Origin of the sequence: Enterococcus sp. DIV0901a, from assembly GCF_051711525.1 — a bacterium.
GTDB lineage: Bacteria > Bacillota > Bacilli > Lactobacillales > Enterococcaceae > Enterococcus_B > Enterococcus_B faecium.
In genome coordinates, this window is sequence record NZ_JBIOMW010000001.1 from 2,390,001 (window position 1) to 2,447,671 (window position 57,671).

Annotated in this window: 44 protein-coding genes and 1 rRNA gene (2 of these 45 cut by a window edge); 14 read left to right on the forward strand and 31 right to left on the reverse strand. The window is 38.3% G+C overall.

Annotation, left to right across the window (positions count from 1 at the left end; genetic code table 11):
* The 12 genes from IGL70_RS11525 to IGL70_RS11580 form a co-directional block, all read right to left on the reverse strand.
* Nucleotides 1–1,136 (reverse strand): 16S ribosomal RNA (locus IGL70_RS11525); it reaches 424 nt to the left of the window's first position.
* Nucleotides 1,137–1,658: 522 nt separating this feature from the next.
* Nucleotides 1,659–2,969, reverse strand: a complete 1,311-nt coding sequence (locus tag IGL70_RS11530; protein WP_002294496.1) for a glycoside hydrolase family 28 protein — start codon at nt 2,967–2,969, stop codon at nt 1,659–1,661.
* An 11-nt stretch (nt 2,970–2,980) separates the two neighbouring features.
* Nucleotides 2,981–4,399, reverse strand: coding sequence for an MFS transporter (locus IGL70_RS11535; protein WP_002303182.1), 1,419 nt, complete (start codon nt 4,397–4,399; stop codon nt 2,981–2,983).
* A gap of 239 nt (nt 4,400–4,638) precedes the next feature.
* Entirely contained in the window at nt 4,639–6,207 is a 1,569-nt protein-coding gene (locus IGL70_RS11540) for a glycoside hydrolase family 43 protein (RefSeq protein ID WP_104873983.1), read from the reverse strand.
* A gap of 3 nt (nt 6,208–6,210) precedes the next feature.
* On the reverse strand, nt 6,211–6,621 hold the full coding sequence (locus IGL70_RS11545) for a DUF4064 domain-containing protein (RefSeq protein WP_002286025.1): 411 nt from the start codon (nt 6,619–6,621) through the stop codon (nt 6,211–6,213).
* Nucleotides 6,622–6,632: 11 nt separating this feature from the next.
* Nucleotides 6,633–7,541, reverse strand: coding sequence for a pectinesterase family protein (locus IGL70_RS11550; protein ID WP_104873984.1), 909 nt, complete (start codon nt 7,539–7,541; stop codon nt 6,633–6,635).
* On the reverse strand, nt 7,538–8,416 hold the full coding sequence (locus tag IGL70_RS11555) for a dienelactone hydrolase family protein (protein ID WP_002294494.1): 879 nt from the start codon (nt 8,414–8,416) through the stop codon (nt 7,538–7,540). Before IGL70_RS11555 ends, IGL70_RS11550 begins: the two co-directional genes overlap by 4 nt.
* Nucleotides 8,403–9,740: a glycoside hydrolase family 28 protein gene (locus IGL70_RS11560; protein WP_002286021.1), complete on the reverse strand. Its 1,338-nt coding sequence runs from the start codon at nt 9,738–9,740 to the stop codon at nt 8,403–8,405. Before IGL70_RS11560 ends, IGL70_RS11555 begins: the two co-directional genes overlap by 14 nt.
* A 2-nt stretch (nt 9,741–9,742) precedes the next feature.
* Nucleotides 9,743–10,846, reverse strand: a complete 1,104-nt coding sequence (locus IGL70_RS11565) for a glycoside hydrolase family 88/105 protein (RefSeq protein WP_002286016.1) — start codon at nt 10,844–10,846, stop codon at nt 9,743–9,745.
* 73 nt (nt 10,847–10,919) lie between these two features.
* Nucleotides 10,920–12,428, reverse strand: a complete 1,509-nt coding sequence (locus IGL70_RS11570) for an extracellular solute-binding protein (RefSeq protein ID WP_010727324.1) — start codon at nt 12,426–12,428, stop codon at nt 10,920–10,922.
* Nucleotides 12,394–13,086, reverse strand: coding sequence for a YesL family protein (locus IGL70_RS11575; protein WP_081156846.1), 693 nt, complete (start codon nt 13,084–13,086; stop codon nt 12,394–12,396). Before IGL70_RS11575 ends, IGL70_RS11570 begins: the two co-directional genes overlap by 35 nt.
* Nucleotides 13,087–13,107: 21 nt before the next feature.
* Entirely contained in the window at nt 13,108–14,082 is a 975-nt protein-coding gene (locus IGL70_RS11580; RefSeq protein WP_002286009.1) for an ABC transporter permease, read from the reverse strand.
* Nucleotides 14,083–14,381: 299 nt separating this feature from the next.
* On the opposite strand from IGL70_RS11580, the gene IGL70_RS11585 reads away from it, so the two are divergent.
* Nucleotides 14,382–15,254 (forward strand): carbohydrate ABC transporter permease, encoded by an 873-nt coding sequence (locus tag IGL70_RS11585; protein WP_002297754.1) that lies wholly within the window; start codon nt 14,382–14,384, stop codon nt 15,252–15,254.
* Nucleotides 15,255–15,959: 705 nt separating this feature from the next.
* Here IGL70_RS11585 and IGL70_RS11590 read toward each other — a convergent pair.
* Complete coding sequence (locus tag IGL70_RS11590) at nt 15,960–18,158, reverse strand: helix-turn-helix domain-containing protein (protein ID WP_002286007.1); 2,199 nt, start codon at nt 18,156–18,158, stop codon at nt 15,960–15,962.
* A gap of 231 nt (nt 18,159–18,389) precedes the next feature.
* Between IGL70_RS11590 and IGL70_RS11595 the strand changes: the two genes are divergently transcribed.
* The 7 genes from IGL70_RS11595 (at nt 18,390) to IGL70_RS11625 (ending at nt 27,233) form a co-directional block, all read left to right on the forward strand.
* A complete protein-coding gene (locus IGL70_RS11595; protein ID WP_002286006.1) occupies nt 18,390–19,382 on the forward strand; it encodes a LacI family DNA-binding transcriptional regulator in 993 nt (330 codons plus the stop codon).
* A gap of 59 nt (nt 19,383–19,441) precedes the next feature.
* Entirely contained in the window at nt 19,442–20,863 is a 1,422-nt protein-coding gene (locus IGL70_RS11600; RefSeq protein WP_104874014.1) for a tagaturonate reductase, read from the forward strand.
* Nucleotides 20,856–22,355, forward strand: a complete 1,500-nt coding sequence (locus tag IGL70_RS11605; protein ID WP_104874013.1) for a UxaA family hydrolase — start codon at nt 20,856–20,858, stop codon at nt 22,353–22,355. Before IGL70_RS11600 ends, IGL70_RS11605 begins: the two co-directional genes overlap by 8 nt.
* Before the next feature lie 38 nt (nt 22,356–22,393).
* Nucleotides 22,394–23,788 (forward strand): glucuronate isomerase, encoded by a 1,395-nt coding sequence (gene uxaC, locus IGL70_RS11610; RefSeq protein ID WP_104874012.1) that lies wholly within the window; start codon nt 22,394–22,396, stop codon nt 23,786–23,788.
* Nucleotides 23,789–23,946: 158 nt separating this feature from the next.
* Complete coding sequence (locus tag IGL70_RS11615) at nt 23,947–24,630, forward strand: rhamnogalacturonan acetylesterase (protein WP_002294493.1); 684 nt, start codon at nt 23,947–23,949, stop codon at nt 24,628–24,630.
* Nucleotide 24,631: 1 nt separating this feature from the next.
* Nucleotides 24,632–25,468 (forward strand): sugar phosphate isomerase/epimerase family protein, encoded by an 837-nt coding sequence (locus tag IGL70_RS11620; protein WP_104874011.1) that lies wholly within the window; start codon nt 24,632–24,634, stop codon nt 25,466–25,468.
* A gap of 10 nt (nt 25,469–25,478) precedes the next feature.
* Nucleotides 25,479–27,233, forward strand: coding sequence for an ABC transporter ATP-binding protein (locus IGL70_RS11625; protein ID WP_086325059.1), 1,755 nt, complete (start codon nt 25,479–25,481; stop codon nt 27,231–27,233).
* A 275-nt stretch (nt 27,234–27,508) separates the two neighbouring features.
* Here IGL70_RS11625 and IGL70_RS11630 read toward each other — a convergent pair whose 3' ends face one another.
* Together IGL70_RS11630 and IGL70_RS11635 are read right to left on the reverse strand one after the other, a co-directional pair.
* A complete protein-coding gene (locus tag IGL70_RS11630; RefSeq protein ID WP_002285994.1) occupies nt 27,509–27,850 on the reverse strand; it encodes a YlbF family regulator in 342 nt (113 codons plus the stop codon).
* Between the two features lie 67 nt (nt 27,851–27,917).
* On the reverse strand, nt 27,918–30,089 hold the full coding sequence (locus tag IGL70_RS11635; RefSeq protein WP_002294492.1) for a PBP1A family penicillin-binding protein: 2,172 nt from the start codon (nt 30,087–30,089) through the stop codon (nt 27,918–27,920).
* Nucleotides 30,090–30,299: 210 nt separating this feature from the next.
* On the opposite strand from IGL70_RS11635, the gene IGL70_RS11640 reads away from it, so the two are divergent.
* A complete protein-coding gene (locus tag IGL70_RS11640) occupies nt 30,300–31,157 on the forward strand; it encodes an RluA family pseudouridine synthase (protein WP_002285989.1) in 858 nt (285 codons plus the stop codon).
* A 70-nt stretch (nt 31,158–31,227) separates the two neighbouring features.
* Here IGL70_RS11640 and IGL70_RS11645 read toward each other — a convergent pair whose 3' ends face one another.
* The 3 genes from IGL70_RS11645 to IGL70_RS11655 are packed head-to-tail and all read right to left on the reverse strand — an operon-like array spanning nt 31,228 to nt 36,074.
* The gene (locus IGL70_RS11645; RefSeq protein ID WP_002285988.1) at nt 31,228–32,085 is read right to left on the reverse strand and encodes an ROK family protein; all 858 of its coding nucleotides are present in this window, start codon (nt 32,083–32,085) and stop codon (nt 31,228–31,230) included.
* The gene (locus IGL70_RS11650; RefSeq protein ID WP_002285985.1) at nt 32,070–34,772 is read right to left on the reverse strand and encodes an alpha-mannosidase; all 2,703 of its coding nucleotides are present in this window, start codon (nt 34,770–34,772) and stop codon (nt 32,070–32,072) included. Before IGL70_RS11650 ends, IGL70_RS11645 begins: the two co-directional genes overlap by 16 nt.
* A 12-nt stretch (nt 34,773–34,784) precedes the next feature.
* Nucleotides 34,785–36,074 carry a glycoside hydrolase family 125 protein gene (locus IGL70_RS11655; protein WP_002294491.1) on the reverse strand — a complete coding sequence of 430 codons (1,290 nt, stop codon included), beginning with the start codon at nt 36,072–36,074 and terminating at the stop codon, nt 34,785–34,787.
* A 149-nt stretch (nt 36,075–36,223) separates the two neighbouring features.
* Here IGL70_RS11655 and IGL70_RS11660 point away from each other — a divergent pair, with 149 nt between their 5' ends.
* On the forward strand, nt 36,224–37,270 hold the full coding sequence (locus tag IGL70_RS11660) for a GntR family transcriptional regulator (RefSeq protein WP_002297736.1): 1,047 nt from the start codon (nt 36,224–36,226) through the stop codon (nt 37,268–37,270).
* A 1-nt stretch (nt 37,271) separates the two neighbouring features.
* Complete coding sequence (locus IGL70_RS11665; RefSeq protein ID WP_081156850.1) at nt 37,272–39,425, forward strand: GH92 family glycosyl hydrolase; 2,154 nt, start codon at nt 37,272–37,274, stop codon at nt 39,423–39,425.
* A gap of 472 nt (nt 39,426–39,897) precedes the next feature.
* On the opposite strand, the gene IGL70_RS11670 is transcribed toward IGL70_RS11665, so the two are convergent.
* From IGL70_RS11670 to IGL70_RS11705, 8 genes are all read right to left on the reverse strand, one after another.
* Nucleotides 39,898–41,349 (reverse strand): response regulator transcription factor, encoded by a 1,452-nt coding sequence (locus IGL70_RS11670; protein WP_002304851.1) that lies wholly within the window; start codon nt 41,347–41,349, stop codon nt 39,898–39,900.
* A complete protein-coding gene (locus IGL70_RS11675; RefSeq protein WP_002285976.1) occupies nt 41,346–43,070 on the reverse strand; it encodes a sensor histidine kinase in 1,725 nt (574 codons plus the stop codon). The genes IGL70_RS11670 and IGL70_RS11675 overlap by 4 nt, the downstream gene beginning before the upstream one ends.
* Entirely contained in the window at nt 43,063–43,677 is a 615-nt protein-coding gene (locus IGL70_RS11680; RefSeq protein ID WP_002297732.1) for a DUF624 domain-containing protein, read from the reverse strand. Before IGL70_RS11680 ends, IGL70_RS11675 begins: the two co-directional genes overlap by 8 nt.
* A 344-nt stretch (nt 43,678–44,021) precedes the next feature.
* Nucleotides 44,022–45,479 (reverse strand): ABC transporter substrate-binding protein, encoded by a 1,458-nt coding sequence (locus tag IGL70_RS11685; protein WP_104873808.1) that lies wholly within the window; start codon nt 45,477–45,479, stop codon nt 44,022–44,024.
* A gap of 40 nt (nt 45,480–45,519) precedes the next feature.
* Nucleotides 45,520–46,440 (reverse strand): carbohydrate ABC transporter permease, encoded by a 921-nt coding sequence (locus tag IGL70_RS11690; protein ID WP_002285972.1) that lies wholly within the window; start codon nt 46,438–46,440, stop codon nt 45,520–45,522.
* 11 nt (nt 46,441–46,451) lie between these two features.
* Complete coding sequence (locus tag IGL70_RS11695) at nt 46,452–47,399, reverse strand: ABC transporter permease (protein ID WP_002285971.1); 948 nt, start codon at nt 47,397–47,399, stop codon at nt 46,452–46,454.
* Between the two features lie 479 nt (nt 47,400–47,878).
* On the reverse strand, nt 47,879–48,598 hold the full coding sequence (locus IGL70_RS11700; RefSeq protein ID WP_002285969.1) for a pseudouridine synthase: 720 nt from the start codon (nt 48,596–48,598) through the stop codon (nt 47,879–47,881).
* A 48-nt stretch (nt 48,599–48,646) separates the two neighbouring features.
* Nucleotides 48,647–50,293, reverse strand: a complete 1,647-nt coding sequence (locus IGL70_RS11705; RefSeq protein WP_002332371.1) for a putative polysaccharide biosynthesis protein — start codon at nt 50,291–50,293, stop codon at nt 48,647–48,649.
* A 178-nt stretch (nt 50,294–50,471) separates the two neighbouring features.
* On the opposite strand from IGL70_RS11705, the gene IGL70_RS11710 reads away from it, so the two are divergent.
* A complete protein-coding gene (locus tag IGL70_RS11710) occupies nt 50,472–51,062 on the forward strand; it encodes a YitT family protein (RefSeq protein WP_002285964.1) in 591 nt (196 codons plus the stop codon).
* 91 nt (nt 51,063–51,153) lie between these two features.
* On the forward strand, nt 51,154–52,659 hold the full coding sequence (locus IGL70_RS11715) for a UDP-N-acetylmuramoyl-L-alanyl-D-glutamate--L-lysine ligase (protein WP_002294486.1): 1,506 nt from the start codon (nt 51,154–51,156) through the stop codon (nt 52,657–52,659).
* Between the two features lie 83 nt (nt 52,660–52,742).
* Here the strand turns inward: IGL70_RS11715 and celB are convergent, their stop codons facing one another.
* From celB to IGL70_RS11740, 5 genes are read right to left on the reverse strand one after another with little or no spacing between them, the layout of a single operon-like run.
* Nucleotides 52,743–54,095: a PTS cellobiose transporter subunit IIC gene (celB, locus tag IGL70_RS11720; protein ID WP_002285961.1), complete on the reverse strand. Its 1,353-nt coding sequence runs from the start codon at nt 54,093–54,095 to the stop codon at nt 52,743–52,745.
* Nucleotides 54,095–54,613 carry a hypothetical protein gene (locus tag IGL70_RS11725; protein WP_104873807.1) on the reverse strand — a complete coding sequence of 173 codons (519 nt, stop codon included), beginning with the start codon at nt 54,611–54,613 and terminating at the stop codon, nt 54,095–54,097. The genes celB and IGL70_RS11725 overlap by 1 nt, the downstream gene beginning before the upstream one ends.
* Nucleotides 54,614–54,628: 15 nt before the next feature.
* A complete protein-coding gene (locus IGL70_RS11730; protein WP_002285954.1) occupies nt 54,629–54,955 on the reverse strand; it encodes a PTS cellobiose transporter subunit IIA in 327 nt (108 codons plus the stop codon).
* Between the two features lie 12 nt (nt 54,956–54,967).
* Nucleotides 54,968–56,947, reverse strand: coding sequence for a BglG family transcription antiterminator (locus tag IGL70_RS11735; protein ID WP_104873806.1), 1,980 nt, complete (start codon nt 56,945–56,947; stop codon nt 54,968–54,970).
* Between the two features lie 20 nt (nt 56,948–56,967).
* The gene (locus IGL70_RS11740; RefSeq protein WP_002285948.1) at nt 56,968–57,282 is read right to left on the reverse strand and encodes a PTS cellobiose transporter subunit IIB; all 315 of its coding nucleotides are present in this window, start codon (nt 57,280–57,282) and stop codon (nt 56,968–56,970) included.
* A gap of 167 nt (nt 57,283–57,449) precedes the next feature.
* On the opposite strand from IGL70_RS11740, the gene IGL70_RS11745 reads away from it, so the two are divergent.
* A protein-coding gene (locus IGL70_RS11745; RefSeq protein WP_002285944.1) for an antibiotic biosynthesis monooxygenase family protein crosses the window boundary here: on the forward strand, nt 57,450–57,671 show its 5' portion. 72 nt of this gene lie beyond the right edge of the window; 222 of the gene's 294 nt are visible here — the first part of the coding sequence; its start codon is at nt 57,450–57,452; the stop codon falls past the right edge of the window.

Here is a 57,671-nt window from a genome sequence, read left to right on the forward strand (position 1 = left end):
ATAAGGGTTGCGCTCGTTGCGGGACTTAACCCAACATCTCACGACACGAGCTGACGACAACCATGCACCACCTGTCACTTTGCCCCCGAAGGGGAAGCTCTATCTCTAGAGTGGTCAAAGGATGTCAAGACCTGGTAAGGTTCTTCGCGTTGCTTCGAATTAAACCACATGCTCCACCGCTTGTGCGGGCCCCCGTCAATTCCTTTGAGTTTCAACCTTGCGGTCGTACTCCCCAGGCGGAGTGCTTAATGCGTTAGCTGCAGCACTGAAGGGCGGAAACCCTCCAACACTTAGCACTCATCGTTTACGGCGTGGACTACCAGGGTATCTAATCCTGTTTGCTCCCCACGCTTTCGAGCCTCAGCGTCAGTTACAGACCAGAGAGCCGCCTTCGCCACTGGTGTTCCTCCATATATCTACGCATTTCACCGCTACACATGGAATTCCACTCTCCTCTTCTGCACTCAAGTCTCCCAGTTTCCAATGACCCTCCCCGGTTGAGCCGGGGCTTTCACATCAGACTTAAGAAACCGCCTGCGCTCGCTTTACGCCCAATAAATCCGGACAACGCTTGCCACCTACGTATTACCGCGGCTGCTGGCACGTAGTTAGCCGTGGCTTTCTGGTTAGATACCGTCAAGGGATGAACAGTTACTCTCATCCTTATTCTTCTCTAACAACAGAGTTTTACGATCCGAAAACCTTCTTCACTCACGCGGCGTTGCTCGGTCAGACTTTCGTCCATTGCCGAAGATTCCCTACTGCTGCCTCCCGTAGGAGTTTGGGCCGTGTCTCAGTCCCAATGTGGCCGATCACCCTCTCAGGTCGGCTATGCATCGTGGCCTTGGTGAGCCGTTACCTCACCAACTAGCTAATGCACCGCGGGTCCATCCATCAGCGACACCCGAAAGCGCCTTTCAAATCAAAACCATGCGGTTTTGATTGTTATACGGTATTAGCACCTGTTTCCAAGTGTTATCCCCTTCTGATGGGCAGGTTACCCACGTGTTACTCACCCGTTCGCCACTCTTCTTTTTCCGGTGGAGCAAGCTCCGGTGGAAAAAGAAGCGTTCGACTTGCATGTATTAGGCACGCCGCCAGCGTTCGTCCTGAGCCAGGATCAAACTCTCATAAAAAGTTCGAACAATCTTGCGATTGTTAAGCTCAATTTGTTTGCTAGCATATTGCTTGCTTGTTAAAAATGTTTGTTGTCTTGAATTGAATCAAGACGCCCTACACATTTGGTTTGTCTTACTTTGTTCAGTTTTCAAAGGTCTACTTCATCGGGAGTGTTTCCCGATTCGTTTTTGGCTGCCGTAGCAATTTTTATATCATATCAGAGAGACAAGCGATTGTCAACTCTTTTTTAAAAGTTTTTTCGATTTCGTTTTTCGAAATCTTTCAGCAACTCATTTATCATAACTTATCGTTTGTTATTTGTCAAGAACTTTTTTGAAGTTTTTTTCGATAGAATCAGGCTTCGAAAGTGGTTCTTTTTTAACGACTTAGTTATCCTATCACGTCTAAAAACATGTGTCAACTCTTTTTTGGAATTTTCATAAAATGTTTCAATGAAGCGCGACAACGTTGTTTAATATATCATTAAAAAAAATAAAGGTCAAGCTAAAATATTATTTAAGCTTGACCTTATTGTAATTTCAACGATTGTCAAAAGTATTGTTTGCAGCTGTATTGCCAGTTTCTATAGATAAATCACAGCTTTTGAAACATAAGTTTTGTACTGCTTCGATTCGCCCGAATTCTTTTGCAGTTATTTGGCAATGAGAAAAGCAGACATCTTCTATAGGCTTTTCAGGAAATGCTACTAAATCAAAAGCTCGGGAAGGAAGTGAGTAACCTGGAGAAAGGCATGCCTGTACGTTTTTGATGTGTATGTCTTTGACTTTCGTCATTTGCTTTGATTCAGGTATTTCTTCAGCCACTGCTTGCCAACTTTCTGGCATTTGAGCAAGGTCATTGCTATTTTTTCTATTGTATTCATTATGCCAGTCCATTATCCAAGAAAAAGGAAATTGTACATCTATCATATTCAGATTTTCTACCCTGATATTTTCGATCACTCCCCCTCTTTCTTTTGAAGATTTCATTCGAATACCACAGTCTGACTGAAAAAAATCGATATCGTGAATATATACGTCACTAACTCCAGCACTAACTTCGCTACCAATAGTTACACCGTATCCTGAACGGATTTTACATCTAGCAACCTCGATTCTTGATGATTTTCGATTGACTCTTGCACCATTGCCATCTCTGCCAGACTTAATAGCAATACAATCATCACCACAGGCCAAATCACATTCATAGACACGCACATTTGTTGAAGAATCAATATCAATCCCATCTGTACTTGGTCCATCATTGTTGCGGATGATTACTTTTTCTACTAATACATCGTTAGAATAAGTGATTTGCAAGTTCCAAAAACCTGATTTCTGAAAAATCAAATCACGAACAACAACATGTTCTGCATGATACAGTAAACAAGCGCGTGGACGTTTAATAGCATAATCCGCAATCCAACGAAGTCCCTTTTGATCGTATTCAGCTCTTGTCCCGCTTTTTTGATCTTTTCCCCAATACAGCTCCCACCAATGGTCTCCTTGACCGTCGATTATTCCTTTTCCTTCTATAAGAATATCTTTCGCCGAGAGAACATTCAAAATCGCTGCTGGCCATTTCATTTCTACGCCGGCTACTCGTGTATCGATTTCTGGAAATGCTTCGATATCTGTTCTCCCCTTGAGGACTGCACCTTCTTCAAAGATAAGATGACTCTTATCTTTTAAAAAAAGGGCTCCGACTAAATAAATGCCTTTTGGAATAAATACAGGTAAGTGTTCTTTCGCACCTTGATCGATTGCTTTTTGCAGTATTATTGTATCATCTTGTTGAGTGTCGTTTGTTTTAAAGTTCAAAGCATTGATAATCCCTTTTTTTGTCCGCAATACGTTTCTCCCTATCTTTCATTGATTTTTTTCAATTCTTCACCAATAAATACAGTTTTTGAACGATTCAGTGGGTAACCTACTAGCAAAATGATTGCGGATACAAATAAGCAGAATGCTGGTAACAAGTTTGCCATCGTATAAATCCTTTCTTGTACTAAAACTGATTGGATGGCTCCACCTGTTGTAGACGATTGGTAACCAATGAGTGCCAGCATAAATCCGCCTACCGCTCCTGCACATGCTTGTCCTACTTTTCTCGCAAAAGAATTTACTCCATATACTGTTCCATCTTCTCTTAAGCCTGTCTTATATTGATGATAATCAATCACGTCAGTAATGAATGCCCAGACCATCAAATTGAATAAACCAGATCCTAAAGTAGCGATAAATAAAAGAATCAGATATACCCATGCATTTGTTATATGAAGGAAATACATCAGCAAGTACATACATGAAGAAGCAAGTAACGCAAATACGCTTGCTTCCTTTTTACCAAATAATTTTGTCAGCTTTGTAGCAAATGGTGCTAAAACTACTACTGTTCCGTAAGTAAATAAAAGAGCAACAGACATTGCTTGTTTATTATGGAAGTAATCATTGAATAAATAAGTCATATTCGTCCCAGCTAAAATCTGATTGATCACAATGAAAATGTCAACAATGACTAAAATAATCAGTGCTCGATTAGCTAACAAACCTTTTACCAACTGAGAAGCAGATACTTTTTCGTTTTTGACAACTCTTACTCTTTCAGTAGTCAATTTACAAGTTAACATATATGCGACAAATGCTATTGCAGCACATCCGATTGAAATCCAAAAGAAATGATTCCCTGAAACGACTTGTTGTCCACTCTTGTTATGGGTATACATTAAAATCGGAATGAAGAATCCTGTAGTTGATCCGCCAATCGCAGAACCAATGCTTCGGAACGTGGACAACGAGGTGCGGTCATTAGGATTTGAGCTAATTGCTGCTGCCATTGCTCCATACGGGATATTGATTGTTGAGAGAAAAATCCCATAAACAATGTATGAAACAAAAATATAAGCAATCTTCACCGTCATTGGAAGATGTTGGACGAATGGCAAAAACAAAATGACAGTCACTAAGCAAAATGGATACTTCATTTTTCTGATCCAAGGAATAAATCGGCCAGTTTCTGTTAACTCTGAGACATCACATAATCTTCCAACCATCACATCAGCAAACGCATCCAAAATTCTCGAAATCAAGAATAACGTACCTACGATTGCCCCTGAAACGCCAAGAACATTCGTATAATAAATCATCAAGAAACTATTGACTAAACCTAAAATAAAACAGTTACCTAGATCACCGAACATGTAGCCTATCTTATCGGAAATCCCAAATTCCTTTTTTTCTTTTTTTACTGTATTTGCTGTAACAGCATTTTGTGAAAGCATTTGAATTCCTCCTACCTCTTCTAGTAAACGTTTTCAAAATTATAACTCTTTTTTTCTTGTTTTTATATTCACAATGTTGGCTTTTTATTGCATTATCTTGACAGATAAAAAACAAAAAATAATCTAAAAACATTGATGCATAAGATTGATAACTTTTTTTACATAACAATATATACAAACAAAAAAATTCACTAACTAGTGAAAATAAGTTAGTGAACCTCATTTATTAAAGAATTAAATTACAGATGATCTTTTCCATCATACTTGAAAAACTCAAAATCAGCATAACTTCCTCTTTTTTTATTTAGATCATGCACTGCTATCCCGATAAAATTTCCAGTAAACCCTCCTGAGAGTATACACATGTTTTTTTGCGGACCTACTTTCTTCCATTCTTCAGTTGATACGTCTTTCAAATGAAACTGTGCTGTCTCTTTCTTTACAGTGACTTTCAAAAAAGTCTTCTTTTCTGTGAGTGGAATCGTCCAATCTTCTATTTGTGCTACTCCGTTTTCTGATTCTATCATACGTAGGCATTTTCCCTTGTCCTCATTCCAAGTAACATAACAATAAATATAATTGGATTCATTTAAGTACAGTACCAGTCCAGCCATCTGATTAAAATTATTAGGCATGTATTCAAATGCTGTCTCCGCATCAAAAGTAAAATCCGTTTGCCGAATAGCTAACAAATGATGTTCGAAGGTAGATTGAAGAGATTCACCGGAAATCAGACGTAAAAAACCTGGTCTACATTTTGTATCACACCAATCAGCATTTGGCAAAATGCGTCTGGCATTCCAGTTCTTCTTTAGCTCTCCTTCAAATGTATCCATAAACTGATGATCATTTTCTTGTTGTACCTCTTCATTTGTCTCAATCATTATTTCTTCCATCGGAGTTGTCTGGCTATCTTTAAGTCTTAACCAATCGTCGGACGTCCAATACACTTCTTGAATAGCGGTTTCTCTTCCCAAAATAGCCGCACCGTTTAATGGTCTGGTACAAAGATATGTCATGTACCATCTTCCTGACGGGGTTTGTACTAAGCTCCCATGTCCTGTACATTGCAATGTAGAAGCAGGTTTGTCACTAGCTGTCAGCATAGGAAAACCAGGATCAAGCTCGTAAGGACCAGTAATATTCTTTGCTCGGCAAACTGTAACTGAATGTCCTCTTCCTGTACCGCCTTCTGCCGTCATCAAATAATAATACCCGTTACGAAAATACAAATGTGGTGCCTCCGTTTTCGCTAATTCTGTACCTGCAAATATTTTATAGATGGGACCATCAAGCTTCTTCTTCTCTGCATCATATTCTTGTAATACGATACCGCTGGATTTATTCGGTGTGTCCAGACGATAATCCCATAGTTCATTGACAAGCCATTTTTTTCCCGTTTCAAGATCATGGAACAAAGAAGGATCAAAGCCGTTACTATTTAAATAAATTGGTTCGGACCAAGGACCTGTGATCTCAGATGCAGTGATCAAATAATTGTGGACATCTTTAAACGGACGGCCTGCACTTTTGACATCTGTGTAAACAAGATAAAACAATCCATCAGCATAACTGATCTGTGGCGCCCATATACTTCCATTTGTAGGATTTCCTTGCAAAGATACTTGAGTGGTCAAAATATCCGTTGTATGTGACCAGTTGACTAAATTTTTCGACTCATATACTCGGATTCCTGGAAGCCATTCAAAAGAGGAGACAATAATGTAATACCGCTCTTTCACTCTTAATATATTAGGATCTGGATTGAATCCTCTTAAAATAGGATTTTTCACTTTGATAGTCTGCATGATTCAGGCTCCTTTTCTCATTCTTACTCGATATAAACTGAATGCCCCAGCTGCGAAATAAAAAAATGCAAAAGGAAACGCAATAAACTGAGTGCCAATCAACAATATGAATCCTGTTATAAAATACAAACCAGTGGCAGTTGTTAAGTATTTTCCTTTAGCAGTCAAAAACAATGCTACTGCTAAAAAAGCAAGTGAAATAAACAACACAACGGCAAACAGACCAGTCATGTCCTGTAATAATCCAAATGTATTTTCTAAAGACAAAGTTGAATGATCTACAGCAAGCGACTGATAACTTTTTTTAAACTCTGACGCAGACATATTACTTAAAGTAACTGCTAACCCGCCAAAGAAAATCAAAGATAGACTGCCACCGACCATTCCTAGCAATAGTTCCCATTTTCTTTTCATTTCTGAACCCCCTACTTTTCTAAATGTATCCATTCAGGTCTTTTGATCGATGTTTCATAATTGTTATTACGTTCAGAGAATTTGACAGTCTGTTCATTTTTCTTGTCATCCCAATTATCCCAACCAGTTGGGTGAACATGCCCACCTATCTTACACGCTTCAAATAAGACATTTGCATACGGACGCCACGGTCTTCCTAAATAGACGTTTCTAGTATCAGGTTCTGCAGTCAAGGTACAGCTTTCAAAACGATACCCTGTTTTTTGATTTTTCGGCGTAGATGCTGCTGTGATGTATCCAGGATTTTTACTGGCTAAGCTATGGATATGACACTGATGAAAAACGGCATCTGCCCCACCAAATATGAAATCCACCGTTCCTTCAATCCAGCAATATTCATAGGTCTGACGACAATACTCAGGATTGGCAGAAGCCGGTGTACAAAAAGGAGTACCATCTTTTTGCAAATCAGGCAACGGACCCGTGCATAAGGTATCCTGATAACCAGATAGTCGACAGTTTTTTAAAGATACGCGATCTCCTGAATTGAATAAAGCAACAGCCTGTCCTACCTTTTCTCCTGGACCTGCTGTATTTTCGATGTGAAGATTTTCTAATACGACATTCGATCCTTCTAAGAAAAAAGTAGCACTTCGGAAAGTCCCTAACTGGCTACCGTCAAGATACTCCTGTTTTGCAAAACGATTACCGGAGATAACTACTGTTCCTGCTCCCACAAGTTTAAAATTGGATAATCTGCTTTCTATATATTCATCATATCTTCCTTCTTTTACTATCAAGACCTTTGGATGGCTATCCGGCAGGCCTGCCAAATAATCGATTCCTTCTTGGATAGTTTCAAAATCCGTCGGGGTATCTATAGCATTCTTTCCAATTATCAGTTTGTCTTTCATCCTCATAAATGCTCCCTTATGAATTGTTTCCAAATATTTCTCATTTCTTGTGTTTCCATATGACCGCCTGTTAAAGAAAAAGAAGAAAAGTTTTCTGGACTACCCATTGATTGATACTTTTTGTCCAGCCCTTTTCTCAGCTTCAGTACGCCTTCGTCCAAGCACATCGTATCGTTTTTTCCAACTAAGCTAAGACGAGGGCGCGGAGCGATTTTTTCTTGGATTGCTAACGTTGTATAAGCTGTCAATAGATTTGGCACATAGTAATAAAACCCATGATGATCTAGGCGGCGATGTAGCAAAAGTGTTTCGATGTCCACCTGTGCCGCTAGATCAATACAAACTTTGACACGAGAATCCAATGCTGTCACCCACCAGCTTAATAAGCCTCCCATAGAAAGACCAATCGTTGCGAGCCGTTGAGTATCTGTGTCTTCCCTTGTCTCCAAATAATCGATCAAGCTGATCACATCATAAATACGCATTCCCCATAACGTTTTTCCTGTTAATAAAAATTGTTTGAACAACTCGCTTTCAGAAATACCTCCGCGTTCTTCAAATCCCCAAGCATCAATCGACCAAACAGCATATCCCATTCCTGTCAGTACTTCTGCAAAAGATGGAGAAGCTAAGTAAGGAGCACCATGGATCAATTCACTTTTCCCGACTGAAAAATCTCCGCCGTGAGAATGCAGGTAAAGGACCGTCGGAAACGGTCCTTCTTTTTCTGGATAAGCATAGAGGGCTGGTACTGTTTCCAATTCATTTAAGTACAATTGATAGTATTCAAGCATAAAACCGTTTTGTTTTTCTCGGTATAATCGTTTTCCACTAGGGGTATGTCTGCTAGATGGAGCACCTAAAAAATCATTCAACTGCATAAGCAAAGTTTTTACGAACAACCAGTTCATCCATATTTTCTGATTGATTTGATTGGAATTTCTCAATACTGATTTCTTTAGTATTTTCTAATAGAAATGCTGGTCCCTCGTGATTTTCAATCGACATCTGGTTAAAGGAAACCTTACCCGCAAAGCCAATATAAAATCCTTGTCTGCTCATTTCCTCTATTCCTGTCATCATAGCAGGAACACCGGGAACTGCATCTTGGGCCATCGAGACATCGATATTGTCAAATGTGATTTCTTGTATGAATTGTTCCGCTAATCCATAAATAAAACCTGCAGAAGCATGGACATTCCTTGCCGTGATATTCGAAAAATGGATCCTTCTGAATGCTGGTGTCCGTTCATCTATCGGATAAGCCTTTTTTTCCCATACATACGGTTCTTTCCCTCGCGGACCACAGAAATAATAAAGATTCAGTATAAATGGACACATCACATTATCCATGACTATATTGGATACTCGAATATCTTCAACGATCCCGCCTCGACCTCGTCTAGATTTCAATCGTATTCCTCGATCAGTTTCTTGGAAGATACAATTTGAAATGGTAATATTACGAATACTACCACTCATTTCACTTCCTAATACGACACCGCCATGTCCATGGACCATCGTGCAATTTGTGATCGTGATATTTTCGCAAGCGATCCTTTCGTACGTATCTTCAGTCCCTGCCTTGATTGCAATACAGTCATCTCCCACGTCAATATGGCAATTACTAATACGCACATTTTTGCATGATTCTGGATCAATTCCGTCTGTATTTGGTGAATCCGCTGGGTTCAAGATCGTCAAGTTATCAAACGTTGCATTACTGCAAAGAATCGGGTTGATCGTCCAACTTGGTGACTGGATCAATTTAATATCTTTCACAGTAATTCGATGACAGTTATGGAAACTCATCAATTTAGGACGAGGATAAGCGAGATTATCTGGTTCATTTCTAAAAGTATGCCACCATTTTTTTCCATTTCCATCTAATGTACCGAAACCAGTGACAGAGATGTTCTCTACATTTTGAGCATAGATACAGGAAGCATAAACTTTTCGATGGACTCCTTCCCAACGTGAATGAACAACAGGATAATCTTTTGGATCGTCAGAGAATTTCAGAACCGCTCCTGCGCTTAAATGAAGTTCGACATTGCTTTTTAAAAATAAAGCTCCTGTTAGAAATTCACCTGCTGGAACAACTACGGTCCCGCCTCCGTCACTTGCTGCAGCATCAATGGCTTGTTGTATTGCTTCAGTATTCAATTCATCAATTGATGCGCCAAATGTCAAAATATCATACATATTTATAATGCCTCCACTTCAATCAATGCTTGCAAGAATGCACCAACGCCTTTTTGATCATTACAAATAATTGGTTCACTGATGTAGTAAGCATATGAACCATCTCGCTGATCTGCTCCGCCTAACCCTGCTACTTGACAGTTTTTATTCAAGTTCAGCCAGCCTTCTTTTGTTTCCAGAACAAATTCATCAAGTAATCCTTGATGTGATTTCTTCACTTGTGGAAGCCATTCTTCTTTGTTCAGCAGTCCCAAACGTATTCCTTTAGCCATTGCGTAAACAAACATACTACTGCCGGAAGCTTCCAGATAATTTCCTTTCCGTTTTGTTTCTGTTGTTACTTGATACCATGTCCCGCTGTTTTCTTCTTGATATGGAAGTAATGCAGCCAGTGTCTTTTCTAGAATTTCTTTCAGCAAAGAACAATCTGTTTCTTCATGAAGTAATTCATAGGTATCTGCTGCAGCCATCAAATACCAGCCAATCGATCGGCTCCAAAAATGATGGGATAGACCTGTTTTTGGATCAGCCCATGGTTGGACCTTCTTTTCATCCCATGCATGAATCAGCAAATTTGTTTTTGGATCGAATAGATGTTTATAACTGATTTCAAACTGTCTCAAAACATCTTGGTAATCTTTTTCTTCACTAAAATTCTGGATAAATTCAGCATAAAAAGGAGAACCCATATATAAGCCATCCAACCAAATTTGATAAGGATAAATTTCTTTATGCCAAAAAGCTCCTTCGGATGTGCGTGGATGGTTTGCCAACTGCTGGGAAAGGAGTTCTGCTGCTTTTTTATATTTTTCTTCGCCTGTTTCTTTGTACAATAAAAAGAAAAGCTTTCCTGTATTTACATGGTCGATATTGTATTCTTCAACGCTGTAGCCACGGATCGTTCCATCTTCTTGCACGAAATAGTCGATATTGTCTTTTATGAAATCAAAATAAATTTTTTCTTGGGTTCGTTCCCAAAGTAATTGGAACCCTTTAAGTACGACGCCATAGTCATAAGACCATTTTCCTTTATACCACTTTTCTTCATATAAGCGAGGTGTTCTTTCCATGATACTTTTTGCTAATTTCTTTGACCAGTTTTCCATTATTTGCTCTCCTTTAAAAATTAAAATAGGATTTGGGACAAATACCAAGAAGTATTTGTCCCAATCGTCTATATTACTGTGCCGCTGCTTTGTATGCTTCCTCGTACTCTTGTGTGATTCGATCGCCTCCTTGTGCTTTCCAGTCTTCTACAGCTTTTTTGAATCCATCTTCGTCAAGCTGTCCCATGATGTATTGCACCGTAGCATCAATAATGATTTTTTCGATTTCTGATCCTACTTCATTGTTCGTCGGTGAATCCAATGGCACAGAAGGATCCATTACAGCGAATTCTTCGTTTTCTTTGATCAATTGATTAGAGAATTCTTTTTCAGGGTCTGTATCTTTGAAAGAGAACGTCACTTCACTAGGACGAGAGCTTGATAACGGTTGCACCTCTTGCTGCCAAAGATCCATATCGATAAATTCGATAGAACCATCATCATTCAATTCATAATGCGTTCCTTCGATACCGCCAGTCATCAATTTATACACATCTTCTTCTAAAAGATCATCAACAAATTGAAGTAATTTCTTCAATTGTGCTTCGTCTTTTACTTGAGATTTGGGAAATGCTAGCAAGCCGCCAATACCATTTCCTTCTGACCAAACATGATAACCGCCGCCTTCACCATCTGAGATCTTGTTTACAGGCACTAATTCCATATCATCTTGAATACCTTGACCCATCGTCTTCAGATTCTTGATATCCACCATTCCAGTGTAGATTCCAGTTCTTCCTTGTGCAAATTGTTCTTGCTGATCAGTCTTTTGGGTAACTGCAAAGTCTTGTGCCAAATAGCCATTCTCAAATAGATCTCTTGAAAAATTCAAAGCTTTCATATACTCTTCTGTATCAAATTCTGGAGTGAATTTGCCATTATCGTCTACAGCCCAGCCATTTGGTGCTCCAAAATAAGAAGTGAAAAGTTTAAAGCTGGTATAACGAATATCACTAGGCGCACGATCGCCAAAACCAACTGTGTCGTCCACACCATTTCCATCAGGATCGTTTTCTGTAAATTGTTTAGCTACTTCATAAAGCTCATCCATGGTAGTTGGAACATCTAGTCCTAGATTATCCAACCAGTCTTTTCGAATGACTAAGCCAGCACGAGCGTAGTCTTTTTGTATCGGTACGCCGTACAAGGCACCGTCGATACTCGCAGCTTCGATTCTATCTTCAGAAATTTGACTTAAATTTTTATAGTCTTTTAAATATTCTGATACATCCCAGAATACGCCTGATTTTAACGCATTGCGGACAGAAGAGTTTTTCAACATCGCAATTTGAAGTGTAACGATATCTCCTAGTTCATCAGAAGCCAATGCAGTTGTTAATCTTTCTTCTTTTGAAGCATCAGGAATCCAGTTGAATGTCAGTTCCGTATCGGTTTTTTCTTCGATCAAGTTCACAATCGTGTCTGTAGGCGGTGAAGCATGATGCAAAATATTTAACCAAGTGATTTTAGCTTTTCCATCTTCTGTCTCTGAAGAACTGTTACTTGAACTGCTGCCGCATGCGGCAAGTGCTAGAATTCCTGCAAAACTAAGACCTAATTTTACGAGCGTTGCTTTTTTCATAAATTTTCTCCTTCACTGTTTTAATAATATTTTTGTTTTCTTCTGTTTTTTCTGTATATGAGTTCTTCCATTCCAAATGGCAAAATATAGAATTTGCTGTCCACGTGACTGCGGAAAAGAAGAGACTACCACCGATAAAGGTTAAAACACCTGGCATTGTTTGGATGATCATCAGATAAATCCCTACCATACTTAATATCAACACTAATGAGTAATGAAGATGTGAGAATCCGAATAAAAATGCCATTTTCATTTTGAAAAAATATCCTTTCCAATCATAATGAGCCATGATTGGGAAAATATAGAGTGCTGAGAGCACATATATGAACGCAGCAATATACAAAGCGATCCTAAGATACCAATTGTGTATGAAAGAAAGATCCACAAGTAAAACAATCCCGATGGCGCCATATATCCAGCTCATCAGCAAGGTTTCACGATAGTTTTCTTTAAAATATGAGAAGTACGTTTTCGTCAAAGGAAACGTTTCTTTTGAGCGCAGCCATTTTCTAATCACTGCAACCATCGCATACGATGCAGGACCGAAAGTAAAAACTCCCAAACCTGCGATGACTAAACCGCCCCACAGAAAATTCAAATAAACCAACTGTAAAATACGATTTAGCCTTCCGTTTATTTTATCTAATGACTGCAGCATATCTTTCCCTCTCTTTCTATCTTAGTAAACGCCGTCTTCTCCTAGCTTTTTGGCAATCTTGTTAGCTAAAATTACCATAAACAATCCTACGACCCCTTTAAACAATCCCATTGCTGTACTGAAACTTAACTGTCCATTCTTCAATCCAGCTGTATAAATATAGGTGTCGAAAATTTCTGCAACGCTTCGATTCAATGAATTCAATAACAAGTACATATGCTCGAACCCTAAGTCTAATGTCTGACCGATTTTTAGAATCAGCAAGGTAATGATTACTGGACGAATTGCCGGCAATGTAACATGCCATGTTTTGCGTAAGCGTCCTGCTCCATCCATTTCTGCAGCTTCATACAACTGTGTATCGACTGCAGTTATCGCTGAAAGATAGATGATCGTAGACCAGCCCAACTCTTTCCAGATCACTTGTCCGATATATACTGTGCGTGTCCATTCAGGGGATGTTAGAAAACTGATTTTTTCAAATCCCATTGTTGCAAGGAATTCATTCAATACCCCTCCGTCAACATTCAAAAATACATAAGTAATCGAAACAATGATTACCCAAGACATGAAGTGAGGGATGTAAATGATCGTTTGAATCCCGTTTTTCAATCGTTTATTCGTTACTTCATTTAATAGTAAAGACAAAATGATTGGCATCGGAAAAAACACGAAGATATTTAATCCGAACAAGATCAACGTATTTCTTAATAATGTAAAGAATGTCGGTTCTGTAAACAAACGAATGAAATGTTTGAAACCGACCCAAGGACTTCCCATTATTCCTAAAAATGGTTGATAATCTTGAAAAGCAATAACGAGTCCCCCCATAGGAAGATACCTAAAAATCAAGAAATAAAGGACTCCCGGCAGAATCATCACATATAAAAATTTATTCGTTTTGATTCCTGCAATTATTTTTTTTCGTCTTCTGAGCTTTTCTTCTTTTTTCGATAGCGTCAGTTGAAATGGTTCTTGTTTCTTTACACTTTCCATAAGCCCCTCCTTAGTTTTGTGAATGTTTGCTGCTTATGACTTCATGATAGATAACTATCTGAATTACGTATATAATCATTTTTATCGCACGTAAAAACGCTTACATATCAATGATTTTTGTGCTATACAAAACGATAAAGTGTATTTTTTCACAAATAAACTACGCATAGCAAACCTTCTATTTTTTTCTATCTGACACTTAGCATAGGAAATGATTATATACGTAATCTTTCACCGATGATAAATTGAACATATAGAAACAGAAACATTTAATTTATTTTGAGGAGGAGCCTATCTATATGAAAAAGAAAGTCTCTATAGGGGAAAGAAGTTTTACACTTTTCAACAATACGTTTCTAATTTTGCTAGCTTTGATCTGTATCGTTCCTTTTTTAAATATCATCGCTACATCTTTTGCTTCTACACAAGAAGTCGTCGCGAAAAAGTTTATCCTTTTTCCTACTACCTTTTCTTTAGACGCGTATCGCTACATTCTTTCTACGCCGACCATTTTTAGAGCACTTGCTGTTTCGATTGGTGTTACAGGTGTCGGAACGATCGTCAGTATGTGTGCAACTTCACTGATGGCCTACGGTCTTTCCAGAAAGTATTTGTTTGGTCGAGGTTTCGTCAACTTTCTTGTTGTATTTTCTATGTTGTTCAGCGGGGGGATGATTCCAACGTTCTTAGTTGTTCGTTCTCTAGGGCTGGTCAATTCTTACTGGGCCATGATCCTGCCTGTGGCTGTTAATGCAATGAACATGATCATTATGAGAAACTTTTTCCAAGCCTTGCCGGATAGTTTGGAAGAATCAGCAAAAATGGATGGTTGCACAGATTTTGGTGTATTTTTCAAAATTATGCTGCCATTAGCGTTACCGTCTATTGCTACTATCTCGCTTTTTTATGCTGTTACTTACTGGAACACTTATATGACTGCTATTTTGTATATCAACGATTCATCTAAATGGCCGATACAGATTCTTTTACGCCAAATCGTCATTGTATCAAGTGGGATGCAAGCAGAAAGTAGTGCCGTTGATGTGATTCCACCAGCACAAACAGTTAAAATGGCTGTTATCGTTATTGCAACAGTGCCTATGCTGATTGCTTATCCTTTTGTTCAGAAATATTTTGTCAAAGGAGCACTCGTAGGTTCTGTCAAAGGGTGATTATGTACTGAACGCAAAATGGTAGTTGTGTCAGAAGTGGTCAGCTTCAAGAAATAAGAAGGCATTTACGAAAATTGCTTCTTAAATTTTTGTGAAATTTCGGCTTATTTTTCGAAGAATCTACTCCTGGAACACCGTGTATCAGAGGTTGTGAAAGAGACGTTCAGCCTTGAGCGATGATAAAAACTCTCACAAACATTGCGACGAGTAACCCACAGGAGCAATAAGAAGCGATTTTGAAAAATAGCTTCCCATATTTCACAAAATTATGCCTTATTGTCGATAGCCTGTCTCTTGAACGCCATTTATTCGTAAAAAAGAACTGTGACAAGACTTTTGTCACAGTTCTTTTTGCGTGCTTAGCCTTGAAATTTAACTATCCATAAATACAAATACTAGGGTTATTCTAACTTCTTTTATTGCTTGAATCAGTCCACAAGAAAAACAGCCTCTTGATTAAACGGCGTTTATCTTGTTGATTCTGCGGCAATAAAATCAGCCAGCAGCAAAACATGAAGTGCTGTTTTTTGCTGTCCTCTTTTATTGCTTGAATCAGATCACAAGAAAAACAGCCTCTTGATTAAACGGCGTTTATCTTGTTGATTCTGCGGCAATAAAATCAGCCAGCAGCAAAACATGAAGTGCTGTTTTTTGCTGTCCTCTTTTATTGCTTGAATCAGATCACAAGAAAAACAGCCTCTTGATTCACAAATATTTTTTTCGATATTCTCCCGGCGTAATCGATTCCTTCTTTTTAAAGAAACGAATAAAATTTTGCGGATTTCGATATTGCAATCTTTCTGCAATCTCTTTTACGGAGAGGTTAGTCTCTTTCAACCATTTTTTTGCTACCTCTAAACGATGATTTTGAACAAAATCACCAAATTTTTCTCCTGTTTCCTTTTTAAATACATTACTTAAATAGTTAGGGTTATAATGCAACCTATCAGCGATCACATCTAAAGACAGATCACGATCATATTCTGTGTAGACGATATGCATAATATTCTCCGACAAATTTTTAAATTCATGATCAGTGATTGCTTGAGAGCATTCTGTGATTGGCAGAACTAATTGTTCTAAAACAAGTTTTTCTAGTTCTTTGGGATGATAATTGTTCAGTGCTTTTACATAAATTTGTTTCATGTTATCAAAGTTTTTTGAATCTACTCCCAATAACTGTCCTAATTGAACGAGTTCATTGATCAAGCGGACCGAAACTACTTCCCGACTCAAAGGATTTTTATTTTGTGCAAACAATGCATCAATCAATTCATGTACTAAATTCTTCACTTCCTGATTTCCAGAACGAATGGCTTCAAACAATCGATTTTGTTCTTCTATCGGATATCTAATAAGTGTTTTTTCATGAGCAGCAGGAACGATTTCCTGATAAAAAATAATTGAACTTGGACCAGTATTTACACGATAATACAGGGCTTCTTTTGCCCGATCAACCGATTGCTTGCTTTCATTCAGCGTTTCGAACCGGTTACTGATGCCTATACTGATAGTTAAATTCAAGTATTCTTTTACACGTTTTTGAATGAGTCGGCAATACTCCATGACTTTTTTGCTTGCTTCTGCATCATCTTTATCCATTCGATAAATAGTGGCTTGCATTTCTTCATTCAAAACGATCGGCAGCATTCGATTTTCCTTTGGCACAATTTCCGTGATCATGTTGTTGATCGCTAAAAGTAGCAAATCACGCTCCCCACCGTGACTATCTTCTAACAGATCGATTTGAACCAAAGCTGTATAATAGCAGTCATTTTGAGAACTATAACCAAATTGCTGCAACCGCTGATCTAGTTCTCGCCTTTCTACTCGATTTCTAAATAAACTAAGTACAAATAGCGTTTCCAGCTGTGGCTTTTGGGTAACTAAGTGTGCACTTAACGCTTCTTTTTCTCCTATGATCCGACTGACTGATTGAGCGACCAAATCTAGTTCTTTCCCACTGAATCCTTTTGATTTAAGATTCAGACGTTCCTGTATTTGAGAAATCGGACGGGCAAATCTGTCCGAAAATAAGTAGGAAAGAAGACCAATGAGTCCTACCAGTGTTAAAGACACTGCAACTAGCCCGATTCTCAGATTGCGGATCATTGCGCCAATTGCACTAGAGTCAACTTCTAATCTGTAAATCCAATTATTATAATCTGATTTCAGTACTATATACGTTTTATCTTTTTCTCTTATCACTTTCAGCTGATTGTAATCTAGATCCACGTCCGTTAATACAGTTGGTTGCTCTTTATTTTTTACTGTCTGAGTAGTAAAAAGGTTGCCAACTTCGTTTTCAATAGAAAGTATGTCTTCTCCACTTTCACCAACAACTTGTTCTATTGTATGTTTCTCTATCGTAGCAATTCCCAATGCATATTTTTCTTTTTCAAACATTGGCAAAGAAATCACCATTTCGATTCCTTTGTTTTTCTTTTGCCAAAATAAATTATTTTTGTTATTTATGTACTTCTGTTGATACTTTTCAACTTCCTCTTCGGTCAGTTGACTCAACGATCCATTGATTACTCCCCATTTACCAGCCAAACTGACTAAATCATAATTATTATCATCCATAACAATCGTTTCTATAAAATTTAGTTCTTTCCTGATTTCAGAATAAGTGGAGTAATCTGTATATGTCAGCGGATGCTTGAATATGTCCGAGAAATTTTTGGTCGAACCATACGTAGAAAACGAATATTCAATCGTTCTAATTTTCCATTCAACGTTAGTTTTAACTTGCCTGAGCAAATTCTTTTTGTCTGTTAAATAACTCGATTCGATCGATTCATAGGTATTCTGGTAAATGAATAAACTAAATCCTATGACAAGTACGGCTCCTAATAAAAACATCGGTAAAAATATTTTATAAAATACTGTACTTTTCTTCATTTTCTTCCTCTCCTCCTTTTAAAATAAAAGGCTTTCATTTTTCTGTAAAATTGATACTCATCTAATTAAATGAGCATTCCCCGCTTTCAAGAATAGCATAATTAAAAATAAAAATCCAAGTAATTTTTAACGTGTGCAATCTTTTCATATCAAAGATCTATTGACTTATCGTAGTTATCGTAATATGATGAATGCGTTAACAAAAAGTGAAAAAGTAAGGAAAATGATGGAATGGTAACGATCAAAGATATCGCTAAAGCAGCTGGCGTTTCTCATACGACAGTTTCTCGTGCTTTGAATAACAGCAGTTTAATAAAAAATGAAACAAAACAAAAAATACGACAACTAGCTAAGGAAATGAATTATTCGCCAAACTATAGTGCAAAAGGTTTAGTGAATCAAAAAAAATATCTAATCGGACTATTTTTCTCAAGTTTGCATAAAGGAACTTCATCAAATTTCCTAGCAGATTCCATTGCAGGCATCCATTCAGTATTAGACACAAATTACAGTTTATCTGTTGAAAGTATCGATGTTGTTGATTTAACAGAAATCAACCTGCAACGCTACGATGGACTGATCGTTATGAGTCAAAGTGATGATGATCAGCCTTTCATCGACTATCTCAAAGAAAAAGAATTTCCTTTCGTTGTTGTCAATCGTCACATCAATGATCCAGCGGTTATCAACGTCACTGCCGATGATGCGGCCGGTGTTATGCAGGCAGTAGATTACGGTATTGGATGCGGACATACGAAGATCGCTTATATTGGCGGAAAGAAAAATTTTCGTTCGACAAAAGAACGGGAAAAAGGGGTATTGAAAAGTCTAAAAAAAGCGAGCATCCCTGTCAATCCAGCCTATTTTTTAACAGGAGATTACAGCTTAGAAAGCGGCCTCCAAAACATGGAATACCTATTATCACTTTCTGACCTGCCTACTCTGGTTTTTTGCGGCAACGACGACATAGCGATTGGTGCATTGAGAGCTGTACATTTAGCTGGCCTCCGTGTTCCCCAGAACATTTCTCTGATCGGGTTCGATGATTCTCCAGTCGTCTCCTATCTCAATCCGCCGCTTACCACCGTACGTAAGCCTTTGAAAGAAATGTGTCAAGAAGGAACAAAGCTTTTACTAGATTTGATCGAAGGCAGGACGATCGAACAATCTAAAATTGAGCTCTCCACCTTGTTGATCCTTCGTGAGTCGATCAATTACTTGTAAACTACAAGTAATTTTATATAAAAATGTTAACGTGTGCATAACACAGAAAGGAAGTTTATATGAAAAAAATGACAAAAGAATTAGTGAAAAAAAACGAAGCACCTGTAAAAGTTCTTCAGTTTGGTGAAGGCAATTTTATGCGTGGATTTATTGATTGGCAGATTCAGCAGCTGAATAACCAACAATTGTTTAAAGGTAATGTTGCAATCATTCAACCTTTAGAACAAGGTCTTGGAAATATGATGAACCAGCAAGATAATTTATATACGGTCATTTTACAAGGACTCAGCAATGGCGAAATCGTTGATACTTCCGAGATTATCACCGTAGTAGAACAAATGATCAATCCTTATGATGAATGGGATGCTTATCTATCTCTAGCAGAAAATGACGACTTGGCCTATATCGTCTCCAATACGACAGAGGCAGGAATCCAATTCGTGGAGACGGATAATTTAACAGATACTCCCCCACAGAGCTTCCCGGGCAAACTGACAGCCTTTTTATACCGACGTTTCAAATTAAACAAAGCTGGCTTTACCATCATTCCTTGCGAACTGATTGACAGAAACGGCGAACGTCTAAAAGAAATCATTTTACGCTACGCAGAAAAATGGGATTTAGAACCTGCTTTTGTTGAGTGGTTAGAAAAAGAAAATGTTTTCTGTTGTAGTTTAGTTGATCGCATCGTCCCAGGTTATCCTCGCGAAGATGCAGGTGTTTTCAATCAACGGCATAACTATGAAGATCAATTGATGGTCAAAGCAGAACCATTCATGCTTTGGGTGATCGAAGGGCCTAAAGAATTGGAGAATCAACTACCATTCAAACAGGCTGGCTTGAATGTCATCATCACAGATGATATGACTCCTTATCGTGAACGTAAGGTGCATTTGCTTAATGGACCGCATACAGCGATGGTCCCTCTTGCTTTGTTGGCGGAATTGGAAACTGTAGAAGAAGTAATGAAAGATCCTTTATTCTCCGCATATGTTGATCAGTTATTCAATCTAGAATTGATTCCTATGCTTTCTTTACCTAAAGATGAATTAGGCATTTATGCTGACCAAATCAAAGAACGTTTCTTGAATCCTTTTGCCCATCACAAATTAGAAGCGATTTCATTAAATAGTGTTTCAAAGTTCAGCACCCGTCTGCTTCCAGTGTTCAAGAAGTATATCGAAGAACAAAATCAGGTACCACCGTTAATCACTGTTTCACTAGCTGCGCTACTTCTTATGTATCGAGGCGATCAAGTAAAGCCACATGATGATGAAAAGACGATAAGTGAATTTACTGATGCTTGGTCTGATAATGGAACAGCTATTCCTCGATTATTGCAAAACGCTGCGCTTTGGGGAGAAGATTTGTCTCAAATACCGAATGTGACAGATACAGTTCAAGAAATAGCTGCAAAGATCGATCAAAAAGGTGTCCGGTCAGTATTACAAGAAATGAAAGGAACGATGGTCCATGCTTGAAACCCTTCAACCAACAATGAAATTAAATCGACGAGACAGTGTGGTCGTCGCATTAACACCTATTCCAAAACAAACACAACTGACGATTGATCAGCAAACGATCACCACTCTTGAAGATATCCCGCAAGGTCATAAGATTGCATTGGGTGATTTGAAAGCTGGAGACAACGTGATCAAATATGGCTATCCAATCGGTCATGTGACGACAGACGTAACTGCCGGTCAATGGCTGCACACTCATAATGTAAAAACCAATCTTTCTGGTGAATTGGATTATCGATATGAAAAAGATGTCCATCCAAGTCATTACCTTTTTGAGAACCGAACATTTCAAGGTTACTTGCGAAAAAATGGAAAAGTAGGGATTCGTAATGATTTGTTTTTAGTACCTACCGTTGGGTGTGTGAATGGCATTGCTGAACTGATCGTCAAACAGTTCAAGGAAAAACATCCAGATCTGGGACAGTTTGACCATATTACGATTTTAAAGCATCCTTATGGCTGTTCGCAGCTTGGAAAAGATCATCAAAATACTCGAGAAATTTTAGCGGACGCAGTAAACCATCCCAATGCCGGCGGAGTTTTAGTATTTGGATTAGGTTGTGAGAACAATACAGTTCCTGAATTCAAAAAAATTTTAGGCGAATATGATGAAGAACGAGTGAAATTTCTAGTGGCTCAAGATGTTTACGATGAGATCGAACAAGGTGTGGCTCTATTAGAAGAGCTTTTAACAGCGGCGGAAAATGACCAGCGCATATCAGTCCCGCTCTCTAAGTTGAATGTCGGTTTGAAATGCGGCGGTTCTGATGGTCTATCGGGAATAACTGCTAATCCTTTACTTGGTGCATTTTCTGACTACTTGATTGCTCAAGGAGGCAGCACGATCTTAACAGAAGTGCCAGAAATGTTTGGCGCAGAACAAGTATTGATGGCACGAGCGGAAAATGAAGAAGTTTTTGACTCAATCGTTGACTTGATCAATGACTTCAAACAGTATTTCTTGTCTTACGGGGAACCAGTTTACGAAAACCCATCTCCTGGCAATAAAACAGGTGGAATCACTACATTAGAAGACAAATCATTAGGCTGCACACAAAAATCAGGAAGCTCTCCTGTCGTTGATGTGCTGCAATATGGCGAGAAAATCAGAAAACCAGGGCTTAGCTTGTTGCAAGCTCCCGGAAATGATCTTGTAGCTACTTCTGCTCTTGCTTCATCCGATTGCCAGTTGGTCTTGTTTACCACAGGAAGAGGAACTCCGTTTGGCTCATATGTCCCAACGGTCAAGGTATCTACAAATACGACTCTTTTTGAACGTAAAGGTCATTGGATGGATTTTAATGCAGGCGTCTTATTAGAACAACCAATGGAAGTAATCTTAGAATCGTTTGTTCAAAAAATCATCGCTGTAGCTAGTGGAGAAGAAACGAAAAATGAACAAAATGACGTTCGAGAAATTGCCATTTTTAAAAATGGAGTAACACTTTGATTTTCATAAAACAGTATAAAAAGAAAGAAGGAAGATTTATGTTTTTATCTGATGATTTTTTATTAAAAGACGATTGGGCGAAAAAGCTTTACCATTCCTACGCAAAAAACATGCCCATTATTGATTATCACTGTCACTTAGATCCAAAAGAAATTTACGAAAACAATAATTTCAGTAATCTGACGGAAGCTTGGCTGGGAGGCGATCATTACAAATGGCGCTTGATGCGAGCTTGTGGCGTACCTGAAGAAAAAATCACAGGAAATGCTTCTGATTTTGAAAAGTTTTTGGCTTGGTGTCAAACCGTGCCAAAAATTATCGGAAATCCGCTTTACAGTTGGTCACATCTTGAATTGAAGCGTTTCTTCGGTATTGACTTGTTGATAAATGAAGAAAATGCAGAGAAAATTTGGACACAAGCAAATGAAATTTTGGCAGCTCCTGATTTTCGCCGTCGGGAAATCGCAAAAAAATCGAATGTAGAAGTGATTTGTACAACAGATGATCCCGCAGACGACTTGCACTATCATCAGTTGCTTGCTCATGAAGAACCAGATTTGAAGGTTCTCCCTTCATTCCGTCCAGATAAAGCACTCAATATTGAAAAAGAAGGATTTAATGCATGGGTCACACTACTGGAAGAAGCAGCTGACCAAACGATCACCACCTATCAAGAACTGATTGAAGTCTTAGGACAGCGGATAGAATACTTCCATCAACATGGATGTCGTGTTTCCGACCACGCTTTAGACACCTTACGCTATAAAGAAGCGGATGAAACAGTATTAGAAGAGATTTTTCAAAAAGCACGAGCTAACAAACTATTATCTTCAGATGAAATCGATGCTTATCGTACAGAAACACTGATACGTTTGACCCACTTCTATCATTCTCATAATTGGACGATGCAGCTGCACATCCATGCTTATCGTAACTGTAATACACAAATGTTGGAAAAATTAGGGCCCGATACCGGCTATGATGGAATGAATGATCTTTCTTTGACTATTCCTCTGCAAAAATTATTGAATCGTGCAGAAGAAACGGATCAGTTGCCAAAGACGATCCTTTATTCATTGAATCCGAATGACTATCCTGCGATTTTAGCTTTGATGGGCTGTTTCCAAAAAGAACAGAATGGAAAACTGCAGTTAGGTTCTGGATGGTGGTACAACGATACTCGAGCTGGTATGCGCGATCAATTGACACAATTTGCTGATGGTAGTGCTTTGGGGAATTTTGTCGGCATGCTGACAGATTCAAGAAGTTTCCTGTCCTACACTAGACATGAATATTTCCGTCGTGTTCTTTGTGAATTTTTAGGCGAAATGGTCATGCGAGGAGAAGCACCTGAAGATGAACAACTTTTAGGAAGTCTAGTTCAAGCGATTAGTTATACAAATGCTAAAAATTACTTTGGCTTTTTTGCCTAATTGATTAATAGTAACAGTAACGAATCAAAAACAGGATAGCGAAATAACGGAATCCGTTTATCCACGTTTTAGAGAAGAAGACGGACCAAATTTGCTCCGTCTTCTTCTCTTGCTGTTCTGCTTCATTGCCTATAAACCTTTATGAAAGAAGAGATAACATGCCTACTATCCATATTGCCGGTGATTCTACTGCGGCAGAAAAAGATGAAAACAAGCGTCCCGAGACAGGTTGGGGAGAAAAAATCTCTGCTTATTTTTCACCCGAGATCCAGATCAATAACCAAGCAAAGAATGGACGCAGCACCAAATCATTTATCCAGGAAGGAAGGTTAGCCCGTCTAGCTTCACAGTTTCAGCCGAATGATTTCTTATTTGTACAATTTGGACATAACGACCAGAAAATCCAAGAAGAAAGAGGTACGCTTCCCTTCGGTAGCTATTTAAAAAATCTGCAGATATTTTTTGAATGCGCAAAAAAAGCGAACGTCCAAATGGTCTTACTGACATCTGTGACGCGACGAGATTACTTAGAAAACGGAACATTGAATCCAGATATACTTGGAGACTATCCAAAAGCGATGCGTGCATTTGCTGAGAAACACCATATTCCTCTTTTAGATGTGTTCTCAAGATCACAAGAATTATTCCAGACCTTCTCAAAAGAAGAGACAAAAAAATTCTACCTGCATCTTATGCCTGATACTTGTAAAAATTACCCAGAAGGACTAAAAGACAATACCCACTTTAGTCCAGAAGGCGCTGATAAAGTTGCCCGAATAATTGTTGAATTGATAAAAGAATCCCGTCTGCCTCTTGCTAATTATTTACAAAAAGGAGTTTGAGATGTTTCCATTAAATTTAGGCATCCGTGCCCACGATTTAGATGTTCGAAATCGTGAAGAAATCGTTCAAAAAGTATCACAGCTTCACTTGTCCCATATCCAATTTGCACCACAAAAAGCATTTCCTGAACAACTTAAATTAACTGACATGACACTTGGGAGTGCTGCCTATTTTGGTGAATACTTCCAAAAAAACAATATCGAACTTTCCATTTTAGGATGCTATATCAACCTATCCAACAAAAATCAAGAAGTTCGTGCACAAGCATTGGCAACTTTCAAACAGCAAATTGCTCTGTGCTCTGCCTATCAAGCCAAGATGATTGCTACGGAAACCGGTAGTGTCTCTGTCGGTTACACAAAAGAAAATTTTACTGAAGAAGCTTATCAGATCGCCAGAAATTCTATCATTGAATTAGTCGCTCATGCAGAAAATTTTGGCGTAACTGTTGCTGTTGAAGTAGGGATCAATCATCCAATCTATAACTATCAGTTAGCTAAACGTTTAATCGATGAAGTAGCTTCACCAAATTTAAAAATCATTTTAGATTGTGCGAATTTGATGCATAAAGAAAATCATGCTGATCAGGAGAAAGTGATCCGAGGTGCCTTGGACAATTTACATGGTTATATTACAGCGCTTCATCTCAAAGACTATATCATGGAAAATGGAAAGATCCGCATGGTACCTGTTGGCAAGGGCTGTTTAGATTTCCGCCCGGTACTGCATTATATCAAATATGAGCGTCCTCTAATGTACGCCACTCTTGAAGCTACTCCTGAGATTTATGTTCCTGAAGCAATAGAACACTTGCAGTTTATTTACCAAGATTGTTAAGGAGAAGATTATGGAGGAACGAATACAGAAAAGTTATCAAAAATATCATGCAAATGCTTTTCAGACATTGCTGCATCTTTATCAGGGAAATTATTGGCGTTTTGCCATGTCAGGACTCTTTTTTATTATCAAACATCTTCCATCTTGGTTAATGCCGATCGCTATTGCCAATGTAATCAATGCAGCTTCATCGAAAGATTCTTCTCAGTTGCAGGCCATTTATTTCAACGCTTTTTTGATGGCTTGTCTGATTGGTCAAAATATATTGACGAATTATTTTCATGTAAAATACCATAGCACTTCGATCCGTCAAGTAGAAGCTGGACTAAGAGCGACCCTTATCAAGAAAATCCAAGAACTATCTATTCCTTATCAAAAAGAATTGCAATCTGGACGAATCCAGTCAAAGATCATCCGTGATGTAGAAGCTATCCAAACGTTGTCCTCTCAAGTATTTGTCAGCGGATTAAATATCGCTGTCAATTTATTCGTAGCTTTAGGTATCACGCTTTATAGAAGTCCTGTTGTTTTCATGTTTTTCTTATTGACTGTTCCTCTCGCCGCATTCGTTACTCTCTTTTTCCGTAAAAGGATCAGACAGTCCAACTCAGACTTCCGACAAGAAATGGAAGAAACCTCTGCAAAAGTGATCGAAGTGATCGAATTAGCACCGATTGCTCGAGCTCATGGGTTAGAAAAGCACGAAACAACTCGCTTAAATAAGCATTTTACTCAAATCTATGAAAAAGGATTCCACTTAGATATCCTGCAATCTGTTTTCGGATCAGTCAGCTGGGCTAGTTTTCAGATATTTCAGCTGATTTGTTTGATTTTCACTGGGATATTAGCTTTACAAGGGCGCATCCAACCCGGCGATGTCGTGATGTATCAGACGTATTTCACGACGATCGTCAATTCCGTTTCTGGAATGATCACGCTGATTCCTACGATTTCAAAAGGCATGGAATCTATCACTTCTATTGGCGAACTGTTGATTGCTGGCGATGTAGAAACTTATCACGGTAAGAAAAAAATCCAACATTTGGATGGAAATTTTCGTTTTGAGGATGTTTCTTTTCATTACCCGGACTCACTCAAGCCGATTATCGATCATTTTTCTCTAGAGGTGAAAGCTGGAGAAACAATTGCTTTTGTTGGGCCATCTGGTTCTGGAAAATCTACACTCCTTAACTTATTGATTGGATTTATCCAGCCGTCTTCAGGGAGGATTTTCCTAGATAATCAGCCTTTGGATGAATTGGATATGCGAAGTGTGCGTAATTATTTAGCCGTTGTTCCTCAAACCACTTTGTTGTTCTCCGCTTCGATCAAAGAGAACATCACTTATGGCTTGAAAAACGTATCAAAAGAACGTTTAGATGAAGTCATCGAAGCTGCGCAACTTTCTTCACTGATTGACCAGCTCCCTGATGGTCTGGATACCTTAGTAGGCGAACATGGCAACAAGCTGTCTGGTGGCCAAAAGCAACGTATCTCCATTGCACGAGCGTTGATACGTCAGCCAAAAATCATTTTGCTAGATGAAGCAACCTCAGCTTTAGATAACCAGTCAGAGAAAAAAATCCAGCAGGCCCTGAATTACCTGACAGAAACACCCACTACTTTTATTGTGGCTCATCGGCTTTCAACGATCAAAGAGGCAGATAAAATCGTTGTGATCGATGAAGGAAAAATCGTTGAAATAGGTACTTACGAAAAACTGTTAGCTCAAAAAGGCTATTTCTACCGCTTGAAAAATGAATGACAAAAAATAGGAGCTATGACAAGACTTTTGTCGTAGCTCCTATTTCTGAATAAACGGTGTTCTCCTGCCAACTCCTCGGTCACAAGTCACAATAGTCATCAAACATGAGAAGCTGTTTTTTGAAATTGTTCCTTGTAACTCAGAGTTAAACGGTAGGCTCACGACCTCTTGGTAAATGGTGTTCAAGAGACAGCCTATCGGCAATAAGAAGCAATTTTGTCATCGCTCAAGGCCGAACGTCTCTTTCACACCCTCTGTTGTTTCATAAAATAGTTTTATTCGCTGTAAAGGTCGCGAACTGGTGTCATGATGATACGGTTCAAGTCATTGATGATTGTACTGAAGCCTTGCTCTTTTTGCATCAAGTCATTGATTACTTCTTCTGATTGGATTTTCACAGCCATTTCTTGTGCTTTCATTGCATCTTCGTCGCTGAACTCTTGTCCACTCATTTGTTTTTCTTGTAATTCGATTTGCATCGCTTGGAAGTCTTTGAACAGTTTGTGTGCTTCTTCGTTTGCTTGTACTTTCTCGTACGCTTCTTTCAACGCTTTGAATTCTGGTAATTCACGGATCTCACGTTCGATTTGATTCGCGCTATCGTAGATGTTTGACATGTTATGCCCTCTTTTCTTTTAGTAGTTACTCTCTATTGTAACATGGGGTTATTCGTTTTCAAAGGGTCTACTCTCCTTGATATTTCCGCCAGAGGTCTTTAGCCGCTTCACCAATTCCCTGAACGCCTTCTTTCACCATATCGCCGAAGTTTTTCAGCCCTTCTTTTGCTTGTTCACCATATTGATTCAAGTTATCTTGCCAATTTCCAGACTCTCCATTAGAATTTCCTGTGTTTCCAACTTGATCTGCAGCTACCACTTGTCCTCCTGTGGCATAGGCATCTGCTACACTAAATCCTGTTTTTGAAGTATACGGAAGGATGCCTTCTGCCGCTGATTTGAAGACTTTCCCGACAACATTTCCACTTGTCCCTTCCAAATAGTGCAGCTTGCTGGATTCTTCGTAACCCATCCATGTCGAAATCACTACGTCTGGCGTGTAACCGATCATCCATTGGTCATTTGCTTTTGTGGCATCGAAATTAGTTTCTGTGGTTCCTGTTTTCCCTGCTATCGTATAACCTGCAGGATTCGCAGCAGCCGCTGTTCCATTTGAAAATGTACCAAGAAGCATGCTGGTCATTTCATCGGCTGTTTCCTTTGATATGACCTGTTTTGGTTTTTTGTTTGTGTTATCGACGATCACCGCTCCAGTCGAATCAACGATTTTCGTGATAAGATGCGGCGTATACATCTGACCATCATTGGCAAATGCACTGTAAGCACCCGCCATGATCAATGGAGATACTCCTTTTTCCAGTCCACCAAGGGCTAAGCCATAATACTTATCAGATTTTGCTAAAGGCAGGCCGAATTCTTCTGCTTTATCATATCCTTTTTGTAAACCGATCTCATGCAAAAGCCATACAGCAGGCAAATTCAAACTTTGTGCAACAGCTTGATACATCGGTACTTCTCCTTGGTATGTCCCGTCAAAATTATGCGCATCGTAATAACTTTGCGGTTCGTCTTTCAAGATACTGGAAGGCTTGTATCCAGCTTCCAGTGCTGGTGTATATACGCTTAATGGTTTGATCGTTGATCCTGGTGAACGACGCATCTGTGTAGCAAAGCTGAATCCTCTAAAGACATGATCTCCTCTTCGTCCTACTAGTGCTTGTACACCACCTGTATTCGGATCTAAAGCTACTGAAGCAGATTGGACCATGGCACCATCTGAAGCATTTGCTGGGAATAATGCACTGTTTTGATAAGTAGCTTCTAATTGCTTTTGATAATCCTGATCTAAAGCTGTATAGATTTTATAGCCTTTATTCATGACATCTTCTTCATCAAGACCATACTCGTTAACTGCTTCATCGATCACTGCATCAAAATAATAAGGATAACGATAACCAGAATCTGAATTATCGTATGTGTCATTAAGATACGCGCTGATATCTGTCTGGCTTTCTGCTTGTTCTTGTTCTTTTGTGATTTTTCCGTTTTCTTCCATTACACTTAGTACTGTGTTTTTCCGATCATTCGCATTTTTTGGGTGATCGATCGGATTATAAATACCAGGACCTTTCAGCATTCCTGCCAAAGTAGCAGCCTCAGACAGCGTAACATTCGTTGCATCTACTCCAAAATACTTTCTGGAAGCGTCTTGGACACCCCATACCCCGTTGCCAAAATAGGCATTGTTAAGATACATGGTCAAGATTTCTTCTTTGCTGTACTTCTTTTCGATCTCGATTGCCAAAAATAATTCCTTCGCTTTTCGATCAAACGTTTGGTCTAATGTCAGATACGCATTTTTGGCAAGCTGCTGAGTGATCGTACTTCCTCCGCCCCCTGATGTTCCGCCAGACAAGACCATTCGGACTGCTGCACGGGCAATCCCTTTGATATCAAACCCGTGATGCTCGTAAAAATTCCTATCTTCTGTCGAGATTACTGCATCTTGGATATAGGGAGAAATCGCGTTTAATTCTACATATGTTCCTTTTTGGGCGTACAGTGTGCCAGCTTCTTCGTTTTTCTTATCATAAATGACTGTCGATTGGCTTAATCCTGATTTTAACGTTTCGACATTTGCTTGTTTTGCTAAAATAAAGAGGTAGATACTTGTCACTAAGACACAGATCAAACCAATCAGCAAAATCAATTTGTTCACATGATATTTTTTCCAGATGCGCTTTCGCCATCGATGGAATTGTCCGAGATATGGTCTGATCCAACGCCAAAAACTGATCAAAGCAGCTTTTATCTTTTCTAAAATGCTTTGAAAATCCATTTGCTTCTTCTCCTGTCTATTTGATTCAATCGTCTTATTTTACCATAGTGAAAGAGTGTTTTCTTCCTGCTTAAGTTGTAGTTCAATATGTTTTTTTACGTTAGTGCAAGTAGAGTAACATAAGAATGAACAGAAAAATGTAAGTTTTTTCTTAAATATGTTTTAAAAATGGTACAATTAGTCTGCAATTGCACTGAAAGGAGTACACTTGTGAAAATCACGATCACTTTACCTATGAACCATCCTGAAACAACAATTCGCGACTTGCTTGAAAAGGAATGGTTAGTTCCTAGAAAGGTTCGACACTTTTTGCGTATACGTAAAAACGTTTGGATCAATCAACAACCTGCTTTGTTCCATCATGAAGTAAAGGGCAATGACCAGATCACATTGTTATTCGAAGAAACAGATTATAATTATCAAGAAGTTCAATTAGGAGATGCGAAGCACATCCGTGTTTTATATGAAGATGAGCATTTGATTATAGTGGATAAGCCTGCAGGAATGAAGACTCATCCAAATGAACCGACAGAAAACAGTACCTTACTCAATCATTTAGCTGCTTATCTCGACACTAAACAGCAACGACCTTACGTTGTCCACCGCTTGGACAAAGAAACAAGTGGTGCCGTTTTATTTGCAAAAAATCCATTTGTCTTGCCGATACTTGGAAGAATGTTGGAACAAAAAATGATCTATCGGAGATATCAAGCCATCGTATGGGGAGAAATTGCCAAAGATATGACCATCACCAATAAAATTGGACGAGATCGCCATGATCGGAGAAAAAGGGTCGTAGATGATAAAAATGGTCAGAGCGCCTTGACACATGTCACTGTCAACAAAGTACTTTCTGAACAAACACAAGTCTATTGTGTTTTGGAAACCGGACGTACACACCAGATCAGAGTTCATTTAGCTCATAAGGGACATCCGATCGTTGGAGACCCTCTCTACCAAAATAGAACAGCTGAACGACTGATGCTCCATGCATTAGAACTGCACATGATCCATCCATTTACTCAAGAAAAAATAGTCGGTAAAGCTTTACCTGGATTATGGGAATAGAAATAAAAAAGAACAGAGTCTTATCAGCAGATAATGATAAGACTCTGTTCTTTTTGTGTAATTTGTCTGCTTACTTTTGATGTTCGTGTTCTGCTAACAGCAAACTACCGATAATCCCACTTTCATTCGGCAGTCCCCAACGAACGATATATTCACTTACTTGAGGTGTTTCCATATAACCACCCATCAATTCAACAAATTGCTGACGGATTTTTTGAAGGAGATGATCCTGATTCATTACCCCACCGCCTAAAATAATCTTTTCAGGTGCTAACGTCAACGTATAGTTGATCAGTGCTTGAGCAATATAATAAGCCTGAATAGCCCAAACAGGATGATCTTGCGGCAGATCTTGCCCTTTGATCCCTGTGCGTGCCTCAATAGACGGTCCTGCTGCTAATCCTTCTAAACAATCTTTATGATAAGGACAAGTACCTTCATAATGGTCATCTGGATGGCGTTTCACCCAAATATGTCCCATTTCAGGATGTGCGATCCCTGAAAAAATTTCTTCATTGATCACGACACCTGCACCGATTCCTGTTCCCACGGTAAGGTAAATACAACTATTTTTTCCTTGTGCTGCTCCTTGCTTCAATTCCCCATATGCAGCAGCATTGACATCCGTTGTCCAAGCAGCAGGAATATTGTAGCGTTCCTTGATTGTGCCAAGAAAATCGAATTGTGCCCACCCTTTTTTGGGAGTTGCCAAAACGTATCCGTAATTATCTTTTGTTTTGTCGATACCAATCGGGCCGAATGAGCCAATCCCGATTCCCTTCAATTCATAACGATCAAAAAATTCAAATACCTGATCCAATGTTTCTTCTGGTGTTGTGGTAGGGATACTTAATTTTTCTAAAATTTCTCCACCATCTGAAACCGCACACACAAATTTTGTTCCGCCTGCTTCTATTCCGCCATACATTCGTTTTCCTCCTCGAATCCGATTGTCCGAATCTCATAAGGTTGGATTATTGGGACAACCGCTTGCTTCGTTGGTTCTTCAAGCAGATTCAATATGACAGTTTTTCCATTGTCTTTAGTTATTTCCAATTTTTCTAAATGACTAGACATATTGAAACCTCTTACTACTACTTTATCACTAAACTTGCTGCGTTTCAAAGCTGTAATTGCAAACGTTTCACTTTTTATCGTTAAATATTGTTGTTTTGAAATCAATGTTCCTTCATGATGTTTGATTTGTTGAGTGGAAAAAGGAATCTGTGCTGCGTATGCATGCAAATAAGTAGAGAATTTTTCTTCTGGTCCATGTAGTTCAATGCTGTAATTGAACCGATGCTCACCTAGACACTGTGCTTCTGGTGTTGGAAAATATCCCCAATCGCCTAGTTCTCCCACACTGCGAAGTAGCGTCACTGCGATTTGTCCGTCTTCTGTTACTTCATATTCATTCAAACCAAAGTTTCCGACTGTTACACCGTACTCTTCATCATGAATATTGACAAATGCTTGCTGATGTTGCGGATTCGTGGGGTTTTCCCAACTTTTAGACACATGGTTTGGGCGCTTCACCACTTCAAAAATACTATCTGCTTCGTGATGTTCCACATGTAACTTTGTAGGAAACAAGACACGTAAGCGATGATCTTTCATCTGATTGTCGAGAGTCGTTTCAAAGTCGATTTTTTTACTATCTTTTCTGATTGTCATGATTGTTTTTATTTGAAGGATTCGTTTTTCTTTGGATCGTTCTGCTTTTCGATAACGAAATTCCACAACCATCTGCTGTTCTTTTTCTAAACGCTCGTCTGCAGAAACAGGGATTTCCATTTCCTGTAGAATACTTATTTTTGCTATTTCCGGTGTATCTACTAATACTTTTACTTCAGAGTTTTCTTTGTTACTGGATAGGATTGGCTGATCACAGAAAGGTTGTTTAAAGATATACTCATTTCCTATATCGCCGATATCTTCAAAAATATGCAGATTATTCAACTTTCGTTTGTTTTTGCGATCTTCCATTGTAATGGTACCATTTTTTTCAATCGTCAAATGTAGAGGGCCGTTTTCGATGATTCGTCCACTCTGATGAATCATTGTTTCCTTTTCTTCTGCTTTCGCTTCCCCTTCTACAAGCGCGAATGTTTCCCAAGAAAATGCTGGCATGTTTTCTAATGGTAAAGTCACTTTGATCATTCTTGCCATATATGGCACACGGAAACGGTCTTTCGGCAAATCATAACCAAATTGGACAGTTTCTTCAGATAAAATAGCTGGTATAGTGGCCCCACTTTTTGTTTCTACATGATACTTACGTTTAGGCAAATTTTCTAACTCTTGATATAGTTGTTCAGGTATTCCTTCAGCGAATCTTTTTCTTTCTAATTCGATGGTTATTTCTGCTTCACCAGTTTTATCCATTCCTGCAGTATTTACAATGACAAATGGAAAGCTGTCTTTTGGGAATCCGGTCGTATCGATTGCTGCGGTCAGCTGTTCTAAGGAATCTTGTGCAAGATACTTTCCAACTTCATCTGCTTTTTCAAAACGAGGTATCATTTCCCGATGGACAGAATCGACTGAACAACCGCAAATACTGTCGTGAGGATGATTTTGCATTAATGTCTTCCAAGCATAATCTAATTGATCATGGGGATAGTTTCCACTAACTTCATAAGCCATCGTCGCAAGTGGTTCTGTAATATTTTCTAGCTGTCGCTGGACCTTGGTATTCCATTGTTTTAAGTAAACCCGAGCAGATGCTGTATTGGCTAAAGTATACCAGCCATCCGTTTCTTGACTTGTCAATTCTCCTTCTACTGAGCCTAAGTCTTCTGGCACATCTTTTTGAACTGCTTCCAGATAGTCAGTAAAATTAGAATGAATAAACTCGTAATCTGGAAACAGTTCATTTGCGAGATGGATTGCTTTTGATATATCTTTTTGTACCGGTTGATGATCAACACCATTCATCATCAATAAGTGGTTCGTAGAGGCATATTGTTCTGCATCCGCTAATTTTTGCTTCCAAAAGGCAAGAGCTGCTTCTTTTTCTACTGGAATCTCATTCCCGTTGCTATACCAATTGGCAAATAGCAGACCAAAGATTGCTGTTTGATCAGGTCCTTTCCACCACATCTCTGAGTATTGGGAAGAATAGTTTTCTGCTTCCAAAACTTGATTATCAAAGCCAATTGGTTTTACACCACGGCCAAACGCTGCTGCTGAAATACCAGCTTGTTTCATTAATTGAGGCGTCTGTCCCATATTTCCAAATGTATCGGGAAAATAGCCTAACATGACAGGGGTTCCCCATTTACGGCTTTCTTCCATGCCAATCAGCATATTTCTCACGTTCGATTCCGAGCTGATAAGAAAATCATCTTGCAAGATATAAAATGGTCCAATTCTCAATTTTCCTTCATTGATTGCTTGTTGGATTGCCTGTCTTTTTTCTGGCCTTACTTGAAGATAGTCATCTAAAATAATCGTTTGCCCATCCAAATGAAAACTGTTGAAGGACGGATCAACTTCAAATAGCTCTAGTAGATCGTCTATCAATTCAATCAGTCGCATGTGATGCTGTTCGTAAGCCATGTACCATTCACGATCCCAGTGGCTATGAGAAATGATATATACTTTCTTTTTCATTTACGATACCTCCTACTTTTCTACTCTAATATCAAAGTAATCCATGACTAATTCGCAAAACATCATATTTGCCCAAGAAAACCATTCTCTCGTATAATTTTCAGGATTGTTCACATCGAATCCTTCGTGCATAAGGTGTGTTCCTGCGTCAGTTGCTACAAGTAAATTCAATATCCGCTCTTTTTCAGATTTGTCTGACGTTGTCATTCCTTCCATAGCTAATGCAATCGGCCAAACGTATTTTTCTGGCGTATGGGAGGATCCAATTCCTTTTGCGTACTTTCCTTCATAGAAATATGGATTTTCTTTACTCAACAATGTTCTTCTTGTTTGCAGATAATCTTCCTCTTGTTCAGAACAATATCCCAAGTAAGGTGCGGCGATCAGATTGGGCACATTACTGTCATCCATGACTGTGGCGTTTCCCATTCCATCTACTTCATATGCATAAATCGTTTGCCCTTTTTGATTAACCGTTCGTCCGTGATTCTGAATCCCCTCTTGGATCTCTTTCTTCAATTTCTGTGTTTGCTGTACAATTTCTTTATCATCGAGTATCGTTTGAAAAATTTCTTCCACATAACCTAACACGACCACCGCAAACATATTGGATGGTACCAGATATCCATAACGGCAAGCATCATCGCTAGGACGGAAACCAGACCATGTCATTCCTGTAAAAGCTGTTTTTGCACCTCGCCCGTCATTGATCAGCGTATCTTCTTTTCTTGTCGTGTCTCGTACAAATGTATAAGGAGAGTGTTCATGATCTTGCTCTGTTTTGAACACGTCCAAGATTTTTTTGATACCTTCAATAAAAGATTGATTGAATTGATCAGTTTTTCCTGTATTTTTGTAAAGAAGATAGGCCAACTGTATTGGGTAGCATAAAGAATCAATTTCATATTTTCTTTCCCAGATCCAATCGTTCATTTTTGTATGATCTGTTTGGTGGCCAGCACCGTTAGCTTCTTCGTTGAAGGCATTCGCATATGGATCGATATTGATATAAAAAAATTGCTTTTTGACTAACCCGCTGATCATGTCAGCTAATTCCTCATCTTCTTTTGCAATCACTAAATAAGGACGAACTTGTGCAGTAGAGTCTCTTAACCACATCGCTGGAATGTCTCCCGTCAATAAAAAGGTGGTTCCGTCATTTTGCTTTTTGACTGTTGTCAACAGAGTATTGGCAAATGCTGCTGTAAAATTCTTTGCCCAGTCCGCATGGATATCTCCACATTTTTGTGTGATATCTTCCATAAATTTCTGCACCGATTTTGGTATATCTTTATAAACCACTAATAAAACCTTCTTTCTATTTGATATATCTTTAAAGATTATACTTCATACAGCCAATTATGTCTACGCTTTCAAAAAATATCTTTTTATTTACTTTTTCATCCATTATGGTATTATTTAAATATGATATATCATTAAGAGGTGTTTATATGAATCAACCATTGTACCAGACAATATTTAATGATTTGCAAACGGCTATTTTAACTGGTGAATTACCTGTAGACAGCCAACTACCAACTGAAAAAGAACTTTCACGTACCTATAAAGTAAGCAGAATCACTTCCAAACGTGCATTGACTGAATTAGAGCAATTAGGACTTATTTATCGCGTTCGCGGGAAAGGCAGTTTCGTTAAATCCGCTTCTCCGGAACAGATGCTTGCTTCTCCTACAAAAACACGACGGATTCTGTTTCTTCTTCCATATGTCGCTGATTTGTCTGTTGGTGATTTTAGCAAGGGATTGAACCCTGTGATGCAAGATAAACAGATTGATGTCATGATGACGACGCTTGACTTTCTACAAAATAAAACAGCAAAAGAGCTAATCAATGAATTTGACGGATTGATTTATTATGCTCTTGATACAGAACAACATCTTGACTTACTTTTTGAGCTTTCATTGAAAGAATTCCCTGTCGTCATATTAGATAAAAAAATCTATGAGTTACCTTTTCCTACCGTTCTTTCCGATAATTTCCAAGGCGGTGCGCTTGCTGCCTCTTATTTGATCGAACAGGGTCATTCAAAAATCGCTTATTTGTTTGGTACGCAGACTCATCCACAATCCGTTCGACAGCGTTACCTTGGTTACCTTGAAGCATTGGACAAAGCTGGTTTGACTTTCCACACTTCACTGGATGACAAAAGCGCGACATTAGATGAATTGCTTTCTTATATCACTAAGTATGAAGTAACTGCTTTTGTTTGTGAAAACGATGTTGTCGCTATCCAGACCATGAATCTCTTGAGACAGCATGGTTATCATATCCCTGAAGATTTTTCAATTATCGGATTTGATGATATCCAAGCAGCAGCTCTTGTTGACCCGCCACTGACAACCATCGCACAAGATTTTGAACAGTTAGGTAAGCTTGCGGGAGATGCTTTGGTCACTTGGTTAGAGACAAAAGATCGACCATCCGATAGTAAATTTCCAGTTTCATTCATCAAAAGACAATCAACAAAGGAGAAATAAAATGAATATCGGTCAAATAGATACTAGACATGCAACAGCGAATCAGCCAAATTTCTCTAATGGGAACTGCCAGCCTTATACTGGCGTTCCTTTTGGGATGAATTATTTTGCACCGCAAACTACGGATCAAAACGGCAGCTGGTGGTTTCATCCTGATGACCGCGTTTTTCAAGGCTACCGTCTTACCCATCAACCAAGTCCTTGGATGGGTGATTTCAGTCATATGCTGTTTACGCCGATCAATGGAAAACTACAGGAGAACACCCTTTTCCATGCTCAAAGTTCTTACCGCCCAGAAGAAAGTATATTTTGCCCGACTCATCTGTCGATCTGTCAATTACGTTATGGCATCTGTTCTACATTGATACCTAGCATGTATGGCGGAATCTTATCTATTGATTACAGCAAAAATGATAGCGGTTTACTTTTATCCTTTCCGGGACGCCATCAGCTCTTTGTTATAGATCCTTACACAGTGGAAGGAAAAATCACACATTTTGCTGGTTCAGAAGATCCTGATTTTTCTTTTTATTTTATATTGAGATTTGAATATCCTTTAACAATTGATGAGTTAGCTGTTTCCAACAAAAATAGCGACTCGATCCCGTTGTATTTTGAACAGACAAAAAAACAAACTATCCGATTTGGGACATCTTTTATCAGCTCGGAACAAGCAGCTTATAACCTGGAACTAGAACAAAACCAAAGCAAAGAGACTTACCTTGCTCACAGTCAAGAACAATGGCAGTCCTATTTTGATCGTATACAGCTCACACACCATGATCAACAACAATTGCGGACGTTTTATCATAATTTATATCGGGTGTTTTTATTTCCACAAACATTTTATGAAATTGATCCTAGTGGGCAAAAAATCCACTATGATACGACTAGTCGATCTATAAAACCTGGTGTTCTCTATACAAATAATGGGTTTTGGGATACGTATAAAACGGTTTATCCTCTTTATTCTTTGATTGCTGTAGAAAAATACGAAGAAATGCTGGAAGGTTTTTTGAACAGCTATAGAGAAAGTGGCTATTTGCCAAAATGGCTGTCTCCTGATGAACGTGGACTTATGCCTGGGACATTGATCGATGCGGTCATTGCAGATGCTGCTGTAAAAGATATCCGACGAGACTTGATGCCTGAATTTCTAACGGCAATGGAAAAAGGTGCTACGGTTCAAAGCAAACATCCAAATTATGGACGCCAAGGAACAGAAGATTACTTGACATATGGCTATGTTCCTAATCACTACCACGAATCAGTCAATCACACATTAGACTATGCTTATAGCGATTTTTGTATTAGCCAAGTTGCCAAGGTACTAGAAGAGGAGGAAATGACGAAGAAATATCAGCAGCAATCATTGAACTATCAAAATATCTTTGACTATGAGTCAGGATTTATGCGTTCAAAAGATAAAGATGGCAAGTTCAGAGAACCATTTTCAGCTAATCGTTGGGGACAAGATTATGCAGAAGGAAGTGCTTGGCAAAGCAGCTTTGCTGTTTATCACGATTTTTCAGGACTGATCGGAAAATATGGTGGCAGTGAGAGATATAAAGAAAAACTCATTGAGCTGTGCAATCAGCCCCCAACGTTTGACCCAGGAGGATATGGTTTTGAGATCCACGAAATGAGTGAGATGGCCGCGATAGAATTTGGACAATTAGCTATTTCAAACCAGCCAAGTTTTCACTATCCTTACTTGTTCAGTTATATAGGACAACCTGAAATGGCACAGCCACTGCTTAAACAGTTGATGACTCAGACCTTCGACGATTCTCCAATGGGTTACCCTGGAGATGAGGACAATGGAAGTATGGCCGCTTGGTATATCTTCAATAGTCTGGGATTTTATCCTGTCACGCCTGGAACCGGTGAATATGTTATCGGTATGCCATTAATTGACAAGGCTGTTTTGCTTTTGTCAAATGGAAAGGAATTGACGATTGAAGCAACGCCTAATCGGCCGCAGCAACAATTTATCCATAAAATCAAACGGATGGACAAAGAATATACGAAATTATATTTTACCCATCAAGATTTGCTGAAAGGCGGCACGATCTCTTACCAATTAGGGATCGTCCCTCACCCTAAGAAATATCAAGCAAAAGATTTGCCTTTTTCCTTATCAAACTATAATTAACAAGAGGATGTGAAAAAACTGTCCTGCATCAAGTAATAAGAACAGCCAAGCAAAAATAGCTCCTCATATTTTTCGTTTGGTTGGGCTTATTGCCGCAGATGCAAGCTTTTGAACTCCGTTTATTGAGAGGTTGTGAAATCAGCGTTCTGACCTGAGTATTAGAGAGACAAATGGCAAAATAGTTCCTCATATTTTGCCATTTTTTGAGCTAATACCGAGGGTCAGCTGATTGAACACCGTTTAGTGGAGAGGTCGTGAAAAAGCTGTTTAGTTTCGAGTATTAAGAAAAATTTTGTGAAAATGGCTTTCCACATTTTTGCATAAATTTGGCTTAATACCGAGAAACTGGCTTTTGAACTCCGTTTATCGAGAGGTCGTGAAAATGCTGTCCTGCATCAAGTAATAAGAACAGCCCAAAATTAGATTTCTAGACAATTTTTTATAAGTTATTTCATTACATTGGCTTTTTCTTTTATGATTCTCCACTGTTTTCTCGGTACTCTTTAGGGGATCTGCCGACGATTTTCTTGAATAATTTAGAGAAATACGTGGTGTTGTTGTAGCCAATCTCACTTGCTATCTCATTGATGTTTTGATTACTGTGCAAAAGCAGTTGTTTCGCTTTTTCCATACGTAAATGGTTCAAATAAGCTGAAAAACTTTTTTTCGTTTCTTTTTTGAACAGCTGTCCTAGATACATGACATTTAAATGCAGGTTTTCTGACACTTCTTTGAGTGTAAGTGGTTCTTGATAATGCTGGTGCAGGATTACGATTACTTTTTCCACATTGTCACTGTACTTTTTCTGTCTCTGATGCTTTTTGATGAATGACAGAAGTAGCTGCTGAAGTTCTTGCACCGTTTTTGCCTGATGGATTTTTTCGATTCCTTGTAAATATTCCTCATCTTCCAGATCAATCAATTCCCGTTGAATCTCCATAAACAGTAAAAAACTGGAATATCGTATATCTTCCGGCATCATGGCTGCTAACTGAAACTGTTCAAAAAAATCAGTGATCATTTTTTGAGCGACTTCCAATTGTTTATTTTGCAGCACGCGTCTGAAACTTGAAAAATCGATGGTTTGATCTTTTGTTTCTGCTTGTACTGCGTAAAAAACATGCTCGTCTTTATCTCCATAAAATTGATGCAACTGTAGATTGTCTTTCGCTTGTTGGAATGTTTCAGGGATTTTGTCCAAAGAATCTGTCTCTTCCCCGATACTGATCAGCCATTCCTGATCAGGAAAGTTTTCTTGAACAAAACAACAGAAGCCATCAACTTCATCTGCCTCCAACAACAACGTGATCAATACACGGTCTCCGTAATTTCGTTGATAGTAAAAGATTTGTTGCCGTTCTTGCAACCATCTATTGATAAGAGTATCATGAGTTCTTGCCAGTTGAATCAATACTATCCTATGCTGCTTCTCACTTATTTGTCCTATTATTTCTTCTTCACTTATTTCATCCAATTCTTCATTCAACCATTGACTGAATAACAGTTCTTGATAGATTTCTTGTTGATTTTTTTGTTCATTTTGCTGATCTAACCGTGTTTTGATTTTCTTGAGGCTTTCAACCAATTCGAACTTATTCACGGGTTTCATCAAATAATTCACGGCGCCTAATTGCATACCTCCTTTCAAATAATCGAATTCTTGGTATCCTGATAAAATCATAAATTCAAAATTATGACGTTCTTTTTGAGCCGCTTCAATAAATTCCAGTCCATTTATTTCTGGCATTGTCACATCCGTTACTACTAAATCAATCTGTCGCTGTTCAAGTACAGCTAGTCCTTCTTTGGCATTCTCTGCTGTTGCTACTATTTGAAAGCCTAAACTTTGCCAATCAATTATCTTTTTTAACCCATTCAAAATCATGTATTCATCATCTACCAATAACACTTGATACACGCTCATCCCTCCTTGAATGTAATAGAAACGGTCAGTCCACCTGTCTCATTATTCTCAAGCGACATATAATAACTGCTGCCGAAGCTGGCACGTAAACGTTCATTCACGTTTTGCAGACCGATAGAACCGTGAAGTTCCACTTTAGGATGAGACAGTTTTTCTTCAATCTGTTTTAGCCGTTTTTCAGTCATCCCTTTTCCATTATCTTTGATGATGATCCTTACCCGTTTGCCTTCCTGCAAGACTTTGACACTTAGCGCATTATCGAATCGAGTAAAATCAATACCGTGTTTAAAATAATTTTCAACTAATGGCTGGATCACAAATTTAGGTACTTCGATCTTTTCCAAATCAGGATCGATCATAAAATGATAGGCTACTCGATTAGGATAACGCATTTGATACAAATAGACATATTTTTCGCAAAAGTCCAGTTCTTCTTTTAAAGTGATCGTTTTCTCTTGATTCGTATTGTTTCGAAGCAAAGCGGAAAACGCATACACAACATCTGCTAATTCTTCACTTCCTTCGCTGATTGCATACATTCGGATATATTCTAATGTATTATATAAAAAGTGTGGATTGATCTGTGCTTGAAGCGCCCGCATATGTGCGTCTTGCTGTTTGATTTCTAATTTGTAGATGTCTTCTACAAACTGATTGATGCTATCCAACATTTCGTTGATACCGATTGAAAGTTCCTTCAGTTCATATTCCGTGTTTGTTATGTCGATCCGCGTCTCTAAATTCCCTGCTGCTGTTTGATCCATGGCCTGCATGACGATAGATACTTGCTGTGAATATCGTTTGAATGTTTTATAAAGAAAGATAAGCAGTATATTGTCTAAAATAATGATACCAATGATCAGCGGGGCAAGATTTTTTCCCGTTTCGATTTTTACACTTTTTTTATCTAGTACAGCTAATATACGATAATCATCAGACAGTTCTTGGTGTTGAACAAAATTGTTTTTTTCCAGATCGTCAATCGGCAATTGTGAATTTTTCTTCAGACTCTCTGTGATGATCATTTCTTGTCTTTCAAACGTTTCTTTAGCTATTTTATTATCATGGAATGTGTATAGTCGATTTGTCGTTCCAGAAATCATGTATAAAGAGAGTCCATTAAATGACGTTAGATTTTCTAAAATCATATCTAGTTCTTTCTTTTGAAAACCAATAAAAATACTTCCTGACTCAGCTCCTCCTTGTGTGATAGGCAACTTGATATAAAAGGCGTCTAGTAATTTTGGTGTCCCCTTTTTTATTTCCCCACCTTTGTTTTCTCTAGAAGATTCATAATACTCCGGTAGTTGATTCAACACGATATATATCGCACTTAGTTCTTCATAATTTGCGTAGAGATCTTTGATTTGATTTGGGAAAGAAACTAATTCATCGGTACTGTTTTGCTGTTCGTATACATACATCAGATACTGATCTATGGGTTTTGTTAAGTAGGTCGTCACATTTTCGATCTTTTCGGAATTCCCTACAAGCTGGTTTTTGATGATCCTACTCAAGGTTGTTTTATCATTCAGCATTCTGCTTGTGCTTTGAACGGCATCACTTGTCATGTTTTCTGCCTGTTTTTGATTTTGTTCCCAAGTATGGATACTAAAAATAACGGTAGCAGTCATCGTTACACCGATCATGATAACCGCGTATTTCCGCAACAGACGATTTAGTAAGGTTCCTTTTGAAAATAGAATCCGAAACTTATTCATAACTTTCCAACTGTTTATCTAATTCTTCACGCCAATGTGTTGTCATCGTACCATTCCAAACCGTCAAAAGACCAATGACACCAAACAGGATCAATCCTTTGAATTGCCAAGTCACGCCTAAAATTATACCGCTACCAATAATTATTTTTAGAAAAGACGAAAAGCTGGAAAAAACCGAAATAAAACTTAGCTTTAGCAGATTAGGAACAGAGATCGTATATTCACTATCTAAAATCATACTGTATTGATAAGTAGCAAATAGGCAGAGCAAGGCAAAAAGTAAAATAAAATCAATAGCTAAAAAAATGAGCCCTTTGATTTGAACAGATAAATATAAATTGTAACTCAATAAAGCAGTACCAGATAAAAATAAACTAAATAGCAGATTGCCTCTTAAAAAATTTCTTTTATATATATTCCAGCCTCTTTTTATTGTGATTTCTTTATACTCGAATCCGTACAAATAAAATAGTTCATTGACTGTTTTCCATGCCGCACCTAATCCAAAGATGATCCCGCCGGCAAATGTATATATCCAGAAATACAAGGTTAGTTTTATAACGACCCAGATCCGGATAAATAACTCTTCCAAAACCTTCCCTAACATATCTTCTCCTCCAAACATTAAGTTTATACTTTCTCATTATACAAAAAAAGGTTGGGCAATCAGCACCTTGACCTGATTATTAGAGAAACAAACGGAAAAATAGTTCCTCATATTTTGTCGTTTTGTGAGCGAATACCGAGGGTCAGCTGATTGAACACCGTTTACCAAGAGTTTGTGAAATAGCCGCTTAGTTTCGAGTAGTAAGAAAAATTTTGTGAATATGGCTTTCCACATTTTTACATATATTTAGCTTAATACCGAGAAACTGGCTTTTGAACACCGTTTATTCGGAACAAGAGGTTGTGACACGTCTTTTGTCACAACCCCTTTGTCTTTATTCATTATTATTCTTGTCGGAACTCATCATATTGTTTTTGCATTTCTTTCAATACCTTATCATAGCCAGCCTTGTCCAAAGCGTCTTTCAATTTCGGTAATGTTTCATCTGGATTAACAGTCCCTGTATTCAATCCATCTAAATATTGATTCATGACATTAGAAATATTACTTAATTCTGTTTTGACACTGTCAGTGTTGAAGCTGAATCCTAAAATCGGTGAAGTTTCTGCATCAGCAATCGATTGATCACGTTTGGCAATCATGTCATCCGTAATAGACTCTTGTGTATATAGAATCTTGTTGTTTCCTGTATTCCAAGCAGACATATGTGTATTTGGCTGATAACCATCTAGCAATTTGATTTTATCATCTGAACCATCGACTTTTTCCCATGCTTCTCCCTCGATCCCCCAAACAAGCCCATTCAATAATTCTGGATCACTGTTAAGCAGCCCTAGAAGTTCTACTGATTTTTCTTTATTTTTTGAAGTATTTGATACGACAAAATTTGCCATTTGTGCTTGAGCTGTAGATTTTAGTGGAACAGTAATTGCTTTTGAGACAAGTTCTTGTTTTGCTGCATTTGTCAAAATTGTATCGCCATAATCATACGGTCCTTGTGTTTCTCCACGCATTAGCCAAGTATTTCCTTCTAGTGGATAATCCTTATTGCTCGTTGCAGCGTCACTTGGAATGAGTCCTTGTTTGTACCAGCTATGCATTGTACGTAACAGTCCGATATACGTTTCATTATCGTATTGGTTGATGATTTTCGAATCATCTCCATCCAGATCAATAGCAAATGGTAACGTATTCCCTAAAGGATAATCAAAGTTCCCTTGGACTTTGAAGCCTTGTCCAATGGCAAAAGCTGCCGTGTTTGGTTCTTTTTCATGGAATTCCTTCAAGACTTTTTCTGCATCAGCGTAAGATTGGATTCCATCAATTGAAAGATCGTATTTATCTAGTAAAGCTTTGTTAAAAGTAAGTACTTGTTGAGCAAAGACATTTCCATTGACTGGGAAAGCATATAATTTTCCATTGACCAGATTTCCTTTAATATATGCTTCATCTAAATCATTATAAGCTTTTTCAGCGTACTTAGGCGCTAATTCAGTCAAATCAGCAAAGGCTCCTTTTTGGGCATTGGAAACATAGTTGTTCGCAAAGGCGATATCATAATTTTCCCCGGAAGAAATGATGACGTTCATTTTCTTTTCGTAATCGCCCCAGCCAATGTAATTGATATTGACTTTTACACCGATCTCTTTTTCGATTCGTTTGTTTGCTACTTCCATCAATTGATCGAAATTATCTGGTTTATCTCCGATTTGATACATCTGCAAAGTGTCCGAATTGCTAGCTTCTGCCTGGTCTTTAGAACCAGAACCTCCGCATGCTGCTAATGTTCCCAACAACAACGCTGAAACACCTGTAAAGGCTAGTTTCTTCCATAACTTCATTTTTCTTCCTCCTAATTTTATGATTTATATTTTTGTTTCTTTATTCTTTTACTCCGCCGATTGTTAGACCTTTGACAAAATGCTTCTGGAAAAATGGATAGCTGATCGCAATAGGCAACGTCGAGATGACTACGATCGCCATTCTGGCAGATTCTCCTGGAACTGAGGCTAATCCGCCTGTCAATTGGCTTCCTGCTCCTGAATTTTGTGTCAGATATTGAATATTACTTTGGATTTTCATCAAAAGATACTGTAGTGGAACTAGCTTATCATCTTGGATGTATAGTAAAGCATTAAACCAGTCATTCCAGTAACCCAATGCGGCAAATAAACTGATTGTCGCAATACCTGGAACAGCTAACGGTAAAACGATCTGAACAAATATTCGCAGTTCGCTAGCTCCATCGATCCGTGCCGATTCAATAATCGAATCAGAGACCGAACGTTTAAAGAATGTGCGCATCACAATAATATTGAAGGGACTGACAGCCATTGGCAAGATCAATGCCCAAATCGTATCTTTTAACTGAAGAAGATTTGTCATAACAAGATAATTGGCCACCATCCCTGGTGAGAACAACATCGTAATCAAACAAAAAACGGTAAAAAAACGACGGAATGGAAAGTTTGACCGTGAAATCGCATAAGCATATAAAGAAGTAGCCGTGCTATTGATCAGTGTACCTAAAACAGTAACAAGTACAGTGACGAAAAGCGCTTGGAAAATTTTATCCTGCATCTGGTCGAACAAGTACGTATAACCAAATATACTGAACTTTTCTGGCCAAAAACTGTACCCGTGAGTCGACAATATGGACTCATCGGTAAAAGAGATGGCGATAACAAATATAAATGGCAAAATACAGGAAATAGCAAAGAGTGCAATCATTATATTAGAGAAAAAATTAGCCGTCTTATTGAAAGAGCGGACTTGGACTCTCTCCACTTTCTTTTTTTTCATTTTTTTCCTCCTTAGAATAATGCAGAATCGCTATCAAAACGTCGGGCGATCGTATTTGTGATCATCAACAAGACAAAGCCGACAACTGATTGGTAAAGTCCTGCAGCAGCCGTCATACCAAAATCTCCTGTGGATGTCAGGCCATTGTAGATATACGTATCCAAAACTTGAGTCACATCATATAATGCACCGGAATTCCTAGGAATGTTATAAAACAGGCCAAAATCAGCTCGGAAAATGTTTCCTACGGCTAAAATCGTTAAAATCGTCATTAGTGGAATAAGTTGTGGTATCGTCACATGTTTGATCTGCTGCCATTTGCTAGCTCCATCAACCATAGCAGCTTCATAATAAGTCGGATCGATTCCCATAACAGATGCAAAGTAAATAATGCTGTTATAACCAATCCCTTTCCATGTACCAATGAACACCAAGATAAACGGCCAATATTTCGGTTCATTATACCAATTGACAGCTTCTCCTCCATGTCCAGTGATCCACTGATTGAATATTCCTTTGTCAGGACTTAAAAAAGCGTAAACAAAGTAACTGATAATGACCCAAGATAGAAAATAAGGTAGTAAGGACATCGTTTGATAAACTTTAACGAGTCGTTTATTTCTCAACTCGCTCATAATGATTGCAAATACGACTGAGATCAGCAGATTCAAAAGGATAAATGCTACATTATATAAAATTGTATTTTTAGTGATGAGAAATGCTTGATCCGAAGAAAATAAAAATTTGAAATTTTCCCAACCCACCCAAGGACTTTCCCTCAAGCTAGCCAAGAACCCATCTGCTGAAATATGAAAATTTTTGAATGCTACGACATTCGCCATTACAGGTATGTAAAAGAAAAAAATCATCCAAAGCATACCCGGTACAGCCATCAGGACAAGTGCTTTATAACGCCATAGATTCATAAAAAAATGATTGAACCCCTTTCGTTTTTTCATCTAAAAACCCCTTTCGATTCATTCGCAACGCAATTATAGCGCTTTCAATAATGAGAATAAATAAACAAAGTATAGGGAAAATGAAACAAAGTATAGGAGAGGTTGTGAATTCAGCGTTTTGGCCTGAGTATTAGAGAAAAAAACGGGAAAATAAGTTCCTCATATTTTGCCGTTTTTTGAGCTAATACCGAGGGTCAGCTGATTGAACACCGTTTATCAGAGGTTGTGAATTCAGCGTTTTGGCCTGAGTATTAGGGAGATCGTGTCCTTACTATCTAACTCTGAGTCACAAGGAACAATGGGGACTGTAACAAAAGTCTTGTCACAGTCCCTTATTCCGAACAAACGGTGTTCCAGAAGTAGCTTCTACGGAAATAAGCCGAAATTTCACAAAAAAGCCATCCGAAAGTCAGACGGACAAGTCTGCTTTTCAGATGGCGCTACAACTACTCTGCTTATTCTTTTAGCTATCCATTCAATTATTTTTCTCTCACTTGTTCTAGCTCTTCTTTGGTCATGGGTCGATATTGCCCTTTATTCAAATCTTTAGGCAGCCAAAATTTTCCCATACGGATTCTTTTTAAATATAAGACTTCTTTTCCTACTGCTTTGACCATTCGCTTAACTTGGTGAAACTTTCCTTCATGCAAAATCAGACGGATAATTGAAGTTTCTGTCTCTTGATCTACTTGATCAATTTGGAGTTTTGCCGGCAATGTCTGCTCATCGCCATCAATAATCAGTCCTTCTGCAAATAAACGGATATCTTCTTCTGTCATTATACCGCTAACCTCAGCTAGATATTCTTTCTCCACATGTTTTTTAGGTGATAGTAACTGATGGGCAAACACCCCGTCATTCGTTAAAATCAAGAGGCCCTCTGTGTCTTTATCTAATCGGCCGACTGGAAAAAGATCTTCCCGATAATCCTGGTCTTCCAATAAATCGATTACGGTTTGATCATGATTATCCTGAGTAGCAGAAATGACTCCTGCAGGTTTATGCAAAATGTAGTAAAAATCTTTTTGATACGTAATGATTTCTCCTAAATAAGTAACCGCATCTTCGAATTCATTTACTTGCGCTTTATCGCTTTTCACCACTTGTCCATTGACTTCGATCGTTCCTTTTTTGATCAATCCTTTGACTTCTTTGCGGCTGCCAAGTCCCATATCTGCTAAAAACTTATCTAAACGCATGCGTTTCCCCCATTTCAAAAGAGCATCAATCTAGCTCTTCTGATTCACTTATTTTATTTTTAATTTATGTCGTAAACGCGCTATTCCTGGTCCTAGTAGTCTTTCTGCCAAGCGGATTTTCAAAGCTAAATAACCATACACTAAAGCCCCTATACCTGCTACTACAAGAATCAACAATAGAGACTGGAATTTGCTATCTTCGTTTAAAAAAGCACCAAAAATCATCTTTGTGATCCACGAAGCCAAAAGCATAATCAAGGTAAGAATAAAGATCAGCAATGTCCTGCGCCAGACAAAACTTGGTTTAAAGCGGGCTACTTCATGGATTCTCTTTAAGATCAAGGTACAAGACACAGCAAATCCGATCATTGTCGCCAATAAAGGGCCGTATACTTCAAATAAACGAATGGCTGGGTATTGAAGAAGGAGTTTCACTAGAAACCCAATAACCAAATAATTAATTGCCGCCTTGTTTTCAAACATTCCTTGCAGCATGTTGGAAACTAGCATATATAGTCCTAGGAAGAGTCCTACAAAACTTGCTTGGATCAGTACATTACTTCCTAGAGAATCCGGTGTATAAAATAATGTATTTAGCGGATAGGCAAGTAACATAACACCAAATGTCGCCGGAAACATAAAAAATGAAAACAACTGTAAATTTCCGCTTGTCAATTTTGCCAGACCTACTCGATCTTTCAACGTAACAGCTTCTGTAATCAACGGTAACCCAGTAGACGCGATCGATGTTGCCAATGCGATAACTACCATCGTCAACTTATCTGGATTGGCACTAAAAATCGAAAAAAGATCCAGTAACTGTGCATTGGAATACTCGGTGGATGCAGACATGATCTTCATAAAAGTGAACTGATCGACTAATTTGAAGATCGTTACCCCTGAACCCACAATAATAAACGGAATCGCTTCTTTAACGGTATCTAACAACAATTCCTTCGTTGCAATATTTACTTTGTTTTCGCTGTAGTGAATAAACGCCGATGTATACGCTTGATGTTTCTTCAAAAAATACAAAAGGACAAGAATACTTGCTAGCATACCGATAAATGCCGCGAAAGTTGATTGCGTGACCGCCGTCACATAGTCACCATCCATGACTTTCATGATGATGAATGTAGCCAATAGCATATAAAAAATACGTGCCACCTGTTCTACAATCTGCGACAGCGCATAAGGCATCATTTCTTGATTGCCTTGAAAATACCCTCGTATCACACTCATACAAGGAAAAACCAATACAGCGATACTCAAAGAACGCATCGTTGGAATCAGTTCTTCTCCGCCACCAGAAGCATGAGCTAGCCAAGGAGAGGCGATGTACATGAACAAAGCAAACAACAGGCCTAACCCGCCCATCATCTGTAATGCACGGATAAATAATCGTCGTGAAGTGCCATATTCATTCAATGAATTATAGCGTGCAGTTTGTTTTGCAATCGCAGCAGGTATTCCTGCTGTAGAGATCAGTAGAAACAATGCATATATATTGTATCCCATATTGAATAATCCATTGGCAGCCTTAGCATTTTCGCCCATCCAAGCATACCAGGGAATGATATAGACAGCGCCTAGCAATCTTGAAATGATATTACTGGCGGTCATCCAAGCAGAGCCTCGTGCCATTTTTTCTTGCGGTGTTAATTGATCTAATGCTGGTTTTCTTTGATTATCCATCGGTCAGATTCCAACTTTCTACAAAACATTACTATCATTTTAATTGGTAAAACAGAAACTGGCAATCGATTTTATATAACTTTTATAAGAACAATTGTTTTTTTGAATTCGGTTTCGTTTTTTTGGTAAAGTAAAGAAATATACAGCCTTTTATGGCTAACATTTATAGGAGATATCAATGACACAAGAAATAAAAAAACTACCCGTTATATTTTTAGGTCTTTTCTTTATCACAGTTGGATTGAATTGGTTCTTGCTCCCTCACGATATAGCTTCCGCCGGAGTGGGCGCCATCGGACATTTAGTTGAAACGGCCTTTTCTATCCAACGCTCAGTTACTGTTTGGAGCATCAATCTTATGATGCTGCTTCTAGCCGCTGTCCTATTAGGAAAATCAGTATTTTTTAAGACTGTAGCGGGAAGTCTGCTTTTTCCTGTTGTTTTAGAGATTGTTCCAAAAGTGGAAATGATCTCCTCACATTTCTTTTCACTGATTTCAGGAAGTCTTTTGTTCAGTCTTGGGGTTTACACATTGTACACAGTCGGGGCCTCAAATGGCGGTATAACGATACCGCCGATTATTTTCCACAAATTTTTTCGGCTTCCAATGCCGCAAGGACTTTTACTTACCAATAGTCTTATCGTCTTTTTGAATTATTATGTTTTTGGATTGTTGGAGACACTATTCGTTCTCCTATCTATTACAGTCAGTTCATTGTTTATGAAAATACTCATCCGCTTGTCCCCTGTGTCAAGAAAATTTGAATAAAGCTGGATTTTGTCATAGCGGAAACAAACGATATATTAAAAAGAGTGTGCTATAATAAACCAAGAAATTGAATAAAGCGAGGGATCAATCAATGAGCTTCTCTTTAGAAGACATCCGTCATTTACTATTAAAAGAAAATCTATTAAAAGAATTTGTTTCAACAAGAGGCTGGCATCTTGATGTACCAGAAAAAGCTGAATTTCTTCAGTTAAGTTATGATTCAAGAAAAGCTGATGCTTCTACTTTGTTTTTCTGTAAAGGAATGAATTTCAAAGAAGAATATTTGGATTCAGCAATCGAACAGGGTATTCAATATTATGTATCAGAACAACCATACGAAAATTCAGCAGTAGGAATCATCGTAACGGATATCCGTAAAGCAATGGCGCTTCTTGCTATGGCTTTTTACGACTATCCGCAAAATAAATTGAAAGTGATCGGATTCACTGGAACAAAAGGTAAAACAACTGCTGCGTACTTTACAAAAGCAATCTTGGATCACACAACAAATAAAAAAACAGCATTGCTTTCTACTATGAATACAACGTTAGATGGCAAAACATATTTCAAATCCCATTTGACAACGCCTGAGTCATTAGATTTATATCGTATGATGTCAGAAGCAGTTGAAAATGGTATGACTCATCTAGTGATGGAAGTTTCTTCACAAGCTTACAAAACACAACGCGTATACGGCTTGACTTTAGATGTCGGAATCTTCTTGAATATCTCGCCTGACCATATCAGTCCGATCGAACATCCGACATTTGATGACTATTTCTATTGCAAGCGACAATTGATCTTGAATTCAAAAACAGTTGTTTTAAATCATGAAAGTGACTATTTTGATTTACTTAGGGAAACAGCCGATCTATTCCAGATTCCAACGATCACTTATGGTCGTTCGGAAGAAAGCAATTATCAAGTGATCCGTTCAGATAAAGGTACTCACGGTTTTACTTTATCTTCTCATGAAGATCGCTTAGCTATCTGCGATACTGCTTATGATATTTTGCTGGCTGGAGGATTCAACCAAGAAAATGCAGCCAGTGCGATCATTGCCGCAGCACTAACAGGTGCCTCCAGTCAAGATGCACAAGACGGATTAAAAGAAGCTCGTGTACCAGGCCGAATGGATCAATTGATCCAATCCAATGGAGCGCATGTCTATGTGGACTATGCACATAATTATCTAAGCTTGAAAACATTGCTGGAATTTGCCAAAAATGAACATCCAGATGGCCGTGTAATTGTTGTATTAGGCAGCCCAGGAAACAAAGCAATCTCCCGTCGACATGATTTTGGAAAAGTGCTATCAGAAACAGCTGACATCGCCTTTTTGACGGCAGATGACCCAGCATTTGAAGATCCGAAAAAAATCGCGGAAGAAATCAATGAAGCAATTACTAATCCAGATTTGATCGTTCATTATGAAATGGATCGTCCTGAAGCGATTCGACGCGCTTTAGCAGAAAGCGCTCCGCAAGATTCAGTCGTTATTGCGGGAAAGGGCGTGGATCCCTATCAAAAAATCAATGGTGTAGATGAACCTTATGAAGGGGATTATGCAATCGTGAAGCGGTTGATTGAAGAATAATGGTATTTATATACTAGTGGTTTCCCATTTCTAAGAAAAAAAGGGACTGTGATTTTTTGTCACAGTTCCTTTTTTCTTAGAAATCATTTTAACTTTTCACTAGCTAATTCTGCTGCCTTTTCTCTTTCTTCATTTAATAATTTATTATCATAGAATTTGATAAATGGGAACCAGATAATGAATGCGATGATTGCACAAATGACTGCTAACACAGCAGCTTTCCAATCACCACCACTACCAACAAATGCTCCGATCCCGACTGGTGAAGGCCACGGCATCTGTGCAAGCATCGGTTTGACGATTTCCAGCCGAATGGCAAAATAAGCGAGTGTAGCAGAAGCCATCGGAGCTAAGAAAAACGGAACCGCTAAATAGGGATTGTAGACGATTGGCATCCCGAAAATGATTGGTTCATTGATATTGAATAATCCTGGTACAAGTGAGGCTTTTCCTAACACTTTCAGCTGATCAGATTTCGCGAGGAATGCAATAAAGATGATCAATCCTAAAGTCGCACCTGATCCACCAACGGTTACATAAGAATTGTTGAATTCTCCTGCCAACGGATAATTTGCGCCTTGTGCGTTAGCTGCCATATTAGCTAATACGATCGGGGTCAAGAAAGAAGTGATGATATTCGCTCCATGGATCCCTACGATCCACAATGCATGGATCAAGAAATAAATCACCATGACACCAAGCCATGTATTCGTCAACTGCGTAACAAACCCAAATGGGATAGCAATCATTTTGAAGATATCCGTTCCTAGTGCAACTAATAATCCATTGATGATCATCACCACAAACGCAATGACAAATGTTGGGATCAGAGCAGTGAAAGAACGAGAAACTCCTGGCGGAACAACATCTGGCATTTTTATGACCCAATTTCTCTTGACACACATACAATACAATTCGACCGCAATAATCGACATAATAATAGCTGTAAAGATTCCTGAAGTTCCTAAACGTTCGACAAAAGAGCCCATCCTAATACCATTTACTACAGTTTCTGTCTCATTGATAGAAGCAATCAAGCTGATTTTACCATCAGTCATGATCAATTCAGGGATACACATAAAGAATGCAAAAACAGATAGTAATGCCCCCGTGAGCGGATTAACATTTAATTTTTGTTCATCTCGTTCAATTGACGTTAATTCATAAGCAAACACAATGGCAAAGTAAATAGATAAAATCCCCATCGTCATTGTATTGACGATCATGTACAAGTCACTAACTTTGAAAAAAGTTGCATTAAAAAATCCTTCTAAAAATGGGAACGGTAATGGCAAAATATTTAAAACCAAAAACATCGAGCCTACAATCGTGAAAGGAATAGAAGCCATCCCCGCTGCCATGACAGCCCGAACGATTTTAAGTTGCGCAATTTTCCCCATAGGTCCCATCAGGTATTTCTGCAAAAAATCAAACATTAGTTATTCTCCTTTCCTAAATATAACGCTTTTTCATATTGTTTAATACGGATATACTGTTGGTCTTGGTTGAGTGAAATTTTCTTTAAACGATACTGTATAAATACACTGGTAAAAATACCGCTTACAACAAGAATGAAAACAAATAACTGTCCTCCATTGTTATTTGCCATAAAAGGATACAAGAATGTAAATCCTGAGGTAAACAACACTGGAATCAATAATAAATTAAAGACACTCTGGAACAAAAAATACCACTTTGTCCATGGAACGTTCGTTTGGTGTTTTCGATAAAGCTTTACTTGTTCTCCTACTGCAGGCAAAATAGCTAAAATCAGAATCATCGGTAAACTACTTCCTAAACTTTTAGCTGATAGAAGCAGAATCATCCATTGCATGTTCATGAAAAAGAAAAAGGCAGTCGGGTAACGTACGATTAGATAACGATTGAAATACATGTTTTTCAAACTAAGTTGCTTTTTTTCTAATTCGATTTTCCTTTTTACTGTATCCTGCACAATGATCCTTCCTTTCTATTTATTTTTTTGATACAAATAATTCATTTCCTGTGCAACTTCCAATAATGTCATCGTCGTCATCAGATGATCTTGTGCATGGACCATGATAATTTCCATTTCTATTTTTGTCCCGCTGGCATATTCTTTCAGAAGTTGAGTTTGTGACTGATGCGCATGAAGAATCTCTTCATTTGCTTGTCGCAACTTCTCTTCTACTTCTTCAAACATCTCTTTACGCATCGAGCGAAATGCTTCATGTATCAGTGTCCGTGCATTTCCGCTATGGAAAATGATATCAAAAGAAGTCACTTGTAGTGTTTCACTGTTTATTTTTTCAGCCATCTGTTTTCCTCCTTATTCGATCAGTTTGATAAATTTACTGCTGAAATTCTCAAAAATAGGTTCAGCTAAGATTTCCTGCTGTACTTTTAGCTGGTCAACTAACCTAACGATTGCTTTAGTCACGACCGTAATTCCTTCATTTTCGATATAAGAAGGCGAAACTAAAAAAACAAAATGAATTTCTTGATATTGATCCCACTGCATCCCAGAAGGAATCAATGCAACGGCTACCTTTGTTTCGATTCCAACTGGAACAGCGGGATGTGGGACTGCCACTGTATCACTGAATATGATTTGTCCCATATTTTCACGTTGCTGGATCTGCTTTCGCATTTCTCTTATATATCCTTCTTCTTCATTTATGCTCAGCTTTTGCAGCAAATCATGAAGAATTTCTTCCTTTTTCGGTTCGTACGTATAAGTCTTGAAAAATTTTTCAGACAACTGTTCGGTGTAAATCTGCTTTTTTTGCTGTAGAGAAAATGCTGGTATCGGTCTATCTGAGGAATGATAGGGTATAGATTCTCCAATTACCTTTCGTATTTTACGAACATCATCTTCATTCAAAAAAATACTGACATGTAAAACTGGAATTTTGAAAAACATTGTCGAAAGATCAATAGAAGAAATAATCAGGTCGATTCCTTTTAAAGTTGTTTCATTGATCTCATAATAGCCTTTTACACTTACCACTGTAATATTTTTACCGAATTCACTGACTACGCGATTCTTTAATAGTTGGGCACTGCCGTAACCCGTTGCACAGATAATCAATGCATGTAGTTTATGCGCAGCTCTTTCTTTTTCCAATGCCGCCATGAGATGCAAAGCCAAATAGGCCCATTCATCTTCATTGATGGTATAGTTTTTCAAAGCCGGCATGTTGCTGAAATGCCTTTTTACTGCGTCAAAGACTTTGGGATTTTCTTTCTTTATCTCCTCAGTCAATGGGTTCTCAATGCGAATACCTCGGCTCAATCGAATCATCATCGGTGACAAATGATCGAGTAGTCCATTGAAAAGCTGGAGATCCTCTACTAATGAAAAATGAAATTCCTGAGACAATCTTTTCAGAACTTTCGCTAATTCCTTTGATAGTTCCTGATCATTTTTATTTTCTTTGTGATTCGACTTAGCCATGAGATGTAATGTCAAATAAGCAATTTCTTCTTCGGGAAACGATACACCTGCGATTACCTCAATACGTTGAACGATCCGCTGCGCCACTTGATACTCTACTCGCTTAGAAACTTCTTGTTCGATGCCTAATTCCTTGATTTCAAACCCTTCTCGGAGCCGTTTGATCCCCAAAGCCAAGTGTAAAGTCAGATTCTGTATGATAAAATCCGAAACTTTTAACTTAGCTTCTCTTGTTTCATCGAGAATGATAATGACTAGCTCTTCAAAACTGATGTCTGGGAAAAAACGGCTTTGTCCTAAATATTCTTTCAATGAATTTCCATAATGGTTTCCAAAAAAAGTATCCATGATAAAATGCCGTCGATTTCTTTCTTCCCCTTCGATCCATGTCCCTTGACCATGCTTAGAAACGATTTTTAGTGAATATGGAATCAATCGCTCCTTGATTTCTTGCATGTCCTTTGTCAAACTGGAACGACTGATATAAAGCTCTTCTGCCAAATCATCCATAAAAAGAATGGCATCTTCCAAAAGCAATTGGTTCAATATATACTTTTGTCGATCTTCGGACTCATAAAATCCTTGAGGTTCTCTAGCATATCCAGGTACTATTTCTTGCCGACTCAAAAACAAGTCAAATGTCAGTCTTTGTAAAATATGCAGTTGGTAGCCATAACCTGGTTTAGCAATGATCTTACCTCCGTTTTTTTCTACTAACTCTTTGATCCGCTGCAAGTAATTACGGATTGTCCGATCAGATAATAACAATTCAGAAGCTAAACGTTGACTGGTGACATACTCCTTCTTGTGATCAATCAAATATCTCAACAGCAATTTTTCCTTCTGTTTCATTATCATCCACTCCTATTCCATCATATGTTCTCTTCGATCACCTCTGCTAACTTCTGGATGCCTGTAGGGATTGGGACATACGCTTGGAAAGGGATACTAACAACAGGCTTTCCAACAGATTCTCCTAATTTTTTGAATTTATCCAAAAACATCGTCGTTTGCGGGCTGATCAGAAATAAATCAAAATCACTATTCTTAATCATATTATCGCCTTCTGTAGCTGAAACTGCATCTACGAGTACCTCTTCTCTTTTTTGCTTAAAGAAATCCGTTGTCTTTGAGGCCATCATCGAGGATGACATTCCTGCCGCACAAATAATCAATGCTTTTTTCATAAATCAATCACTCCTTTTATTTTTATAAAACAAGCATATCTTGTAAGCGTTTTCTGTTCAAAATATATATTTCCGTAGCATTGCGGAAAAAATGTGTATCATATCTTGAATAATAATTTCTGGCACCGTGATATACTAGTGATAGAATTTTTTCAGGAGGGGATTTAGTGAGTATCACAGTGAATATTTTGTATACAAGTACAAATGGACAAGCCAGAAAATTTGCAGAAGAAATGGTCGAAAGAAACATTGTCAAAGCGATTCGTGCAGAAGAAGGAAACGAGAAATATGACTATTACTTTCCACTAGAAGATCCAGAATCTCTTTTACTGATCGACCGTTGGAAAGATGAAGAAGCAATCGAAAAGCATCACAAATCCGAAATGATG

What these genes read in the sequence shown, in the direction of transcription:
- IGL70_RS11535 (WP_002303182.1), bottom strand. Translation starts at nt 4,399, where the DNA reads ATGCTTTCACAAAATGCTGTTACAGCAAATACAGTAAAAAAAGAAAAA.
- IGL70_RS11540 (WP_104873983.1), bottom strand. Translation starts at nt 6,207, where the DNA reads ATGCAGACTATCAAAGTGAAAAATCCTATTTTAAGAGGATTCAATCCA.
- IGL70_RS11545 (WP_002286025.1), bottom strand. Translation starts at nt 6,621, where the DNA reads ATGAAAAGAAAATGGGAACTATTGCTAGGAATGGTCGGTGGCAGTCTA.
- IGL70_RS11550 (WP_104873984.1), bottom strand. Translation starts at nt 7,541, where the DNA reads ATGAGGATGAAAGACAAACTGATAATTGGAAAGAATGCTATAGATACC.
- IGL70_RS11555 (WP_002294494.1), bottom strand. Translation starts at nt 8,416, where the DNA reads ATGCAGTTGAATGATTTTTTAGGTGCTCCATCTAGCAGACATACCCCT.
- IGL70_RS11560 (WP_002286021.1), bottom strand. Translation starts at nt 9,740, where the DNA reads ATGTATGATATTTTGACATTTGGCGCATCAATTGATGAATTGAATACT.
- IGL70_RS11565 (WP_002286016.1), bottom strand. Translation starts at nt 10,846, where the DNA reads ATGGAAAACTGGTCAAAGAAATTAGCAAAAAGTATCATGGAAAGAACA.
- IGL70_RS11570 (WP_010727324.1), bottom strand. Translation starts at nt 12,428, where the DNA reads ATGAAAAAAGCAACGCTCGTAAAATTAGGTCTTAGTTTTGCAGGAATT.
- IGL70_RS11575 (WP_081156846.1), bottom strand. Translation starts at nt 13,086, where the DNA reads ATGCTGCAGTCATTAGATAAAATAAACGGAAGGCTAAATCGTATTTTA.
- IGL70_RS11580 (WP_002286009.1), bottom strand. Translation starts at nt 14,082, where the DNA reads ATGGAAAGTGTAAAGAAACAAGAACCATTTCAACTGACGCTATCGAAA.
- IGL70_RS11585 (WP_002297754.1), top strand. Translation starts at nt 14,382, where the DNA reads ATGAAAAAGAAAGTCTCTATAGGGGAAAGAAGTTTTACACTTTTCAAC.
- IGL70_RS11590 (WP_002286007.1), bottom strand. Translation starts at nt 18,158, where the DNA reads ATGAAGAAAAGTACAGTATTTTATAAAATATTTTTACCGATGTTTTTA.
- IGL70_RS11595 (WP_002286006.1), top strand. Translation starts at nt 18,390, where the DNA reads ATGGTAACGATCAAAGATATCGCTAAAGCAGCTGGCGTTTCTCATACG.
- IGL70_RS11600 (WP_104874014.1), top strand. Translation starts at nt 19,442, where the DNA reads ATGAAAAAAATGACAAAAGAATTAGTGAAAAAAAACGAAGCACCTGTA.
- IGL70_RS11605 (WP_104874013.1), top strand. Translation starts at nt 20,856, where the DNA reads ATGCTTGAAACCCTTCAACCAACAATGAAATTAAATCGACGAGACAGT.
- uxaC (WP_104874012.1), top strand. Translation starts at nt 22,394, where the DNA reads ATGTTTTTATCTGATGATTTTTTATTAAAAGACGATTGGGCGAAAAAG.
- IGL70_RS11615 (WP_002294493.1), top strand. Translation starts at nt 23,947, where the DNA reads ATGCCTACTATCCATATTGCCGGTGATTCTACTGCGGCAGAAAAAGAT.
- IGL70_RS11620 (WP_104874011.1), top strand. Translation starts at nt 24,632, where the DNA reads ATGTTTCCATTAAATTTAGGCATCCGTGCCCACGATTTAGATGTTCGA.
- IGL70_RS11625 (WP_086325059.1), top strand. Translation starts at nt 25,479, where the DNA reads ATGGAGGAACGAATACAGAAAAGTTATCAAAAATATCATGCAAATGCT.
- IGL70_RS11630 (WP_002285994.1), bottom strand. Translation starts at nt 27,850, where the DNA reads ATGTCAAACATCTACGATAGCGCGAATCAAATCGAACGTGAGATCCGT.
- IGL70_RS11635 (WP_002294492.1), bottom strand. Translation starts at nt 30,089, where the DNA reads ATGGATTTTCAAAGCATTTTAGAAAAGATAAAAGCTGCTTTGATCAGT.
- IGL70_RS11645 (WP_002285988.1), bottom strand. Translation starts at nt 32,085, where the DNA reads ATGTATGGCGGAATAGAAGCAGGCGGAACAAAATTTGTGTGTGCGGTT.
- IGL70_RS11650 (WP_002285985.1), bottom strand. Translation starts at nt 34,772, where the DNA reads ATGAAAAAGAAAGTATATATCATTTCTCATAGCCACTGGGATCGTGAA.
- IGL70_RS11660 (WP_002297736.1), top strand. Translation starts at nt 36,224, where the DNA reads ATGAATCAACCATTGTACCAGACAATATTTAATGATTTGCAAACGGCT.
- IGL70_RS11665 (WP_081156850.1), top strand. Translation starts at nt 37,272, where the DNA reads ATGAATATCGGTCAAATAGATACTAGACATGCAACAGCGAATCAGCCA.
- IGL70_RS11670 (WP_002304851.1), bottom strand. Translation starts at nt 41,349, where the DNA reads ATGAGCGTGTATCAAGTGTTATTGGTAGATGATGAATACATGATTTTG.
- IGL70_RS11675 (WP_002285976.1), bottom strand. Translation starts at nt 43,070, where the DNA reads ATGAATAAGTTTCGGATTCTATTTTCAAAAGGAACCTTACTAAATCGT.
- IGL70_RS11680 (WP_002297732.1), bottom strand. Translation starts at nt 43,677, where the DNA reads ATGTTAGGGAAGGTTTTGGAAGAGTTATTTATCCGGATCTGGGTCGTT.
- IGL70_RS11685 (WP_104873808.1), bottom strand. Translation starts at nt 45,479, where the DNA reads ATGAAGTTATGGAAGAAACTAGCCTTTACAGGTGTTTCAGCGTTGTTG.
- IGL70_RS11690 (WP_002285972.1), bottom strand. Translation starts at nt 46,440, where the DNA reads ATGAAAAAAAAGAAAGTGGAGAGAGTCCAAGTCCGCTCTTTCAATAAG.
- IGL70_RS11695 (WP_002285971.1), bottom strand. Translation starts at nt 47,399, where the DNA reads ATGAAAAAACGAAAGGGGTTCAATCATTTTTTTATGAATCTATGGCGT.
- IGL70_RS11700 (WP_002285969.1), bottom strand. Translation starts at nt 48,598, where the DNA reads ATGCGTTTAGATAAGTTTTTAGCAGATATGGGACTTGGCAGCCGCAAA.
- IGL70_RS11705 (WP_002332371.1), bottom strand. Translation starts at nt 50,293, where the DNA reads ATGGATAATCAAAGAAAACCAGCATTAGATCAATTAACACCGCAAGAA.
- IGL70_RS11710 (WP_002285964.1), top strand. Translation starts at nt 50,472, where the DNA reads ATGACACAAGAAATAAAAAAACTACCCGTTATATTTTTAGGTCTTTTC.
- IGL70_RS11715 (WP_002294486.1), top strand. Translation starts at nt 51,154, where the DNA reads ATGAGCTTCTCTTTAGAAGACATCCGTCATTTACTATTAAAAGAAAAT.
- celB (WP_002285961.1), bottom strand. Translation starts at nt 54,095, where the DNA reads ATGTTTGATTTTTTGCAGAAATACCTGATGGGACCTATGGGGAAAATT.
- IGL70_RS11730 (WP_002285954.1), bottom strand. Translation starts at nt 54,955, where the DNA reads ATGGCTGAAAAAATAAACAGTGAAACACTACAAGTGACTTCTTTTGAT.
- IGL70_RS11735 (WP_104873806.1), bottom strand. Translation starts at nt 56,947, where the DNA reads ATGAAACAGAAGGAAAAATTGCTGTTGAGATATTTGATTGATCACAAG.
- IGL70_RS11740 (WP_002285948.1), bottom strand. Translation starts at nt 57,282, where the DNA reads ATGAAAAAAGCATTGATTATTTGTGCGGCAGGAATGTCATCCTCGATG.